The sequence below is a fragment of the Treponema lecithinolyticum ATCC 700332 genome (assembly GCA_000468055.1).
GTDB classification, from domain to species: Bacteria; Spirochaetota; Spirochaetia; order Treponematales; family Treponemataceae; genus Treponema_C; species Treponema_C lecithinolyticum.
Genome location: KI260569.1, coordinates 166,676 through 224,346 on the forward strand (window position 1 = coordinate 166,676; position 57,671 = coordinate 224,346).

Sequence of the window (57,671 nt, forward strand, 5' to 3'; positions counted from 1 at the left end):
TTGCGGAGCAAACTCGAGTTGTGAATTGCACTTTCGTGTGCAATTCCGATACCGGCAGCGAGCATCGCCGTATGCGATACATACATTCCGCCCGGTGTGCGTGTTATGGCTTGAGAAAGTTGTGTTGTTGTGTTTTGGGTATAGTTTACGCGAACGAACGAACGAACGAACGAACGAACGAACGAAATTATGGGGCGCGCGGCGGTTTTGTCAAGTACTTGCGGCTGTCTCGGCGGAATTTGTGTTACTTTGTTTTGCGCAAAAGAGGCATGGTCGTGGAGCGGAATACTGTTTGCGCTACGGTATTGTTCCATAGGTATTATTATAACCTGCTTTCGGGCAGATTTCAACCTTTGGGGGAGGTTTTTAATATGAAACGGTCATTGAACAAGTAAAAATGCTCCCGGAGCCGCTATTAGCGACAGTTTCGACTTTTATTAAATCACTTGAAACCGAACAAGGCAATTTTACGGAAAAACATGTAAACCGCCCTGCTTCAAAGAGTAAGCAAGCTTTTTTTGCATTAGCCAGAAAAATTCATCTTGATAAAAATGCGGTTACCGAATTACGCGAGGCGAGTTTGGTATGATTTTAGTGGACACAAATGTAATAATAGATTTTTGGAATAGCCCTACAGCTAAAGTCAAAAAAATATTTTCTGAAAATGATATTGCAATTAAATATGATTGTGAAATATGGACCAACGATAAACATTTTAAACTGATGAAAACTGTTCTTCCGACACTTAGGTTATATTTAGAGTAACCGGTTAGTCATTGCACAAAAATAACTGTATAACACGTCTCTTATTCGATTAGAAAGTTCTTGCAGCAGCGAGTTGACATTTTGGATAGATAGGTAAATACTGTTGTTTATGGGCGGGACGGGTTGACGGAGAATAAGGTGAAGGTTGTGGAGGGGGAGTAGATGAAAGACAAGATGAATAAAAACAACTTGATTACCTACGAAGCTTTATTAATGGAATTGGAATTAACAAAACCCAATAATCATTTACTATTGGGAAATGGATTTAATTTGTCTTTAGGGATAAAAACAAGTTATAAAAACATATTTGAACAAATGAAAATAAATAACAGTGATTACGAAGATGTTATTTTTGATAATTTTGATCTTGAAGAATTCATAGGAATATGTAAATCAAAGATTGACAAAAATGATAACATGAATTATCACTTTATGTGTCGTTTTTTTCATAATAAAATTAAACTTGATTTTATGAAAGCCGTAACGCAACTTGTCACTCGGGAAGAAAAGAATATCTTTCAAGAGAAAAACGAGAAGATATGTTTATTATTAAAACAGTTCGATAATTTTTTTACTTTAAATTATGATCCTTTTTTATATCAATTATTGATGACATATAAGATTGAGGGCACTGAGCATCGACAAGCAATTGCGTTTTCTAATACATTCCCATTCGTAAAAGATTTAATGGAAAATCAAGATAAAGAGCTTTTTGATATAATACAACGAGCTTATGATACAGGGACATTGACCGTAGATATTCCCAATGAAGCTTCAAAATCAAAAGATTTAAACAATCTTACAAAGGCTAAATTTACCCAAGAAATAAATACTTTACTTGAATCAAAATATGACAAACAGCAAATAAAAGCATGTGTTGATCAATTATGGAGGCACAAAGCAGCAGCGAAAAAGGAATTTATAGATAAAATTGATGATGGGTTTGGATTATTTGGTAATGAATTGCTGTATCAAAATCCACAAACTCAAAATTTATATTTCTTACATGGAGCCTTTCATATTTATAAGAAAGGTAAGTCTATTTATAAAATAACACAACAAAGTGAAAAGGCTTTATATCAACGTATAGAAGAAATTGTTGAAAACGAGCGAGAAAATATTTTATGTATATTTAGTGATAAGAATAAAGAAACAGAAATAAAAGGAGAAACATATTTTATTAACGGCTTAAACAAACTGGAAAGTCTGGAAGGAACTTTAGTTATTTTAGGAAGCGCTCTATCTGATAATGATGCACATATTTTTATACAAATACAAAAAAGTAAAATTCATAAAGTTTATATATCATCCTTTGAAAGTGATGTTGATGATAATATGAAGAAAGCAAAAAAATGGTTTCCGGAAAAAGAAATTATATTTTTTGATATAGAAACAATTACATATAATAAATAAGAACTTCCTCTTTGTATCCTACAAAACGGTTATTGAACAAGTAAAAATGCTCTCGGAGCCGCTTTAACCCACGTATCTAAAAAATCCATTTGTTCTTCCGTATGAAACCAATGTTCGCCCTTATCAAAAATTGTTAAGCTCGCGTTTATTGTATGTGCAAAATTCGTTATTGTTTCCAAAGAAGTCATATCGTCTTTTTTACCGTAAAGAATGCCGGTAGGAATGTTCCATACTATAGGATTTTTTCTGACAAAAGAAAGGTATTCCCACGATAAAACTTCGCCGAAAGAAGTGCCGATTACTTTTTTTGCTTTCAGTTCTTCTTCGGATACCTTTGCCTTTTTCATCATAGTTGAAATTAGATTTTCCATATCGACAATGGGAGAAATAAGTAAGGCGCGACTTATCGACTTTTCCGATAAAGAAATCAGAGAAAAATAAGCTCCTATACTGTTTACAATTAATAAGATTTCATTGTATTGCGGAATAATTAAGTCAAAATAGTTTTGAAATTCTTCCTTCGCTTGCCACGGCAATTCCGCTTTATAATCGAAACCTAAAACTTCATAATCATCATTAAAAAGTTTTTTATAATGATCGGCTTCGTCTGCGGAACCGCCTTTTCCGTGTATATATATAACAGCATTTTTCATTTAAGACTGCTCCTATGTCAGCATGTATAAATCCGAACCGGCAAATCATTTAAAAAAATCTTCCCAATCGCGCCAACTGACATAGGATGTGCCGCCTATGTTCATACTATTGTCGGACAGATAAAAAACCACATTTTTCGCCGTTTTATCATTCAGTAACTGCAGATATTTTTTTGTATTGGCGGACAGCTTTGCCTCCGAGTTGCCGGCACTTTTTATTTCAATCGCAAAAGTACGGTTCCAATCTGCAATCGTATCTACTTCCAATCCCTTGTTATCTCTAAAAAATGTAAGGTTTGCTTTTTTCGCCTGATTCATACGGTGTTTGAGTAATTCCGCAACAGCAAAAGTTTCCACCGCGGCTCCCTTGTATCTGCTGAGCAGCAAATCCTCTTTCGTTTCCAGCCGGAGAAGATGACACATCAACCCTGAATCCACAAAATAGAGCTTCGGCGTTTTAACAATGCTTCTGCCCAAATTATTGGTACACGGTTCAAGAAAATGAATAATAAAAGAGGCTTCTAAGATAGAAAGCCAACTCTTTACTGTCGGTGCTGAAATTCCAACCTCTCTTGCAATACTGTCCATAGAAAGCAGTTGTCCGCTATGCAGGGCACATATTTGAACAAACTTCTTAAATAGAGAAAGATTACCGGGATTAATTTGATCCCTTATGTCCAAATCTAAATAGGTATCTATGTAGCTTTCATACCAATCCTCAGGAATAAAGTGCCTATCTTTATCATACAGAGGGGGATATTGTCCCGAAAAAATCAGTTCATACGGATTTTTTGGAAGGATTTCGGCAGTTTTTAGCTCGTGAATGGAAAACGGAAGCAGTTTCAAAAATGCAGCCCTGCCTGCCAGGCTATCCGTCATATTTTTTTTTAATTGGTAATAATCCAAAGTATAATACAGGAAAAATCTAAAGTCAATGTATGGAAAATTCTAAAGCATTTTTTAAGAGAAAAATAGACATGTCCGTTTGTACGGACTAAGTTCCGGCTGATCTTGACTGCAGTCCGAACAGGTACTTGGTTCAAAGTACAGACGCCGATATGTTCGGAAAGTAAAGCTTATGTCAGCTTTAGTATGCCGTCCCAGCCGCAGTTAAAAAAAACGGCGAGCTCTTTAATATACTCAAACGCTTTTTTACGGCTCATATCGTGAACTACCGTTTCGAACACGGCGGTAAAATACGCACTTGTAATCATGTGGTGCAATTCGCGGCTTACCGTGCCTTCAATCTTTCCGAGTTTTCGCAAAAGGCGGTAATATGTTTCGGTGGCGGATACATCCAGCTCAACCAAATCGTGAATATAGTGTTCATACTTGGTTCCCGCAGAACGGCAAATCACCAGCTTAAATGCATCGAAATTATCGTAAATATAATCTATAAATGTTTGAAGATATTCGGTAGACAGCTTTCTGCTGAACCGGGTTTCGCCCTTTTTAATTAAATCGAAGTGAGCTTTTTGCGCACTTTTAAATCGCTCAGCCAAACCGTCGGCGGCTTCGCAAACGAGTGCGGTAAACAGCGCTTCTTTATCGGGATAATAGCCGTAAAAGGCTCCTTGCGTAAAGCCCGCTTCCTTTACAATTCCGCGCAAAGACGCGTCTTTAAAACCTTTTGCAAGGAACTCACGCTTGCCGACTTCCAGGATTTTTTTTTGCGTTTGAGACAGTTCGTTCATCAGCTTTTCCGTACCTAATGCTATAGTATGTGGTTTGAACGGTGTGTGTCAAGAATTACGCAAATTGCTGCAGCAAAATGCCGTCAAATTATACAAAAACCTTGACAAACGAGCAAAAATTATATAAATTCGTAAATATAGATATTTTAGCCATAAGGAATTTAAAATGAAAAAACCCGTATTCTTTTTTTTAATCGTTGTTGCAGCTTGTATTTTATTTACCGGCTGTCCGCAAGAAATAAACAGTAAAGACACGACACCCCCGCAAGGAGGACTAAATCCGCCTGCTCCCGGTACGCCATCTTTTACCGTAACATTTGATGTGCAAGGCCGCGGAAAAACTCCGGCAGCTTTAACCGTACCGAAAGGCAGCTTATTGAATACTGCTCAAACCCCGCCCCTCGAATTTTCGGGCTGGGAATTCGGCGGTTGGTATAAAGAGGCTGCTTGTACCAACCTGTGGAACAATGCTTCCGACACGGTTATCAAAAACACAACGCTGTATGCCAAATGGACAAAAATCACCGTCCCTGCCGTAACCGACTTATGGAAAAGCAAAACATCCCCCTACCCTAACGATTTTTACCGCATACCCGCATTTGCGCTAACAAACGACGGAACCCTGCTTGCCGTAACCGATTTGCGCTATAAAAATAACAGCGATTTAGGAAATAACCACCGTATTGATTTATTGATCAAACATTCGGAAGATAACGGTAAAACATGGTCGGAAGCTGTCAATATTACAAAAACTTTACCTACCGATAAAACAGGCTACGGAGACGCTGCCATCGTTGCCGATCGCGAATCGAACGATGTGCTTATATTGTGTGTACACGGTAATGTAACATATCAAGCCGGAAATGCTTCCAAGCATCTGAAGGTTATTCAATTTGTATCTCACGACGGGGGCAAAACCTTTCCGGAAAAAAAAGATATTTCCGATACGATTTTCGGGTTTAAGTCCTCGTGGGTAAGCTTATTCTTCGGTTCGGGTAGAATTATGCAGTCACGCTATATTAAAACCGGCAGCCATTACCGCATTTACTCGGCTCTGTTAAGCAAAGACTACGGCAATGCCGTCGTATATTCCGATGACTTCGGTTCTACGTGGAAGCTTTTGGGAAATCCAGCCACATCTCCTATTTCCAACGGAGATGAGGCAAAGGTGGAAGAACTGCCGGACGGCAGCGTTATACTTTCCAGCCGTAACGGTCCTTTCGGCACTGGCAGATTGTTTAATATCTTTAAATATAGCAACCCTGCTACAGGAGAAGGAAACTGGGGGACAACGGGCTCTTTAAACATTGGCCCTAGCGGAAGAGGTACAAACGGCGAAATCCTTGTTGTAAAGGCGCGTAAAGCAGATACAAAAGAGCCGGTCTACCTTGCCTTCCAATCGCTTCCCGACGGTCCGGGACGTTCAAAGGTTACCATTCATTGGCGGGAATTGACGAACACCGAGATAAGCATAAACGATTTTGTTTCGGCTTCCGCATGGAACAGCCGCAGTTACTTGGTGCAAGACGAAGACAGCGCCTATTCAACTATGGATGTACAACGCGACGGCGGTATCGGCTTTTTATACGAAAGAAACATACGCGGAGCGGGGCTTGACTACGACATAGCGTACAAAAACCTGCCCATCGATGTCATCACAAACGGCGCTTATGAAGCTATCTTCCTCGGCACGGGTTCAAAGCAGTGCCCCTACACCGATTTGAAAGGCAAGCCTGTTGCAGAAAGTGTAAAAAACTACTATCAAAAAGAAAATCTGCACTGGAAAAACTAAACCTGAGCAAAGCTAAACAATCGCAAAGAACAGATATCCTCTAGATATCCGTTCTTTGCAGGTTTGAAAGCGCTTTATTGCGGTATACCAAATCGTCCCGCATGGTAAAGCCCTGTTTTTCCCAAAAAGCGTTGCCGTCTTTGTTTTTTTCAAATACTACTAAAGCAACCTTGTGTATGCCGAGCTTTTTTAAAACGTTCAATGCAGCACCAACCAAACGGGAGCCGACACCGCGTTTGCGGTAATCAGGGTGAACGGCGGTATGATAGATGTAGCCCCTACGTCCGTCGTTTCCTGCCAATAGTACACGGCTTCGTAGTCGTCTGTATGCATGACACGAATGTTCATAACATTATTATACAACGCCCGCTGCAGCATGTGCTACACTTTAAACTTACCGACTTCAATCGCCAAATTTTCAATGCTGTGCTTATTGCGCTGGGTAATTTCGTTTACTTCCTGTATGGCATTGCTTATCTGTATGGCACCGGCTGCCATTTCATTCATACTATCCGTAATAACGCGGGTTAAGTCATCAAGCTTGTGCATTTCGTCGGCAACTTGTTCGCCGCCTTTAATCATTTCTTCAGAGCCGGACTGAACTTCGGTTGTTACCGTATTAATATCTTTAATAGCGGTAAGCACTTCTTTACTGCCGTTTTCCTGTTCTCTCATCGCTTCGGTAAGCCGATCACTCATCGATTTTACTTGTTCGGACAAATTAAAAATCGCATTGAATTTTTCTTCTACGATTTTGGAAGAAGATGAAAGTACTTCGATTTCGCTGCTTAAATTTTTAAGTGTTTCAGTTATGGTTTTACCCTGCATCGAAGATTCTTCGGCAAGTTTACGGATTTCATCGGCAACAACGGCAAAGCCTTTGCCCGCTTCTCCTGCATGGGCAGCTTCAATTGCCGCGTTCATTGCCAACAGGTTTGTTTGCGAAGCGATGTGCTGAATAACACTGGACGCTTCCATAAGGCTTCCCGATTCTTCTGCAATTTTTGCCGTTACGCTGTTTGAAGTTATAAGCGTTTCTTTTCCGTCGGCGGTAGCCGTTGCAAGCGTTTTAACGGTATCGTCAGTTTTTTCAAGCGTATTTGTAATAGAGGCGATATTTGCTACCATTTCTTCTATCGAAGCGGAAGACTGTATAACACTTGAAGCTTGTGTTTCAATACTGTTGTTTAACTGCTTAATGGTGCGGATAATTTCTTCAACAGTCGCAGCCGTTTCGGTAACGCTTGCAGACTGAGTAAGCGTTTGTTGTTTTACGCCGTCTATGTTCGCACTGATTTCATGCACGGCGCTTGCAGTTTCGGTCATATTGGAAGCAAGCTCTTCGCCGATTTCTTCCATAACGTTACTGTTTTCGCCCACCGATTTTATGGAATGCCCGATTTTTTCAATCGTTTGGTTAAAATATTCGGACAACTCGGTTACTTCATCGTTTCCTATAAGCGGCAAACGCACGGTTAAATCGCCTTCGCCTTGAGCAATGTTTTTAAGTGCGCTGACTGCAGTTTGAACCGGTTGTACCATTTTACGGGCAATAAAATACACAATGGCTAAAATTAAAACAAAAATACCTACGCTAATAACAATCATCAAAAAACTGAGCGTTCGTACCGTGCCCATAAATTCATTTACCGGAGCATTTACAACGACTGTCCATCCGGTTAATTGACTTTTTGCATAAGCAGCAATTTTAGCAACTCCCTTATAAGTGTAATAGCCGATAGAAGGTTTTTCCGCTTTTAAAGCGATTTTTTCAAATTCACCAAGAGTAATAAGAGAACTATCCGTTTTTGCAAGCTCTGAAGCGTTAAACTGTGTTTCCACCAAGGTTATATCTCTGTCTGCAATCGTCGTACCGGTTAGCCCTAATACATAACACAATCCGGTTTTACCGACAATGATACCGGCAATATCTTGAGACAACAATATGCCTTTGATATCGGCTGATAAAACTCCGACTATAGTGTGCGCCGCATTATAAACAGGAACGGCAAGCGTTACTACAAGCGTACCGTTTGCTTTTTCTATATAAGGTTCGGAAACAAAATTGGTACCGGAAAGCGCCGTTTGAAACCATTCTCTATCGCCGACTTGAATGCTACCTCCGTCATAATAAAACCTACCCTTTGCATCGGTTATATCCAATTCCAAAATTTTATTGTTCAACTTTGCTTCTTGCTTTAAAAACTTTACCTTTTCTTCATACGATCGTGCAGAATCATATAAATCGGGCATACGTGCAATTCCTTCAATAAACCGGAATAAGGCGGTAACTTTCTCATCAATAATGCTGGCAGTATCGGTTGCTTTGTCGGTAAGGTGTATTTGAACTTTTTCTATTACCGCTTTGCGTGCAGTTTTAATGCTCAACAGTCCTTGTACAAGAGATGCAACGGCAACCAACGTACCGAAAATAATAATCAATTTTTTACGGATTGAAAACCGTTTTACTACTTTTTCCATTGTGCCCTCCTCTATGATGATTAAAATATCGGCATTAAAACATTTTTAGTTTATAGACTTTTTAGTATAACACTACATGTAATTATATGCAAGCTGATAACTATCCGATACTGTCCGTGCCGTTTACAAAAAAAGCATACCGAACAGTGCACCGAATACAATATAAAGCACGGCAGGAAGCTTTGTTTTAAAAAGCAAAACCGTGCACACACACCATGCGGCAAAACGCGGTGCATTAAACGCGTTATACCACACACCCGTTTCATCAGCGTGCGGCAGCGTTAATACCGCAATGCGGAATACATTCCATGCGGCAACATATACCAAACCGGCAGCAACGGGGCGCAAAACGGCAAAAAAATTCTTTACCGCAAGTGTATCCTGTATACGGCCAAAAAACCGCGCTATAATCAAAATAACGATAACCGAAGGAGCAACCGTTCCGAGCGTAGTAATAATGCCGCCCCACACACCGAACATTTCGGTTCCCAAATAGGTTGCCATATTAATTCCTATAGGACCGGGAGTCGATTCGGAAACCGCAAGCATATTGTAAAACAGTTCGGCATCTATAATACCTTTGTCTACCAAGGCTTGATACATAAGAGTTATGGCAACTTGCCCGCCGCCGATAGTAAACAGTCCTATATAAAAAAACAGCCAAAACAAAGACCACAGCGTCATGATCGTTTCCTGGTACGCATTGTGCGCAACACGGTATACAGGTGAAACGCGGCACCAAGTGCAAATGCGCTTAAAATAATCCACGCCGTATGCACGTGAAAAAACAATACTGCTGCAAAAGAAGCAGCCAGTATAAGCGCTTGCAGTATGTGATGCACGGCATTTTTAGTAAAAGACCATACAACCTTTGCCAGTAAAGCGGCTACGGCTATATTTATGCCGGAAAACGCTTTTTGCACCAGCCGAATATGGGCAAAATTGGAAAAAAATAGTGCTAGTATGGTAATAACAACAATCGAGGGCGTTACCATACCGAGCGTTGCGGCAATACCGCCGATAACACCCTGTTTTTTATAGCCCACAAAAGTTGCAACGTTTACCGCTATAATACCGGGGGTACACTGCCCTATTGCAAAATAATCCAAAAGTTCGCTTTGAGTTGTCCATTCTCTTTTTATGGAAAGTTCATCGGTTAAAATGGGCAGCATAGCAAGACCGCCGCCGAAAGTAAGTGCACCGATTTTACAAAACACGCAAAACAAACGCACAAGCATACTCAATTCATAACGCGTCTTTTCCGATAAAAAGCGGATTTTCATACGTTCAGTATAGCGCAAAGCCGTACTTTTATGCTATACTTACAGTTATGAACCGCAATTCAAGTGCGGATGCACTTGTCCTTTGTGTAAAACCGGGCGCCGGCGAAAATAATCGGCTTGCTCTACTTTTAAGCCCGCAAAAGGGCATATTTACGGCTGTAGTTTACGGCGCGCGAAAAGGAAAACTGCGCTCGGTTGTATCTCCCTATCACAGCGGCACCGTATGGCTGTATTCGGACAAAGTAAAACAGTCGGTAAAAATAACGGATTTTGCGCCCATTCGTTACCGGCAGGATATCCGCAACAGTTTGTACAAAACGTATGCCGCTTCTTTATGCTCGGAATTGATTTTAAAAACGCAAGGTTCCGTTGACGCGTGCGCAGTGTGGCATTTGGCAAACGGATTTTTAGACGGTTTGAATATATGCAGCGAAAAAGAAGCGCAAAAAGGAACTCTAAGGTTTTTATGGCGCTACATAGGGCTTATGGGATTGCAAAGCGATTGTACGCAATGCACGCGCTGCGCAAGCGAAAATCCTGCATACTATTCGGCAAGCGAAAACGGTTTTTTATGCAAAGATTGCGCCGCGCAGTACGACAGCGCGCTCACCAACCGGTATAACGGCGACAGCGATGGGTATAATACAGCCGGCAGCGCATACGCGCAAGCGGGATTGTTTTCAATCGGGGCACAAGGCCTTGCATACTTGCAAGCTTTGTGCGAACAAAGCCCCAAACAAGTACGCTCGCTCGTTTTGGAAGATGAAAGCATGCGCCGATTGCACGATTTTTTATACTATTTAATAGAAAATTGCGCAGGAACAAAACTCAAAACGCTTGCAGCAGGAAAAGGAATTTTATAATACATGCAATGGGAAAAAAAAGAAGCGCCGAAAGAAAGCGTAAAAGAATTATATGAACGCTACGGCTGCGATACGCTGACCGCTTCCATACTGGTGCGCCGCGGTATAACTGCGGGAAACGATATTTTGTATTACATGGAAAACGACCGGCGCTATTTGCATAACCCCTTTTTATTTGAAGCTATGGAAGATGCCGTAGACCGCATTTTACAAGCAAAAGAAGAAGGAGAAAAAGTTCTTGTTTTCGGCGACCGCGATGTAGACGGTGTTACTGCAACAACGCTGGTATATGAACAGCTTGAACGCATGGGCATAGACGTATCGTGGAAAGTGCCGTGCGGAAACGACGATTACGGCTTAACCGAAGAAGCGGTAAAAACTTTTGCCGCCGATTACGGAACGCTCATCATAACAGTAGACTGCGGTATTTCAAATATACAGGAAATTGCATGTGCTGCCGAATTGGGGGTCGATGTAATTGTCGTAGACCACCACACCGTTCCTGAACACATTCCCCATCCGGCAATCATTATAAATCCGAAAATGCCGAACTGCACCTACCCGTTCAAAGACATATCGGGTTGTGCCGTTGCATATAAGTTGATAAGCGCTCTGCGCTTTGCTTCTTGCGATTTATACAAACAGGAAATGTGCCTTTTAAACGTTCAGCCGGTAAACGACGCATACCTTATTGAAGCGGTAAAAACGGTTAATTTAACCGAACGCGATCGCATAACCGAAACAATAGTTCCCGGAGTGCTTTCTGTAAGCGAAACCCGGCTTGCCGGCTTTTTACAAGGACAGCAAATTTTATGCTGGGATGCAAGTGTTCAAAAAAAACTGCTTGCCAAAGCGTTCGGACCGAACGTTGAATTCAATATGCTGGACGTGCGCAACGAAATTGCCCGCAGCATGCCCGCTTTAGCCGATATGAGTTTACTGCGTTTAAAATCGCGTTCAAAACTGGCGCGGTATGGCGGCAGTTCCAACGGCGAATTGGATGTGTTTTTTAATTTGTTTGTAACCTATGCCGAAAAGCAAGCGTCAAAACAAGCGCTTAAAACGCAGGGAAGCGAAGAAGGCGAATTGGAATTGGTAACGCTTGCAGCTCTTGCCGATATTATGCCGCTAAAAAACGAAAACCGCATATTGGTACGCCAAGGTTTGTCATACATAAACTCGGGAAAACTGCGCCCGGGTTTATTTGAAGTGTTTGCACGGTTAAATCTATTGGGTAAAAAAATAAGCAGTGTAGATTTATCGTGGAAAGTAATTCCCGTTTTAAATGCTGCAGGGCGCTTAGGGCAAGCCGACAAAGCAGTTACTTTATTTACCGAAAAAGACGGCGTCAAAAGAAATGCTGCCGCAGACGAATTAATCGCTTTGAACGAACAGCGCAAACGTTTAGGCGAACATGCGTATGCGATTGCGGAAAAACAAGCGTGGGAAAATGCGCAGCGTTTTAGCGGAAACCTTGCTTTTGCAGCCGATAACGAAATCCACAGAGGTGTTACCGGTATTGCCGCAGGACGGCTTGCCGCAAGCATGCATGTACCGGCTATGGTTGTTACCGTTTTTGAAAACGGCAAAGCTTCCGGATCCATACGCTCCGCACTGGGTTACGATGTAACTTCACTGCTTAATTCTTGCGGCGATTTATTTTTAAACTACGGCGGACACGCTTTTGCCGGCGGCTTTACTTTTGCCAGCGACAATATGAACGAACTGACTTCCCGTTTGGAAAAACTTGCCGCTTTTATAGAGTTGGATAAAAGCGGAGCCGAAGAAAAACTATACATCGATGCATTGCTGCCCAAAGAATATATAACCGAAGATTTACTAAAACTGATAGACCGCTTTGAACCTTACGGCGAAGCAAATCCGGTGTTGCTTTTTTCGGCACAAAAACTGCGCATCGCTGCAGCCGATATTATAGTCGGAAAAAAAGAAAAACCGCATTTAAAACTGACATTCGATTGCGGAAAAACCAAATGGCCCGCTTTTTTTTGGGAACAATCGGAACGCTTAAAGCGCGATTTTGACGTAGGCGACCGCTTGGATGTGGTATTCCAAATAGAGCGCAATACGTTTAACGGCATGGAACGTCCTCAAATGATAATAAAAGATTGCAAAAAATCCGAATAAAAACGGAGCGGAGAGCAGGATATGATTTTTTCAAAAAGACAGTGCGCTTTAAAAAGCTTAAAAGCTTTTCAACTGGGTGTAATTTTTTTACTGTGCAGCGCGGCAGTTTACAAACTTTCAGCGGAACAAAACGTGTTCCCCAGAGGAACCGAAAAAATCCGCATTCAATATACCGATACAGTATTTCCCGGAGACGCTGTTTTTATACGCATTGTTTTAAACACTTCTTCTTTGGAAAAAGGAAAAGCCGATTTGCTTACTCAAGGCAAAGACACGGTTTTACAGCGTGCGCTTTTGTACGAAATTCCGGATAAGCAAAACAAAACATATATCGCCGCCCTTCCCCTGTCTTCATGGTATAAAGAGGGAGAACCGCTGCACATAGCACTTTCATACAAGCTAAAAAATGAGCAAGAAGAAAGCCTTTTTTTACCGCTAAGCGTGCAGGCAAAAGACTTTGTAAGCGAAACGATTGAACTGAATGCACGTAACACGGCGATAAAAACGGATAAAAGCACAGAGCGCGCACAGCAAATAGACCGGTTAAACGAAGTGCTGAATACTGTAGATTATTCTGCCGTATACCAAACATCGGTATTTGTACTTCCGGTACAGTCAAGCCGGCGCACATCGGGATTTGCCGACCGCAGAGTATATGCATATACCGACGGTAAATCGTCGGTCGGTTTACATTACGGCATAGACTTCGGAGTTCCCGAAAAAACACCGATAAGCGCGTGCGGCAAAGGCAAAGTGGTGCTTGCGGAAAACCGGATTTCCACCGGATATTCGGTGGTTATAGAACACTTGCCGGGCTTATACAGTTTATACTACCACTTGAATTCATACTGTGTGCAAATCGGCGACATTGTTGAACAAGGACAGCTTATCGGTGAATCGGGCTCAACAGGTCTTGCAACCGGACCGCATTTGCATTGGGAAGTGCGCTTACTGGGAACGGCAGTAAACCCCGATTTATTTACATCCAGCTTCCCCGTGTTTTAAGCAAGATAATCTATTCTTTTTTTAACACAAGCGAATCGTCGGAACCGACGGTAAATACGTAGCTTTCGCCGGGAATGCAGCTTCCCAAATTAAAACTGCGCACCGAACTGTACGCTGTACCGCCGACGCGCTGGCTTGTACCGAAAATATCCGGGCGAAGCGCGTATCGGCACAAACGCGAAAAACTTTTTCGAGCGCCTTCAAAATCATATAAAAGACATTCGCCGGAGTTCATATAATAGCGGCTCAACTGTGTACCGCTTCGGTATACTTTTAGAGCGTTAAAACCTTGGTGTGTGCTGTATATGCGCCGGGGAAAATAAATGCATATACCGTTAAAACGTGCACTTACAAAATCGATGTACAACGAACTGCCGTTCCACGAGCGCTCTACGGTAGCCAATTCTCTTTCGGAAGAATCGTATAAATGAAAAACGGCGCTTACCGTATCGCCGCTAAAACCGTATACCGTAAAACGGATTTGTACAACATCGGAAAAATGCGGTATTTTATCTGCGGCTTTAAAACATACGCGGAAACGGTATATATCGACTAATGCAAATACAAACAATACGGCAAAAACCGTTAATGCCGCCGCTTTAATACATATATCTTGCCGTTCGGTATTTATTTTCACTTTTACATCCGCCGTACCATAGCTAAAAATGTTTTTTCGTCGATAACAGGCGTTCCCTGCTCCACAGCTTTTTTATTTTTTGAAGAGCCGGAAGAGGTATCGTTGGTAACCAAATAAGACAAACCCTTTACCACCGACGACTTTACGTTGCCGCCGGCTTGTTTAACTAAAGCTTCGGCTTCGCTGCGTTTTAAACTATACAATTCTCCGGTAAAACAAAAGCTTTTGCCGACAAGCGGATTTTCTTGTGCCGTGAGCGGCGCTTCTATAGTAATAATACCGTTTTCGGTTAAAAAATACATTTGTGTGCGGCATTCGGCAAGTCCTTGCACAAGCGTATGAGCGGTAATATCGCCGAAGCCGTACACTGAAGCAATATCGGTTTCACGGGCGCAAAATAACTTATCGAGCGTATTAAATCCGGCAGCCGTCAGTTTTTCCATCAGCGTTTCGCCGATGCCTTCAATATCAAAGCCGGCAATAAAAGTTTCCAAAGAAACACGTGTACGGCTTTTAATCGAAGCAACAATTTTTTCTGCGCTTTTTTGCCCCAAACCGTCCAACTGCGCAAGCTCATCTACAGTCAGTGTATAAATATCGGAAATAGCGGTAAGCCGTTTTGTTTCAAACAAACGTTTGATGAGTGTTGTGCCCAAATCGCGTATATCGAGCACGCTTACCCATTTTTCTATGCGGTGATGAATGCGTTTAGGGCAAGCGGTGTTCGGACAAAAAAGACGCGTACCTTCATCGGTTAAAAGCGTACCGCATACCGCGCATACGCGGGGAAATTCAACGGGCGTTTGAACGCTCTCAACATCACGTGCACAAAGGTCAGTTAAAGTGCCGGTTTTTGCAGCGGCTCTTTCCAAAACCCGTTCTATTTTTGGTATGATTTCTCCGCGTTTGGTAACTACTATATGACTTCCGATTTTAACCGCTAAAGAGCGGATTGTATTAGGGTTAACCAAACTTGCGCGCTGCACTTTTGTTCCAGCAAGTTCTACCGTATCGAATTCGGCGATGGGCGTATAGGTTGCCCCCGATTCGCTCCATACAACCGAACGCAAAACCGAGACGGCTTCTTCCAAGCTGAATTTAAAAGCGATTTGTTTTTCCGGCCGGTCGCGTTCGGCATCGGCAAAATCGATGACTCTGCCCTTTACCACTAAGCCGTCGATATCGTAGTCGAGCTGCGCTCTTTGTTCCATAACCTGCAAGCGGTATTCAATAACTTTTTGCACGCCGCGGCACACGTGCAGGGGAACGGTATAAAAGCCTTGCAAAGCAAGCCATTTTACTTTTTCTTCTTCGTCGGCAAAGGGCTGGTCTGCAAGACGGTTTGAGGCAAAGCGGGCGTCGTAGCAAATAATGCGCAAATGTTCACAGCCTTCCCCGTCTTTTCGCTTCATAAGACCGTTTGCGGCATTGCGGCAATTTGCTTTATCCGCATAAAAATCTTTATGAACGCGTTTAGTCATAATAACTTCGCCGCGCACACCGCCGGTAAAAGAACCGTTTAAGTTTTTAACCAGTCCTTGCATTTTAAGCACATTGCGGCTGATATCGTCTCCTACAACACCGTCGCCGCGGGTAACGGCGCGCACAAAAACACCGTTTTCGTATTGCAGTTCAAGGCTTGCACCGTCGAGTTTGTATTCCACTAAAAATTCGTCAAAAGTCATTTTAGCTGCCCACTGTTCAAATTCGCTGTCGTTTGCAGCTTTTTCTTGACTTCCCATGGGAATAACGTGGCGCACTTTTTCAAAAACACCGCCGGCGGCACCCTGCGGTGCAGCCGCTAAACCGGCGGCGGACTCTACCGTTGCAAATTCGTCAAAAAGCGAATAATCTTCGCTTACATCCGAGCCTATCTTGTGCAGCAGCGGATTTTGCGGATCTAAACGCTTTAATTCATCCCACAGCGCATCGAATTCGGCGTCGCTTATTTCCGCTTCTCCGGTGTAATAGGATTTTTGGTAACGGACTATAAGTTTTTTCAATTCCGCAGTTCTATCGTTTTGCGCCATCTTTTTTTTCAAATACCAGCTCGAAAATATCGTGTCCGGTATTTTTTCCTTTTGTTTCAAATTTGGTTGGGGGGCGCCATGCTTGCACGGGGGCAAATCTGTCGTAGCGGTTTTTTAATCCCTGTGTAGCTTCCAATTCTTCGCAGGCAAAGTACGCGTATTCTTCCCAATCGGTTACAACATACACATAGGCGCCGGAAGCAAGCTTTGAACACAGCAGATCGGTAAACGGCCGTTTTATCAGCCGCCGTTTGTGGTGCCGCTTTTTAGGCCACGGGTCGGGAAAAAATACGTGAATACCGGCTAAAGAATTATCCGGTATCATATATTGAAAAACTTCAACGGCATCGTATTCTACAATAAATAAGTTTGAAAGATTGCGGTTTTTTATTTCGCCGAGCAAGCGTCCTATACCGGGACGGTGTACTTCAATACCGAGATAATTGGTTAAAGGATTTTCTTCGGCGATGCGCGCGGTCGCTTGCCCCATACCGAAGCCGATTTCCGCAACGACGTTGTTTGTGTTGCCGAAAATATCACTGTAATTGATATGCGATTGCGAAAAAGGAATGCACCATCTGCCCGAAAGCGTTTCGTAATCACGCTGCTGTGCGGCGGTCATCCTGCCCCAGCGCAGCACAAAAGAGCGGATATGCGTATGTGAATTCACCGCGCACCGCCTTGAGCTCCGGACAGCATTCGGCTATCGGTATCGGAAAGCCGGGAAACGCCGGCTGCAGCGCTTGAGGCACTAACCGATTGTGCAGGATGCAAAACGGCGCTTTTTCCGTCGGCGGCGATAACAAATTTTCGAGTAATAGAAGCTTGAGGATAGGACAAAAGCAATTCTTTTTCTTTTTCCGGCAAATCGTAGGCAAGCAAAGTACCCGCAGCGTCAAATACGGCAAGACGTTCGTCCGTGTACAAACTCATATCGGGTTTGCCGGCAGCGGACGGCTCGGAAAGCGTAAAAAGACTTTCTGCTTTTTTTGAAGCGCGGTCCGCATACAGCACACGGTATTCGCCGGCTTCAAAAGCGCCGGAGGGCGCAGGCCGTATATTGCTTGAACCTATCCATACCGAATCGTTTTTTGCATCGTATACGCTGTGAGGATTTTCCACATTCCATACATAGTCCGACTGTGCAAAAAAAACGCTTATACTGCGTACTCTGTTTGCAGGCGAAAGCAGTTTTACATATACTGCCATACGCACAATCGGTTCTTCTTTTTCTTTTTCAAAATCGTAAATAATCATAGTTCTTACATCGTCGAGCGCGGGAAGAGTGTCGGAACAAGAATTAAAAAAAAGGGCTGCAACTGCAACAGCTGCATAAAAAAAGCGTTTCATACTTTAAAAATTAAACATCATATTGATAACGGTTAAATCGCTTGAAGTAAACTGTGCAACATGAGAATCGAATTTAATATTAACTTGACGACACGCATCGTTTAGATACGAAAGATAGTACAAGCCCAAATCGGTACGCCCGTTTTGTTCCGGCAATTCTTTGTAAAAGTCTATCAGATTTTTTTTGTTCAAATCCGCAGATTTTGACGTTTCAATACTTTCTTTTACATCTTGGAATTCGTCATCTTTGTTGTATACCGTTATTTGAAACATCCCCTGCTTACCGATTGAAGAAGCACCGCCGCCGAGCTTCCACGACACAAAAACCAAACCGTTTTTTTTGATAAGCGCGGCGATTATTTTTTTTCTGACAACAGGGTCGTATAACGTTAAATTGCTTTCTTCCAAACCGCGATACATAATATCGGCTTCTTTTCGCATATTGGTGTTTTCGCAGTTTGAAGCAACTTCCAAAAGCATAAGCGAAATATATTCGGCAACGGTACTTTTTTCCATATATTCGCGCAATACCGTACGTACAGCTTGCAGCATATCGTTAAAACCGGGATTTTGAGAAAACAAAATAATAAGGTACCAGTTATATGCGCTCAAGCGCGATAAAAATTTTTCCAGCATAAGTAAATAGATGTTTTTTTCTTCCGGGCTGTATTTTTTATTGCGCATTATTTCCATATTTAAAGGGTCGAGTATCATATTTCTTACATCCGCCATTTGCGAAGCATGACCTTTTACGATTGAACGCAAAGTATACGGATCCACTTTGGTTTTGCTGTCGAAAAACCGTCCCGGATGCGCGCGGTTATGTTTTTTTACCGCTTCGGTAGCGAGCAATTGGCTTTGCACTTGAGCACTGAACTGTTTGTACAGCATGGAAAATACAAGCAATTTTGACAAATCGATTATATCTTGGCGAAGCGTGGTAAATTCGGGAAGCGATATTTGAATTTTAGACACATAGTCCAGCATGACCAATTCTTGCAAAGAAGCGGGCGTAAAGTGTTTTAAAACAATACCGTTTTCTTCACTGTTGTCGACCATTCTAAAACGGACTAATTTTTTTTTGTTTCGTATAAAATAAGCCGCACCTTCTTCGCTTAAAGCAATCTTTAAAGCTAAATCCAGCACCGGCTTTTTCGGAGTTTTCGCCATAAGTTATTGGTACCTTTTTTATTATACCTGCATTTACCGGATGTGTCAAATACTTTGCTCGACAGCTGATTTTACAGTTTTTACGGGCAGCATGCTAGGCGAAAGCCGACATTGTTGTAGTACTATGTTGTCGGTTAAAAGTGTCCCTTTTAATCTCCTAATTGTGATTTTATGTTTTAACCGCAAAATGCGGTTTTCAAACCTGCTCCTCAGCAAACCAGCCGTCCTGGGCACCTGTCTTGTTTGCATTATTCTTGTATGTTTGCAGCTGCAATGCCGGAATCTTTATACTGCCCGCCGTTAAGTCCGTACAGTTGGCAAAAGCAAAACCGAATTTACCGGGTGTGTAATTGCACTTAAGCACAGCGCTCTTGAGTTTTGTGCAGTGTTGAAAGCAGCGCCTCATATCCGTAACGCTTTCCGGTATTTCCGGCGCTTGCGTCAAGCTGTTGCAGTTTTCAAAGCAGCTGCTCATATTCGTAACGCCTTGCGGTATTACCGGAGCTTGCGTGAGACAGGCGCACTGTGCAAAGCAGTAGCGCATATTCGTAACCCCCTGCGGTATTGCTGTCACTTGTACAAGACCTGTGCAGTCACGAAAGCAAAAACTCATATCCGTAAGACCTGCTATGTCACCGCCGAATTTGAGTGCAACTTTTTTATCATTGTTGTCCTTTAGGATTTTTCCGAGCGGACTTATTTCTCCTGAGCCGCCCTTTAAGTCCGCAGCCGTAAGACCGGTTACTTCGATTTTGTGTACTGCCGCGCCGGCAGGCAGTTTTTGCAGGTACTCTGCAAGCTTTGCATAGGCGACGGGGGTATACTCAGGTAGTACGCTGTCCGCTGACGGTTTATAGCTGCTCAATAGCAGTGCCGCCGTTAAAATTGCGGCTGTGATAAACGCCGCCGCTCCTGCTTGTTCCAAAGCAAATACCTTAGTCTTTAAATTACTTATTTTCATAGGAATCACTCCTTAAAAATATGTTTTTATCCTACATCATAATTGTACCGCGTTATTCTTTAAAAAACAGGTTATACGCAAAAAAAGAACCAAAGTTACCAAAAAAGAACTTTGGTTACCTGATCAAAATCGGTCATCTTGAGTTCGATTGGGAAAAATTCTTCTTTACGACACAAATGCCGCAAAGCATAAAGACAGCACCTATTGACCATAAAACAAATTTACCGCTATGCTGTTGCTATGAAAGCGGTTTTTAAAGCAGTATGTCTTTTTTTTCTTTGTTGTTCCGCTTATACCTTAAAAGCACAAGTCAGCCAGCCCATACAAAATACGCAAAACATTCAAACGGAAAGTGCCGCAATTACAAAAAGCGATACGGCACGATTTTCAGACTCTTTATACGAAGAGCTTACAAAAAACGGCTTTACTGCGGAAAAACAGCTTTTGCAAAATACGCTGTCTTCTGATTTTCCGTACAACGTAATTATCCCCATACAGCCGCCGTCACCCGCTGCCGCACAAACGGCAAATAAGGCAGAAACGGCTTCAAACGAAAAAAAATTAATTATAAGCGTTACACAACAAAACGTTAGCGGACGAATAAAAGAATACATGGATTTTATTCGCAAACTTAAAGAGCGCTCAGCTCCGTTTCAAATCGAAATCGTTTTTACCGCAAACGATTACAGCGAAACATCTCAAGTGCAAAGAGTCGGTACAGCCGATATGTCAAATACCGAAATGTTTTACGCGGGAACTTATACATACATAAACGCTTTAGACACAACCGAAAACACTGCCGTTTTAATTATCGGAACGGACAAAAAAAACGAACGCTTGTTGCCTCAATTTGTACGCTACGTACAAATAATTCCGGGCGGCATAAATTATGAAAATCGAGGCGTCGTTATTCCGCGCGGATTTTTCAAAACAATTACCGACTCTTGTGCAAATGCCGGCATTTTTTATTCTATCCGCGGACGATTTTTATCTTTATACAGGCTCGGTTTAATCAAAGCCGAACCGCTTGTTTCCGCATGGCTTTCATCTGAAATTCCTGCATCTATGCTGATTTCGGACGAACAAAACTTTTATTCAGTTTTTACCGTAATCGAAGAATGTGTAAATTTGTACGCAGCATGCGATTTTACCGATACCGACACCCATTACAGTTTGTTCCGCTTATTTAACAAAAGTTTGTGGATATCGGAAAGAACCTATCTTATTTTTTTAATCCTTACTTCAGCCGTTACACTGTTTGCTTTTTTTATTCTTTCGTTTATCCGCGGCACTCACCGCTACATTCACCGGCAGGAATTTTTGCAAACATGGTATCTTATTCCGGTTATGATAGGCTCCGGAGCATTTTTTTTATCTGCGGCGCAAGTTTTAACCGCACAGATTTTGCAGCAAAATTACCGCTTTGCTTTGTTTGCGCTGGCGGTAAAAACCGCATTTGCTTTAAGTTTTTTAATATTGTTTTTTGTACCCCAACATGTACTTAAGCTTCCGCTTACCGGCTTTATATACGGTTATTTGCTTTCCGTCGGCGCGTTTTTAAATATCTTTTTATTTGCCTCGGCAGACATCGCTTTAATCCCAATTTTTATAGTCGAATACCTTATCGTGTACATTTCGCGCGGAATGCGTAAAATATCTTCGCTGATTGCAGCCCTTGTTTTTATGCTGCTGCCCTACATTCCTTTTATTACAGCGTTTACCGAATTCGACTCAGCCTTATACACGCGTTTTATAACCGAAGCAAGCTTTGCATATAATGTGCTGTTTGCCGCAGTTTTATTCCCATTTTTAATTATGGGTATACGGATTTTAATCCGCCTCAAACTGTGGGGGCGGCGCATAAACAGTAAAGACAGGCGTTTAGCCGATGCAAAAAATAAAATGTTTGCACAAAGTGCATTTGCCCTTATTTGCTTTTGCGCCGTTTTTATTGTTTCGACAACGGTATTCCTCTTTACCGCACCGGCAAAACGAAACAACGCCGTAAAAGCTTTGCCGACAAAAAAGACGGTTTCTTTGTCGCTCGAACGTACCGTACGCTTTGAACACGGATTTTTTGTTTTGCACTTATCGTCCGCACTACCGGTTATCCGCTACCATATTGAAATAAACTCTCAATCCGCCCTGCCCGTTTTTGAATCGAATTATCCGTACGATATGTTTGCAAAACCGCTGAGTGCAGTTTTTGCTTTAGACGATTATCCGCCGGAACCCTTTACGCTTAATTTTTCCACAGACGGCGTACACGATACGCTGTGCACGATTACGGCATACTTTAAAGACGGCGGAGTTATAAAAACGGAACAACTGCACTATACGATAACGGGCATACCCAAATGACGATGCCTCTTTTTTTTCATGTGGATTTGGACGCTTTTTTTGCTTCGGTAGAACAGCTCGACCACAGCGAATACAGAGGCAAAGCGGTTATCGTAGGAGCGCTTCCCGGAGACAAACGGGGCGTTGTTTCCACATGTTCTTATGAAGCAAGAAAATACGGCGTTCATTCGGCAATGCCTATAGGACGCGCTTTTCAGCTGTGCCCTTCTGCAATTTTTTTACGCGGCAGAATGAACCGCTATCACGAAAAATCAAGGGAAGTTATGGCGGTTTTTGCCGAATATTCTCCGGACGTACATCAAATGTCCATAGATGAAGCGTTTATCGATATGAGCGGAACGGAACGCTTATTCGGCAATGCAAACAGCGCCGCGCAAAAACTCAAAGACCAAGTATACCGGCAAACCGGACTTACTGTTTCCGTCGGAGCGGCTTCGAACAGGTATGTCGCCAAAATGGCTTCGGGAATATCCAAACCGGACGGTTTGTATGTAGTGGAACAAGGACAAGAAGAAGCTTTTATGCTTTCTTTTCCGTTAAAAAAAATATGGGGAATCGGAAGCAAAACGCTTGAACGTATTGAAAACGCGGGGTTTACCGATACGCACAGCATACACGGGGCATCGCTGAATTTGCTGCAAAACATATTCGGCACATGTACCGGAGATTTTTTGTACCGTGCAGTGCGCGGTCTTGAAGCCGAAACCTTTACCGATCAACCCAAAAGCCGCTCGATCAGTTCCGAACATACATTTTCGTTCGATTTAACCGACCCGTACACTATCGACACTGCGCTTATGGAACTTTCGTGGGAAGTTATGTGCCGTTTGATTACGGAAGGCTGGCACAGCAAAACCGTTCACGTAAAAATACGCTACGAAGATTTTACCACAGTCGGCATACAAGAAACCTTTCAACGGATTTTTTCATCAGCCGACGATTTATACGAGCGTTCGCGCGTTTTACTGCACAAAAAATATGAAACCGGACGCGGCATACGCCTTTTAGGTCTTGCCGCGCAAAACCTTGAAGACGCACACACACCTTTGCAAACGGAATTGTTCGACTTCGGCGAAAAAAAAAGAGCCGCTGTAGAAAAAACGGTTATTGCCATACAAAAAAAGAATCCGCAAAACCGTGTGGGTAAAGCTCGCTTATTAAAAGCAGATGAAGAACTTAAAAAAAATAAAACCCCGCCACAAACGGTAAAACCCGTGCGTGCACTTTGCGCGCTTTTATTAAGCGCAGCTTCCCTGTGGTGCGCACGGCAAACCTCTTATGCTCAAACTTTTCCGTTAAGCGCACTTGAACACGGTAAATACGCGGTAGAATGGTATGCACAGGGTAATTGGGAAGCACAATTAACCGGTTCTTTGGATATACGCGGCGGAAAAAACAAAGCACCCGTTTTTTTCTTTAACCCACCGGTATTTATACAAAAAACCGATTTAACGCTGTGGTTTTTTCTTAACAAAAAGTGGTATTTTGAAGCCGCTATAGCGGATAAATACGATAAAAGTACTGTAGCCGCCGGATATTACGGAAGCGGAGTGTTGCGCCACGTACGCATAGGTAACCGCGGTATCGGTTTTCCCGAACTATACGGCATAAACGCCGTCGGCAAAGGCATGGGCGGCGGCACTGTATACGCCGAAGCAAACGGTACTTTACCGCTGCGCGCTGAAAAGGGACCGAATCAATCGCCGGGTATCGCTGCGCACTGGCAAAGTGCTGCATATCAAGCGGATGCGGCAATCCGCTACGACACACTAGAAACTGCGGAAAAAACATGGGCGGGACTTAACGAATTAAACCAAAAAAAAATCGCTTTACACTCGTGGCAGCAAGGCAGTTCTTTTACCCTTCCTGAAAACACATCGCGCTTTATTGCAAACGTGTACGCAGAAGATAAAAACGGAACGTATTCGGATGTACTAGGATACCGGTACAAAAAATTAAGCGGTGCCGACTATCTTATTATCCGTTCGACGGACACCTTGCTTTTGGCAAAAAGTACAAATGGAAGAATTCTTGTTGATTTTTATTCGGACAGTGCCGGCATACAGGAAAAAAACATAATAAAAAGCGCTTTGGGCGAATTCGACTCTACACAGCCGAACACTTTTTTAGGGGAAATTCAAGCGTGGTTTGAGCAAGCGCCGAAGAGCACCGGAACTTTTGATTTAAAAAATTATTCTTACCCGCATCCCACACATATCCCGCCTTCGCCGCCCCCTGTTTGGGACGGCGACCGTTTTTTTACCGAAATACAGGGGCCTTCTTTAGCTGTTACACAAGCTCTTGTTTTACGGTACCCGCCCTTTTTTTCGCCCTTTGAAGATGCGTCTTTGTACGCACTGGGCTCTTCGGAAAAGGCGGAACGCACTGCGGTTTTAAATGCCGAAGAAAACGAATTGAGCGATTACGGAGCGCTTGACAGTTCAAATATTTTTTCCGACACTACGTTTACCGACACCGATTTTTTTAACGAACAAAAAAAATTTGTTCGTTTGTTTAACCGTAAACAAAATGCCGTTTCTTTTAGCGCACGAGGCTCGTCGCTGCGTTTTCCTGCAGCGGACACACAGCCGCTTGTGTATCTTACTCCGAACAAAACCTCAACACCTTCAAATGCACAAGCGCCCGCTTTTGTTTCGGTGCAAAGCGCACGGAGCGTTCCCGTTTTGGACATAGGAACCGAAGCTGTAATCGGCTCGGTAAATGTGTACCGTAACGGTATAAAAGAAAATGCTTTTACCTACGACGCTAAAACCGGTATTGTTCACACAGTGCGCCCCGTACAATCATTTGATACTATCCGTATAACGTGGCAGCAAAACAAAGCGGGCGCCGACAAAGGACGCATAGCCGCCGCTGCAGGTATACAAAAACGTATAACGGAAAATACATCGTTTAACACTTCGGCATCCGTTTTATGGCCGGTTGTAGAAAAAGATTCGTTTGCACAAAACGGCAGCAGCACAAACGGTTCGGTAACTGCAGCGGCGGCGGCACACTGGAAAAAAAAAGACTTGAGCATTTCGGATACAGCTAGCGTAACCTTTGAAGTACAAGACGTTACGGGAACATACCGCATTTTTTCGCCGGACGGTTCCAAAACACGGCAACTGTACATAACAGAGCAATCGGACAAAGCCTTTCCCGATACGGTCGTGCCCTATGTCGCCGCACACAAAGCAATACAGATCCCTTTTTCTCCGCCGGATGCGCCCCTTGTGCTTACAAACGATAAACGCTCAAACATCGCTACGCAAAGCGTATACGACGACCAAAAAAAAAGCTGTCTCCGTATACACTGGAACACAAACGTGAGCGCACCCGATTCTTCTGAAAACAGTTGGGTTGCACGTACTATAGATTTCCGCGGAGAAGCAAAACAGCTTGCATCTGCACAAAAATTCAGTATATGGCTAAAAGAAGAAAGCGCATCTGCCCTACCGCCGACGGTATACGAACCTTACGAACTGTATTTACAGCTGGGGGTAAGCGATGAGCAAAACATTAGCGCGGAAAACGCTTTACAGCTTCCCGCATGGCGTATATCGGAAAACCCTCGAACTTTTCCGCCTACAAACCGCGAGCATGTCAGTGCAGGCTACGGTGTAGAAAAAGGTTTTATATCTTCTTTGCTGAACGGAACCGCCGGCATAACGGCGATTTCAGGATGGCAAAAAATTACCGTTACGCTTACCGATGAAGACCGTTTAAAACTTTCAAAAAGCCAAAATGCACGCCTTATCATTTATGTGCCGCAATTACACAGCGGCACGCTAAGCGGGCAAAACCTTTCCGGCAGTTTTACCGTAGGACCGGTAGAAATAGACGGCTCTTCTTTTTCGCTTGAAGCGCCGGAAAAATGTTTTATCCGCACGCAAGAATGCGAGCCGCCGGTTATGCAAACTGCTCCTATGCTGCGTTTTAGTGCGGGAAAACCCCATGCGGTACAGCGTTTTGACTACGGTATTCCGCAGGGCACACAATCTGCCGTACGCGCCGTGCGCTACAGCGAAGCGCTGCCGTTTTCGTTTTACGATGAATTGTGTTTTTACCTTTACGTGCCGCCTCATTCGGCTGCGAATAAAAAAAGAGCGGATTTTTCGATTGTGCTTGATAACGCTGCATACGGAAAAACAAAAACGGCTTTACACCTTACGCTCAGCTGCGAAGTTCTTGACGAATGTGCGGCGCACGGCGCGTGGCAAAAAGTTGTATTTAACATACACGAGCGCAGCCTAAGTATAGAAGAGCGTACTGTCGGCAAAAATCAATTTAGCGTAAAAGCACTCGACACTTCCGTTTCGCCCACACGCCTTGAGCTTCTTTTTACCCCGTCTGCACTGCATCCGCTTCCCCCCGGTGAGGATACCGGCGGCGAAATATACATCGACACTTTGTATTTTTCCGGAAGCGGCGCCGATTTTGTATTCGAAAACATATTCGATTTTAAATGGCACAAAGAAGGTACCGTTTTGTCCGCAGGGAATTTTCCCCTTGCCGCAAACCCGAAGCTTGTTTCGTCCGTGCGCGCTTTTGCCGACACCGGAAACATAAAAGCAAAAGCTTCTCCTTTTTTCGGCGCGCTGACGGATGCGCGGGCACAAGCGGACATTGCGGGAATCGAAACTTCAATTGCAGCAAACTTTTCTTATTCAAGCAAAGAAAACGCTGTTTTAGTACAAAACCTTTCGCACGGCATACGCACCACGCCGGTGTTTTTAGCGACCCGCATATTCAGTGCAAGCGAAGAATACCGTTTTTCTCCTGTAGCCTATACGATAAAAAAAACCGAAACCGCCGCGCTCGACTTTGCACAGCTTAAAGTTCCTTTGTCAGTATCGTTTAAAACCGAAGGTTCGCGCGATTTTTTTGTTTTTAACCAAGTTATATCGCTGGAAAGCACTTTTTCTTTGCCTTTTTTGCCGGCAATCAGCAAAAAAGATAATGACAGTAATGCCGACAGCGGCAAGGACGGCAGCTTCGGTGCTAACAACGCCGCAGGGCGCATACCCTTATACGGCTTACAAATACACTTTAAAGCAAGTCAACAAGGGCGAAGCGGCAGCCGCTTATACGGGAACAGCGGAAGCGGCGCCGGAATCGGATCGAACGCCCTGCACAACGGGCAAAACGCCGGCGACTATTTTGCAGGATGGCTTGAAGCATCGTCCATACAATTTTCCGGCGGAAAAAGCAGTGCCGAACGGCGCTCCCTTTTTTTTGGAGTACATCAAAATCTTAACTTGTTTAATTCCCGTTTTAACCCCGCCTTAGAATTAAACGCCGAACAAGTGTATGCTTCGCCCCTTAAAACCGAAAACAGCGCTGCCGATTTTATGGCAGTACGTTTTCCCTTTGTTATAAAAAAACAGCAGTTTTCCATCGAATGGGCAAAAAAATCGCGCACAGTCGCTAATGTCGAGCGCGGCGGCTCATACAAAAGCGATGCCGCTTTATATACACAATGGCTGGGCAAACGGGTTTGGGCATATACGGCAGTTCCCGTATATGATTTTTTCGATACCGCGCTCCCGTCTCAAATGCAAAAAAACGGTATGCCGCTTTCTTTTTACACAACAGCATGGACTCTTTCGTGGAAGCGTCCCATATTTGCTTCTGCGCTAGACATAATCGTTCCGTCAAATTTGTCGTTTGCTTTTTCGCGCGACATACGGACAAGCGTTTCCGATATAAGCGACACACTTCAATTTAAAACGAGCTTGTATTTTACCGCTTTTAACAGTTTCGGTTCTTTCGGCTCGCTGCGTCTTTTTAACTGGTACCGCCAAGACGAATGGCTGTCTTTTGTTTCGTGCACGTATAAAACAGATAAAAATGCATTTGAAAATTACCGTTTATCGTTTTCAGGCTACGCTCAGCTTTTGCTGTTTTTTACGCAAACGGATACGCTGCGTACAGCCGTTGAAGGGCGCGCGGACACGGCAAAAAACTGGCATATTAAAATCCAAAGCGCGTGGGAACGTACGGGAAAATCAAGCATTGTTTCGGATGCTGTAGTTTTTGCCCTTCATCGGTTTTCAAATCAGTTTAAACGCATTATGCGCAAAAATACAATACACGCGGCGCTCGGAAGCGACGAAGTAAAAACGGTACACCAAAATTACGGTTTAACGCATAGCATAGAATTTACGCTCGGTCCTTACGCAAAAGCGGGACTTTCGTTCGGAACGGAACTTTTTTTTGCAAAAGGTTTGTTTTCCGTAAAAAACACGGCAGGGTTAACGGGAAAACTAAGTTTTTAAGTTTTAACGAACGATTCGTTTATTGTTTATTGCAAGGGGGCAAAATAACCGCTTTCGTCCCGTCCAGAACGGTTAAGCATATAAGCTTCCACTTCCACCGGCAAAAACGCGCGTCCGAAATCGGTAGGCAAACTGGATATGTACGAAAAACGGTACAAAGCGCAGGGAAACGCGAGCACATCCTTTACCAAAGGTGCTATACCTTCAGGACGGAATACGTAATATTGTTTGCCGTCCGTTTGCTCTACCAGATAATTCAACTCAGGCGCAAGACTTTGGCGGTCGAGAGCAACGGTTAAAAAGCTTATACCGTTGTTGTTCAAATAAGCGGTTAAATCGGTTAAACCGTATTTGCCGAAAGCTTTTACTTTAGTTCCGCCTGCGCTCACATACACGATTGCACGCTTGGGTTCGGCGTTTATTAAATCGTTTGCCGCAAGGCGCACGGCTAAATCGACGGCGCATACCGCGCTTGCAGGCGTTTTTAAATTCTTTGCAGAAAACTTTTTCATCGCAGCCGGAGAGCCGCTGTATTCTGTTAAGGGAACTTGACCTGCGCCGATAATACGCAGCGTTCCTTTGTCGTTCATAGCGGCGGCGATTTCCCGGACGGCGGTATCGATATTTTGCGTTTGGCGCGCTGAATCGTAACTTCTATCTATAATTAAACTGATATCGCACACGGTATTTGCATTTGACTCGCCGATAAGTTTTTGCTCGGCGGCGGGACGCTTTTCTTCGGTGATTAAAAAATTAACGTCTTTTAAACCGACAATCGGCTGTCCGCTGCGGCTTTGAACGCGCACATCGAGGGTAATGCGCGGAAAATCGTCCGAGCGTATGCGATCCACTTGTACAAAAAAACCTCCGGCAAGGTCTGCTATGCGCGACAATACTACAATTTCGTTATTTTTAAAATCGGAAGCGATAATGTTTCCGTTTAAATCGGTGTCGGCGCAAGTAAGACGCACGGGAGCGTTACCCGTTCGCGCCAATTCGGTAATCGCGCCGCTTGAACGGTCTATAGCCAAAACCTTGTTTGTATCGGCAACGATAAGGTAGTTTTGGCTGACGCGCAATGCTTCCGGCTTTTTAAGCGTTTTGCGTTCAGTCAGCGTATTAAGAAAGTTACCCGACGTATCGTAAACGCTGACAGTACCCTCTACCGCATCCGCAACATACACCAAATCATCGGCAACGGCAATACCTGCAGGAGAAGCAAATTTGCCGAATGCAAACAAAGCTTCGCCGTCGGCATTAAACACCGAAACCCGTCCGTTGCCGTAATCGGTAACGTATATATTACCTGATGAATCTTGCGCTAAAAACTGCGGCCCGACAAATTGTCCCGTACCTCTTCCTTTGGAGCCTATGTATTTTATAAAGCGTCCGGAAGCGTCAAGCTGGCTGATTCTGTCGCCTGCGTATTCGCAAACAAGCAAATTACCCGAGCTTTGGCGCAAAATATCCATGGGTCGGTCGAAGCCGGTTAAAGAACCGCGCGTTCTGTTTATTATCAAACCGTTTACGTCGAAGTGTAAAAGTTCGTTTGTACCGTAAGCGATAACCCACAGCGAACCGTCTTCAAGCGGTAAAAGAGAAACCGGACGGCTAAAACGCAGTTCATCGTCTTTTTTACCGTTAAAAGAGCCGGCTTCGGTAAAGCGCAAAGCGGCGGATGCAAAAACGTTTTCGGTATTTTCGTTTATTAAAGTACGGGTATTTGCGGAGGCGGTACGCCGGCTTTGCACTGTTTCAATCTTATTTTGCAGCAATAAACCGCCGTAACCGTTATCGTAAGCTTGCTGCCACTGCTGAAGCGCCGCACCTTCAATACCGGAGCGGTAATAAGCTTTGCCGAGCCAGTCTAAAATAAGGTTTTCCGACGGCAAATAAGACAAAGCTTTTTCAAACTGTACCAGAGAATCGTTAAAAGCTCCGCGGTGCCATGCTTGAACGCCGCGCCGGAATTCTTCTGCCGCTTTGCCGCGCTCGGCTGCAGAAGCTGCAGTTGCCGCCCCCGATTGCTGAGCCGATAAAAAACCGGATGTAAGTGCGGCAAAAACAAAGAAAAAAAAGAGTATTGCGCGGCGGTTTTTACCGTTTAGCGTTTTAAGAACGTTCATCGTTTAAGCTCCCGCTCCGCCGTAGCGGCCGTATTCGCGTTTTATAGCCGCATCGCGGCACACGGTTTTATAATGTGTTTCTATTTCCGTACTGCGCTCGCCTTTATCTTTTGCCCGTTTTATATAGCTGCGCGCTTCCCGTAAAAGTCCCAGCTTGTAGTATACCCAGCCCAGCGAATCCAAAAAAGCGGGCGAATTGGGACGGATATCCACCGCTCGCTTACACAAAGATAAAGCACGCGTTAAATCTTTTCCTTCGCAAGCAAGCACATAGCCCAAACCGTTTAACGCGGTGGGACTGTTTGGGTTTAATTCGAGCGCGCGCTCATAGTGTTCGATAGTTTGTTCGGAATGTTTATGTTCCCATTCCACATAGGCGAGCGCCGCATGCACTTCAGCCGTTTGATAGCCTGCATCCAAAAGCTGGTTTAATTCCAAATCAGCCAAACGGGCTTTACCGGTAAGAGTGTATATAACTGCAAGGGCAAAACGGCATTGATTGACTCTTTCAAGGGGAGCCGAAGCGGTAACCACTTGTTCAAGGTATAAAATCGCTTCGTCATAATTGTGCAAGCGGGCATAGGTTAAGCCTATGTAATACGCCAGTTCAAAACCGCCGGCATTGTGTTCGCCGGTGTTTGCATCGGATGAGGGTAAAGACAAAAAAAGAGTTAACGCATCGGTATATTTACCGCAGCGGTACAGTTCAATACCGTCGCGCAATGTTTCCGCCATAATACCCTCCCGTTTTATTATAGCACAAAGTTTTTATACGGTAAATCCCAGTTTAGCCGCCTCGGTTTTACCGGCAAAACATATCGCCGCCGAAAAAATCTGCAGGAATTTCGGCTGTGCGCGCACCGCAAGGCTGCGACAACACACGGCTTATCGATATAAAGCCTTCTTGTACGGCGTTATAATCGTTGTCCGATTCGCGCGGCGTATTTATATCGCCGCCTTGAAAAAAGCTGTATACATGACCGTCGGGGGCGTCTATTAATTGCGCCGAATCATTATAATCACGGCGGGACGGCACAGTCATTTTCCAGCCCGCATAAGACGGGGCATCTTGTGCGTTTATATTTACAAACACATCGCGTTCGCACAAAGTTACCAGCTTTTCCAAATTGTCGCACACAAAACGGGCAAGCGGATCGTAATTCCACTCTCCCGTATCCGATTCTAAACTGACGGCAATACCGGGTATACCGTGTAAAGACGCTTGGCGCGCTCCGGCTGCCGTGCCCGAATACAAAATATCGGTTCCGATATTCGCTCCGCGGTTTATGCCGGCAATTACCGCATCGGGAGTTTTGCCCATAAGCTTTTTAGTTCCCACATCAGTACAATTTGCCGGAAGCCCCGAACATTTGAACATTCGCTCACCCATTTTTTTTATACGCAGCGGTTCGGACATGGTAAAACCGTGCGAAACGCCGGAGCGGTCCCTATCGGGGGCAACCACCCACACTTCATGCACACAAGCAAGCGTTTTTGCCAAAACTTCCAAACCCGCAGCACCGTATCCGTCGTCATTAGTCAATAAAACAACCATCGTTTTCCTTTTATCCTTTAGCAAGCTAAGCTTTTAACACGGCGGCGGCGCCTGCAGGTTTTACTTCGTAGCACACCGGATGAAAGCCGAATATGCGCTCATATTCGCTCATCTTTTTTTTGTACGATTCCACATCGGATGTTTTGAGTACCGTATACAAACAACGCCCGAAACCTTTGCCCGTTATGCGCGAACATGCGGTCGGCTTACGCGATGTGGTTACTTCAAATTCCAATACGCGTTTTACCAGCCAATCGATTTCCGGACACGATATGGTATATAAATCGCGCATAGCTTCGTGCGATTTGTTTACAGCTCGCGCAAATAAAGAAAAGTCTCCGCTGCGCATTCCTTCTGCGGCATCCATAACCGAATGGTGTTCTTTCATAATGCACTGCAAACGCCGCCTTGTTTCTTCGCTTAAACCGCAAAAGATATCGTTTATTTCCACATCGGAATCTTCGTATACCCAAAATCCTTTTTTTTGAATTTTCAGTTCAGCCATCAATATAAAGTTTTCCGCCGTGCGCAGCGTTTCTTCGTCCCATACGGAAATACGCGGCACACGGGCGTCGGTAAGTAAAACCGAATATCCGTCGAATTTAAACGGAACCGTTGTATGCATATTTTTTGCATGGTCGGTAAGCAAACAAGTATCTTTTTGAGCGTACAGTGCAGCATATAAATCGGCAATATAGTTTCCGGTATTCAAAAAGAATTTATTGCCCCGTTCCAAAACCTGTAAAATCTGCGCGTCGGAGCACGGATGGTGAAACAGCTGTTTGCACACAAGGGCGGTAGCAACTTTCATAGCCGTCGTTATACCGAACCCTGCCGACGGGAGTATTTCGGTATAAATGGTAACATTCATGCCTTTACAGGCAAAACCGCAAGAATTAAAGCCGTCGATAACCGCTTTAAGCGTATTTGCCCAACGGTCTTCGCGGCGGAATTTTAAAGTGGACACATTGCCGCGTTTTCTTTCGTTTACTTGATAAAAGAAAAAACGCAAAGAAGAATCTTTTCGCGCAGAAGCTGCAATATATACGGGTAAATCAACCGCCATAGATAAAGTTTTATCTTTAAAATACCACGTGTGTTCTCCGAGTAAGTGAAAACGCCCCGGAGCTGAAACGATGACATCGGGTTCAGTATCATATTCTTTTTTGTGAATCTCAACTAACCGTTCCATACTTTTAAAATTACCGCCCTGTTCTTATATTGATTTTTCAAAATAAAATCAGTTATGATAATAATATAATGAAAGGATTTGTACAAGTTTTTTACGTTATTTTTTCGTCAATAATGATGGCTTTGGCCATTCAAAACGAGATTTTACCGTTCGGATCCCCACTTTTGGGGCTTTTTTCTTTGGTTCCGCTGTATATGGCGCTGTCGTGCTGTTCCGGTTTTAAAAAAGCGGGGCTGCTTATTTCGCTTCACATATTGCTCGTTCACGTGCTTTCAAGCTTTTGGCTGGGGTATTTTAAAGACTTTGCCGTGTTTACACTGGGCGCTACGGCGGCAACATATGCCGTGTTCGGCTACTATGCCGGCGGCTTGTTTTTTATGCCTTTTTATATAACGCGTACAAACGCTTTGGCAGAAAAGTCCGGTTTACGCAGATACAATATACCGTTTAGGATTTTATCGTTTAGCTTGTTATGGACTGTGTACGAATGGGTAAAATCGATCGGTTTTTTAGCTTATCCGTGGGGCACGCTGACTATGAGCGCATGGCGTTGGCATTTGATTACGCAAATTGTAGACATTTTCGGAACGCGCGGCATAAGTTTTTTGTTTTCGTTTTTTAGCGCACTTGTCGGCGAAGGTTTATTATTGCTTGAACGCGCAGATTTTACCGGCACAGCAAAAAATAAAACAATGTCTGCAAAACCGTACCGCTTATACGCATACACTCCGTACACATATACTGCCGCGCTGTGCGCAATCCTTTTTACCGCAAGCACTTTATATGGAATATATCAATATGCTAAAAAAAGAGAGCCGGTAAAAATTGTGCGCACGGTTTTGGTACAAAAAAACTCGGACGCGTGGCTTATAGGCGATCCGGACACGCCCGTTTTAACGGCGCAAGAACTTACGCTGCAGCAAACGCAAAACGCAGCGCGCAAACCCGATGTAGTTATATGGAGCGAAAACGATTTAACCTATCCGCTGCCGAATGCGTACCGGTATTACACATATTCTCCGAAGCAAAACCCGCTTGTTCCGTTTATCGAACAAACGGGGGTTCCGTTTATTATCGGCGGACCTGTAGAATTGGAGCACAAAGAAAACGCAGCGAATGCGTTGCGTGAGTTTAACAATTCTGCCCTGTACTTCGATAAAAACGGTACGTGGGTTGATTTTTACGGAAAAATTCATCTAGTACCCTTTGCCGAAGTCATTCCCTATGCAGACAAAGAATGGGTGCGCAACAGCATGCAAACCCTCGTCGGTTTTTCAAGCGGATGGACATCGGGAAAATTTTACACTTTGTTCGACATTCCGCTTGAAAACGGTTCGGTAAAAGTAAGTACCCCTGTGTGTTTTGAAGACGCTTTTCCGTCCGTGTGCCGGCATCTTTTTTTTGCCGGAAGCGAAGCGTTTTACAATATCACCGAAGATTCGTGGTCTCGCACCAAATCGGCAGAATTGCAGCACTATGTAATCGCTTCTTTTCGCGCACAAGAGTTTAGAACCGTTTTAGTGCGCAGCACCAATTCGGGCTTTTCGAGCGTAACCGATCCTGCCGGGCGCATATTGTACAGTTTACCGCTTTTTAAAAGCACATCCGGCACTTTTGACGTTCCGATTTATAAACGCACAATAACCGCATACGCCCGCTTTGGCGATTGGTTTCCCGCCTCACTGTTTGTTATATGGATACTCTTTTACAGTGTTTTTTTTATAAAACATAGGCACAATGGATTTAAATGATCACATCTGGCACGTAGGCATATACTTGACACATGTGCTTTTAATTGTTAACCTGTAATACATAAAGGTTAACAATTAAACAAACAGGAGTATGGTATGAATTCGGCACAAAAAAACAAAAACTTGTTGTTATCGGTTTTTACGGCATTGTTTGCTGCCCTCATTGCAGTCAGCGGTTTTATTTCCGTTCCCCTTCCCGGAACTCCGGTTCCGATTGTTTTACAAAACATGATGCCCGTTTTAGCAGGCGCTTTGCTGGGCGGCATACAGGGAGCAGGAGCGACCGGTTTGTTTTTGCTTGCGGGCATACTCGGCTTACCCGTTTTTTCCGGCGGCAGAAGCGGTCTTGCCCATCTTTTAGGTCCTACCGGCGGATTTTGTATAGGCTATTTTATTGCCGCCGGGGCAACAGGTTTTTATATCGGCAAACCGTCGCTTAATCAAAAAACAAGCATCGTTAAAATAATCGGCGGGTGTATATTGGGTTTTGTGCTGATATACATTCCCGGTTTGGCTCAGTTTATAAAAGTTACGCATAAAAGTTTAACCGAAGCGCTTGCTTTAGCGTGCATCCCCTATTTACCCGGCGATGCCGTAAAAGCGGCTTTAACGGTTATATTGGCGGTAAAATTACGCCCCGTTACCGCACGCTATTTACAATCAAACAGCGTCCCTGTCGATGAGCGCTCCTAACGCTAACGCGCGATCGGTTATCGAGTTAACCGGCGTTACCAAGCGCTTTATTAAAACCGGCACGGAAACGCTTGCGCACACAAGAGCGGACACGGATACAAGTGCGCGGCGGAACATGCAAAAACAGCCCGCTGCGGACGCACGTTACTTTACCGCTTTGGATAACATAACGCTGAACATATACGAAAACACTTGTACAATTATCGGCGGTGCAAACGGTTCGGGAAAAAGTTTATTGATGTTTATTATTGCAGGTTTTACCGAACCGACTTTAGGCACTGTGGTTTGCCGCGAAAAATGCGGTTTAATATTTCAAGACGCCGACACGCAAATACTCGGAGAAACTCCCGAAGAAGACATTTTATTCGGCTTAAAAAATTTAAAAATTCCTAAAGACCAAAGAGAACAACGCCTTTCAGACGCGCTACAAAAAACGGGCTTATGGGAAAAACGCCGCTTTCCCGCGCGGTTTTTATCGGGCGGAGAAAAACGCCGCCTTGCCGCCGCCGCCGTTTTGGCAATGGATTGCCCTATAGTAATCTTTGACGAACCTTATGCCAATTTGGATTATTCGGGAGTGGTACAAGTAAACGCATTAATACAAACTTTAAAAAAAGAAAAACGCACCGTACTGCTTTTAACGCACGAATTGGAAAAATGCTACGCTTTAGCCGATCGTTTTATGGTGCTGCACCGCGGTAAACAAGTGTTCGACGGCGATCCGGAAAAAGGTTTGCGCTGCAAGCTGGAACAATGGAATATCCGCAATCCCTTGTGCGCTTATACCAAAAAGGAAGATTTACTGTGGATGTAAAACCTTTGTTTTCTTACCGTCAAGGCACAAGCATATTGCACAAAATGCCGGCGCTGCTTAAAATTCCGTTGCTGTTTATCTTAAACGCACTTGTCTTTTTTTTGCCCACCGCATACTACGTATCTTATGCCCTTGTGTGTACGGTATGCGCGCGCTATGCGGGTTTTTCTTTTAAACAACAGTTGTACGACCTTAAACCCGTTGCAGGTTATGCCCTGCTTCTTTTGTGCGCACACGCCCTTTCTGAAGCATTGGGCACACCGGGCGACATCGGAGCTTTGGGAGCATTTGTTTTAAAATTGATATGTGCGGTGCAAACTACTTCTTTATTTTTTAACACCACCACTTCTTTGGAATTAAAACAAGCCTTGGAAAAAATTTTACCCAAAACCGCAGCAATTTCTTTTACTTTGTTTTTAGTTTTTATTCCCTTATTGTTTTCGGTATGGGCACAAGCGCAAAGGGCATGGAAAGCACGCGCAGGCAAAAACGGGATCAAAAAACTGTTTGTGCTGCTTCCCGTTTTTATTTCACTTTCGTTTTATAAAGCGCAAAACCTTTTTTATTCTCTTCAAAACCGCAGCTAAAAATTATATTTTTTTATTTTTTTTTATTAAAACCGCTTGCACTAATAGATATAGTGGTGTATAATGCTCGAGAACGCTACATACAGGAAGTAAAGCTTTCCCGTACAGAGTATACGTTTCACTTACCGTTAGTAAAAAATAGGGGGAAAAACGCGTGCGCTGTCCGTACTGCGGAAAACTCGATGACAAAGTGCTCGAATCGCGGACGATGGCAAACGGCGAAAGTATACGCCGCAGACGTGAATGTTTAAGCTGCGGTTACCGTTTTACCAGTTACGAACACATAGAAGAAAAACCTTTTATGGTAATAAAAAAGGACGGCAAAAGACAGCCGTTCGATAGAACAAAACTGGAAAAGGGAATCGAACGCGCTTTGGAAAAACGGCCGGTATCCACTGCGGATTTGGAAAATATCGTAGCCGATATCGAAAACAAAGCTGTTATGAAAGGAAAAGGAGCGCGAGAGATTTCCACACAAGAGTTGGGCAATTTAGTGTTGGAAACATTGCACAAAATCGATAAAGTCGCCTATATCCGTTTTGCTTCGGTGTATCGGCACTTTGAAAACTTGGAAGAGTTTATAACCGAAGTAAATAAGTTGGGAGGAAGGAAATGAACGGGCAAGACGGCTCCGTCAAACAAACGGTGTTCCCCGAATGGAAAAGCTTTTTGGGGACACAAAAAGAAGAAAAGACGGCTATGTTCATCAAGCATGTAGTAAAACGGTCGGGGGAAATCGGGGATTACGACCGTTCCAAAATCAGTACGGCAATTGGGAAAGCCGTAGAGTCGGTTGAAAAACGCGCAAATCCGGATAAAGCCGAACAATTAACCGACAAAGTTGAAGAAAAACTGCGCGCGCTTATGGCAGGCAGGCACGAACATTCCATTCCCGCCATTGAAGAAATTCAAGACATTGTGGAAACCGTGCTGATAGAACAAAACGAAGTGCAAATTGCCAAAGCGTACATTTTGTACCGCGCAAAACACGAAGCTATCCGCGACGCTAAAAGTTTAATGCTCGACATCAATGCAACGATGGACGGCTATTTGGAACAATCCGATTGGCGCGTAAACGAAAACGCTAACGTTAATTTTTCGCTGGGCGGTTTGATTTTACACAACTCCGGTACGATTACAGCAAACTATTGGCTTAAAAACATATATTCGCAAGAAGTTGCGCAAGCGCACAGAACGGCGGCGTTTCATATTCACGATTTATCGATGTTTTCCGGTTATTGCGCCGGCTGGTCGATCCGCCAATTGGTAGCCGAAGGCTTGGGCGGCGTTCCCGACAAAATCACTTCAACTCCGGCAAAACACTTGTCAACGCTTATTCAGCAAATTGTAAACTTCTTGGGTATAATGCAAAACGAATGGGCAGGAGCACAAGCGTTCAGTTCTTTCGACACCTATTTAGCGCCCTTTGTAAAAAAAGACAATATGAGCGAAAAAGAAGTACGCCAGTGCATACAAAGTTTTATTTACGGAGTTAATACTCCCAGCCGCTGGGGAAGCCAAGCGCCCTTTACAAACATTACCTTAGATTGGACAGTGCCCGAAGACATGAGAGCAAAAAAAGCCGTTGTCGGCGGACAGGAAACCGATTTTACTTACGGCGATTGTCAAAAAGAAATGGATATCATCAATAAAGTGTTTATTGAACTGATGATAGCAGGAGATGCCGCCGGACGCGGTTTTCAATACCCCATTCCGACTTACAATATTACCAAAGATTTCGATTGGGACGGTGAAAACGCACGTTTGCTTTTTGAAATGACTGCCCAATACGGTACTCCGTATTTTCAAAACTTTGTTAATTCCGATTTAAATCCGGGCGATGTGCGCTCCATGTGCTGCCGCCTTCAGCTGGACAAACGCGAACTGCGCAAACGCGGCGGCGGTTTGTTCGGTTCGGACGAATTTACCGGTTCTTTGGGAGTGGTAACTATAAACTTACCCCAAATCGGTTATTTAGCGCACACAAAAGAACAGTTTTTTGCCCGCTTAAACTACCTTATGGATTTAGCAAAAGAAAGTCTTTGTGCAAAGCGCAAAGTAATTCAGCATTTGCTCGACGGCGGGCTGTTCCCGTACACCAAACGCTATCTTTCTACACTGAACAATCACTTTAACACCATCGGTTTGTGCGGCATGAACGAATGCTGTTTAAACTTTTTGGGAGTAGATATCGTTAACCCCAAAGGAAAAGCCTTTGCCGAAGAAATACTGCTGCACATGAGACAGCGTTTAGCCGATTATCAGGAAAAAACGGGTGAATTGTTTAACTTGGAAGCAACACCTGCCGAAAGCACATCGTACCGCCTTGCAAGCCACGACAAAGCCCAGTATCCGGATATCATTACTTCCGGAGAAAAAGCGCCCTACTACACCAATTCGTCGCAGCTTCCCGTCGATTATACCAACGACATATTTGAAGCGATGGATCACCAAGAAAGTTTGCAAACAAAGTATACGGGCGGAACCGTTTTTCATACCTTTATGGGAGAAGCGATTAAAGATTGGCGTTCGTGCCGCGATTTAGTACGCACGGTAACTAAAAACTACCGTATTCCGTATATCACCGTTTCGCCTATATATTCGGTGTGCAAAAACCACGGGTATTTGAACGGCGAAATATTTGAATGCCCGAAATGCAAAGCGGAAAAAGAAAACGAGCTGCGCTTAAAATTGCAAGAACTTGAAAAAGAAAAACAAGCGGCTTTAGAGCTGCAAAACGGCGCCGAAAAAGCCGAAGCGGCAGCTTCCTTTTAAGACGGCAGCCGATATTATCGATATTATATATAGAGGAGAAATATATGAGTACGGTAAGACCTATAGCTCAAATTGAGCAAGACATAGCTCAAATAAAAGAAGAGCTTAAAAGCGTGCGCGGAACGGAAACGGAAGTGTATTCAAGAATCGTCGGATACTACCGCTCGGTGCGCAATTGGAACAAAGGAAAGCGCGATGAATACAATCAGCGCAAACAGTTTGTAATCGGTACAAACAATACTCATGCCGCTTCCGGCTGCAGCCAAATAATCGGCAGCGAAAGCAGCGAATGTGCCGAATCGTCCCAAGTACAAAACGGAAACGCCGTACCGAACGGTACTTTAAACGGCGCTGCCGTTTCCTATGAATTTTTCGGCAAAACGACTTGCCCTAATTGTCCCCCGGTAAAAAATTACTTAGCCGGAAGCGGCGTAAACGGAATTTTTGTAGACGTGGATACCGCCGAAGGGCTTGCACGCGCATGCGAAATGGGAGTCCGCGCAGCCCCTACGGTTATTTTATTTAACGAAAACGGCGAAGAAGCCGGCCGCGCATACAATGTAAACGAACTTTCCGCAATACTTGAGCCGGCAGCCGAACACGTAGCCTAACTCAACACTATGCTTTGCGGCGCGCTGATAAAGACAACTCTTGCCGACTATCCCGGCAAAGTTGCCTGCGCGTGGTTTTTAACCGGCTGCAGTTTACGCTGTCCCTACTGTTACAACGGAGATTTGGTTTTTAACCGTTTGCCGCCTGAAAATTCGTATACCGAACAGCAAGTGTTTGAACACTTACAAAAACGGTGCAACGTTCTTTCAGGATTTGTTATTTCAGGCGGCGAAGCGCTGCTACACGATGAAATCGGCAGCATTATAGAAAAAGCAAAGAAAATCGGGTATGCCGTAAAGCTCGACACAAACGGCATGCACCCCGATAAATTGGAAAAACTATTCGAAAAAACCGAAACAACCCCCGATTTTATTGCACTTGATATAAAAACATCCGCGCAGCGCTACAGCCTTTTAGGTTCCGGCACGGAAGTAAACAATGCACAAAAATCCTTAAAACGCTGCATTGAATTGTGCCGCCGCTTAAGCAGCACGTGTGTTGAATACAGAACGGTATTGGTGCCGCCTTTAGTTAAAAAAGACGATATAAAAAATATAGCATCCTTACTGCCTCAAAACGCTTTGTGGCGCTTTGCTGCCTTCCGTGCCGAAAACTGTATAAACCCTGCGTATAACGACATTGTCCCCTACAGCGAAAGCGAAATGCAGGATATTGTCCGTTATGCGCAAAACTTTATACCGGATTCAATTTTACGTTAATTTTTTTATTGTTTTATCGAAGCGTAATATTTTGCCATTTCTTTGTCGGTTATCAATATGTGGTCGAACAGCCAGTCACGCAAAAAACGTACAAATGCGTTGGGCACAAATTGTTTACCGCTCGTATATGCATTTATTGAAGTTAAAATCGTTTTTACAAAGTCTTCGTGTTTTTGTTTATGTTCTTTAAATTTGGGATAGCGTATCCCTTCCATTATTTTTTCTTCATCCCGAAAGTGAACCATAACGTATTCAACCAATTCTTTCATTACATCTTTAAATTTTTGATCAAGTTCGTCGCGTTCCCCTATACAGGCATTATATAATTCATTCGTTAAATCAACCAAATGTCTGTGCTGTTTGTCGACTATTTCAATTCCGACTTCGTAGCTCGAATCCCAAGTAATAAAATTAGCCATTGTGTGCTCCTTATTAAAAGCGTGAAATCTATTATATCCAAAAAAGGCAAAAAAAGCTATAGCTTTTTCCTCCGTTCATTGCTATACTGTGTCGTACAAAACTTAAACATATTTAAGGAGACATTCCTTTATGAAACCTACTTTATTGGTTTTGGCTGCGGGACTCGGCAGCCGGTACGGCGGTGTAAAACAAATCGACTCGGTAGGAGAACACGGCGAAACCTTGCTCGACTTTGCCACCTACGATGCAAAACAGTGCGGGTTTGAACGCGTAGTATACATCATCCGCAAAGACATAGAAAAAGATTTTAGGGCGCGTCTTTTTGACCGCATTGCCAAAAATTTCAACGCCGAGTACGTTTTTCAAAACCCGGACTCGCTGTTTACAAGCGAACAGCTTGCAAAAATTTCTCCTACACGCAAAAAACCTTGGGGAACAATACACGCGGTATTGTGTGCCGAAAACGCCGTTCACGCTCCCTTTGCGGTTATCAATGCCGACGATTACTACGGGCGCGAAGCTCTCCGGCTTATTCATGCACACTTGAGCGCTTCGGAAGAAAACTCAACCGAACACGCAATGGTCGGCTACGTACTCGAAAACACGATGAGCCGCTCCGGTACGGTTTCGCGCGGTATTTGTGTTGTAGAAAACGGATACTTGAGTTCAATGAGAGAAAACACAAAAATAGGCTATCAGGGGAACACCATCGTTAGCGAACTTCCGGAAGGCTCGGTTGTTTTAACGGGAAAAGAATGGGTATCAATGAATTTGTTCGGCTTTACAAAAAAAGCTTTTGAAGGTTTTCATACCTATTGGGATGATTTTATAAGCAAAAACAATAGTGAAGAAAAAGCCGAAGCTTTACTCCCCGCAGCTGCAAGCGACATTGTTTTGCAAGGAAAAGGCAAAATTAAATTTTACTCTTCGCCGGAAAAATGGTTCGGTATGACATATCCGGAAGATAGAGCGATAGTAAAAACCGAAATTGCCGCAAAGATTGCAGCGGGGTACTACCCTGCCGAACTGTGGGAAAAAGTTTAATCCTCATGTTTAAAACAAAAGCTTTTATTTCCGAAAGGGTTTGGGGCTATGAACGCTGGATTGTGTCGGTACATCCTGCAGGACAGGCGAGCGTAGATGAGACAACCGAATTTATCGGCGGCAAAAATCTTTCGTCAGTCATCGGCGCCTCTTATCCGCTGTTAATAAAACTCATTCAAGCAAATGAAATACTGTCCGTGCAAGTGCACCCCGACGACGATTACGCGCGCATTCACGAAAACAGCGCAGGTAAAACCGAATGCTGGTATATTTTGGATGCCGAACCCGGAGCTTCTCTTATATACGGTTTGAACGGCGAATACAGCCGAGAAGAACTGCGGCATGCAATCGAAAATAATTCGCTCGACAGTTATTTGCAAAGTGTTCCGGTTACAAAAGGAGACTTTGTTTTTATTCCGGCAGGAACGGTACACGCCATAAAAGGCGGGCTTAGGCTTTTGGAAATTCAAGAATCGAGCGATATAACTTACCGCCTTTACGATTGGGGGCGCGCTCGCGAAGTGCATGTCGAAAAAGGTTTGGATGTTATAAAACCCGAATGCAACAAACGCGTTTTTTCTTTTGCACCCTTTGCAGGACGTTTTACCTGCCCGTATTTTACGCTCGAAAAAAAAGACTATACGGTAAAAGGACACATTTGCTTTGCAAAAGAATTGACGAGAGAACAAGCGAGCGCTTTCGATACCCCGGCTGCAAAATCCGGCTGGGCATGTTTGGTTATATTGTCGGGTTCGGGCACGCTCGAATCAAACGGCGGTGAATCGTTTAAGGTGCAAGCCGAAGACTGTATTTTGCTGCGCACGGAAGAAAAAATCACCGTAACGCCCGATTCGCATTCCGCCCTGTCTATAATGGAGATCGGCTGACATGATTTTTGCCCTCGTGCCGTATATTTTACAGCTTGCGCTGATTATTCACTGCATAAAAACGAACAAGCCTTTTTACTGGATTTATCTGATTATTTTTATTCCGTACGTCGGGGGCGTCGCCTATCTTTTGGTTGAACTTTTGCCCGCGCTTTTAAACAGCCGCCAATTGCGGCAAACGGGACAAAGCATTGTGCGTACCTTCAATCCGTCTGTTACGATAAAAAAATTGGAAGATCAGCTTGAAAATCAAGATACTGTAAGCAACCGCACCGCTCTTGCCCAAGCTTATATTGAAGCGCAGCAGTATGACAAAGCCGTGCCGCTTTTACGCTCTTGCTTAAGCGGTCCCTTTGCCGACGACAGAGCCACCCTTTTATTGCTCGCCCAAGCGCTTTTTGCCGACGGACAAACTGCCGACAACACACAGACAGCGGACGGCGACGGCGTACAAAGAACAGACACCGATAATACAAATAATCAAAGCAGTGCCGGACAAAGTGCATCCGGCACCCGCGAAGCTGCCGAGATTTTGCAAAAGCTGCAAAAAGAACAGCCGTTTTCGTCTTTAAGCGACAAACTGCTGAACGTGCGAGTTCGCTCTTCGCTGTGTGCCCAGCCGTTAACCGAAGAATTCGAGCGGCTGTGGCAAGAAAGCAAGAATTTTGAAGCGGCTTTTTACTATATACAAGCGCTTGCACAAAGCGGCGAAAACGAAAAAGCACAAAACGTACTTGAAGAAATGCACAAAATTCTTAAAACGTACAAAAACTTCAGCCGTTCAATCGGTTCCGAATGGCTACGCAAAGCGCGGACATTGGTATAAGCAATACCCGCGACCGCAGGAATTTACACTCACCGGCAGTTTTTTTAGCCTAATCCTCGCCGGAAGCAACTGTAATAAATTCTTTTGCGGCGGCAATAACTTCGTCGGCGATTTTACCGCTTATGGGGTCATAGTGGTCGAACGAAGTTTCGAAGCTGCCCGTACCGCTGGTCATCGAGCGTAAATCGATAGCATACTTTAAAAGTTCGGCTTGCGGTACTTGCGCACGGATTTCTTCTATACCACCGCCGATAGGTGTTTGTCCTAAAATACGACCGCGTTTTGAAGATAAATCCGACATAATATCGCCCAAATACTTTGATTCCACCCAAACGGTTATATTCATAATCGGTTCAAGTAAAATAGGACCGGCTGCCCTCATTGCGTCGCGGAATGCGTTGCGCGCGGCAATTTTAAAAGCCAATTCCGAAGAATCTACCGGGTGTTCTTTTCCGTCAAGAACAGTTGTTTCCACATCCGTAACGGGGTATCCGGCTAAAACACCGTGTTCCATAGCTTCTTTTACACCCTTTTCAACGCCCGGAATATAGCTTTTGGATATGGCACCGCCGAATACGGCGTTTGTAAATTTATACGTTCCGCCGCGCGCCAAAGCTTGTACTGACAGCACAACGCGCGCATATTGACCGTGTCCGCCGGATTGTTTTTTGTGCGTGTATTCAGCTTGCGCTTTTCGCTGCACCGTTTCGCGGTAGGCAACGCGCGGCACGGCTGTTTCTATATTGATTTTTGTTTGACTTTTGATTTTATCGAGCGTAATATTGATGTGCAGCTCGCCCATGCCCGAAACGACATTTTGCTTTGTTTCCGGATTGTATTTATAAAAAAGCGTTCTGTCGTCTTCGGCAATGCGGGCAAGCATTTCGCTCATCTTGTCTTCGTCGCGTTTTTCTTTTGCCGAAACCGCCATTGAATACACCGGCTCAGGATGGCGAAGGCGCACAAAAGGCAATGTATCCGAAGCGGCGGCAAGGGTATCGCCGGTACGGGTAAAAGACAGTTTTGCGGCAATGCCTATGTCGCCTGCGCACAGCGCTTTTACCTCTTCCAGCTTTTTGCCCAAACAGCGGTACAATTTGCCGACCTTTTCTTTACGCTTTTCCCTTATATTGTACACTTCGGTATCTGCATTCAACGTTCCGTTTATTACCTTTATATACGACAAGCGGCCGGAAAACTGATCGCTTGCGGTTTTAACCACCAAAGCGCTCATTGTTCCGTCAGAAGAAATCTTTACTGCAGCCGTTTTACCGTCGGTGCCGGCGGCGGTTTCCAAAGCGTGTTCGGGATCCGGTGCAATTTCTGTAATAAAGTCCATCAGCGGCACAAAACCGGAACTTTGTATAGTGCTTCCTGCAAAGGCGGGCACTACTCTATTGTTTTGCACGGCTATTTTAAGACCGCGCTCTATTTCTTCGTTTGTTAATTCACCGTCATCTATAAATTTAACCAATAAATCGTCATCGCCTTCGGCGGCAGCTCCTGCAAGCACGGCACGCGCATTTTCGTAATCTGCCTTATACGCATCCGGAATCTCCGAAGCGCTTTCTTTTTGCCCCGCAGCGGGAACAAGGTATGCCTTTCCCTGCAGTACGTCGATAACACCTTTATAGGATGCGCCCTTGCCGATCGGAATCGTAACGGGGCACACTTCGACTTTAAACTTTTCACGGATATCTTTTAAAACGGCAGCCATATCGGTTCTGTCTTCTTCGCAGCGGTTGATAAAAATCATGCGGGGCTTATTGCGCCGGTCAAGATCCCGCCACAGTTTAACCGTTTCTATTTGTGCACCGCTTCTTCCGTCTATGAGCATAAGAGCCGATTCGGTCGAGCGGAACGCCGCGATAACTTCGCCTGCAAAATCCGAAGAACCGGGCGTATCCCACACGTTTATATTGATATTTTTCCATGTAATATGAGCAAGGGACGCGTATATCGAAATCTTCCGCTCGATTTCTTCGGGAGAATTGTCGCTGACCGTCTTTCCCGATTCCGTGCTTTCCGGCTTGGAAATGCTTGAGCCTGCATAGAGCAAGTGTTCAAAAAAGGTGGTTTTTCCGGTTTGGCCGTGCCCGGCAAGGGTAATATTGCGAATTTGACTCGTTGTAAAATCCATGAGAACGCTCCTTTATTCCTATTCCTTATTCTTTCAATGATAAGGCGTGAAAAAGGATATTGTCAAGTAAAAAATATCAATTGCTTGACAAGCTTCTCAAAAAAGTTATAACTTTATTCTCTACATCGCTTTCTTTAGTAGATATTCTTGTAAAAGGTAGTCCGATAACTGCAAATATACGATCTTTTTTCGTATCGCGTTCGGCTTGTTTTGTTCCTCTTTTATGAAATGAATATCCATCCAGTTCTATTGCACAAACGAATTGCTTTGTCAATTTTTTATAAATTAAAAAATCCGTATGTGTAAGTTTATTGAGAACATAAGCCTTTTCTTCCCGCGTCAACAAACACAAAGAGTCAGTCTTTATCAATTCACGAAGAGGCATTTCGAAAATAACATCGAGATGTGAAAACTCGTTTTTTTTACAAATATTTTTTAATACATAATATGCGATGTTTTCGGAAGGATATTTTGAAATATTTTCGATATTTTTAAGTAATTCAAGCCGTTGTTCGGTATATTGTTTATAAAGATAATCAAAGACAGATACAATGTTACTTTGCCGGATTGTAAAATTGTTGTATTCAATATATTTTATTAAATCCATAATATTGGTATTTTCGCTTTGTTCATTACCGGACAATACAATATACAAGCGTTTTTTTGCTCGAGAAATCGCAACATTCAATAATTTTGTGTCATCGCTAAAATCGGTTATTTCATTATCAACGGTAGAAATAATTATAGTATCTTTTTCTCTTCCTTGAAATTTATGTACGGTATCTCCTTCAATAGTATCAATATCCGTATTAATATGCTCCGTTTGGTTTCTATAAGGTGCGATAATCCCTATATCATCTCTATTAATATGTTGTAATTCAGGCAATATTTCATTTTTAATAACATCGATTTGACGCTGATTGTATCTGTCCGTACAATGGTTTCCGGGAACGGTTTTTATAGCTTTAAGTACGTCCTGCTCTCCTTTATCTTCAGTCATTATTAAAAGCTGATTATTATAAAATTTTTGATTACAAAAATTAATAATTTTCGGATGACAACGATAATGTTCCCTAAGTAAAGTTTGCGGCACATCAGGAATAATTCGTTCAACGGATTCCAAAAAGCTGTGGTCGAACCTATATCCTTCATTAAGTGAATATGAATTGAAGATGGTGTCGGTTTGCTTTTTTATAAAGTCGTTAACGACATTCGGTAATTGCATTTTATCTCCGACAATAACGGCATTTTTTGCACAAGATAATGCAATTGCTCCGGTTACAATATCGACTTGGCTTGCTTCATCTATGATTAAATAGTCGTATAAAACAGTATTATTATAATATGGTAAGCAATTTCTTGCTGAAAAGGTAGTACTTAGCACTATAGGGTATTCATATTGAAATTGTTTAAAGTTATTTTGAAAATCGGCAGCAGAAAAAATTTTGCGATTATCTTTGCAGTATTTTTTATATATATAATTCTGTAAATACTTTAATGAGTCGGTATATACATCTTTGAGAGAGAATTCATCACAAAACTTTTCTTTAATTTCTAATTCTTCGGTTAATTCGGATCGTTTTTGCACATAATATATTTCTTTTAACAAAACAATCACCGCCGTTACATCGGTATTCCAGAATTTTAGGTTGCCTATTCTATATTTTAAGAAAAGTTCCAATTTAAATAAAATAAAGAACGGGATTTCTCCGGATAAATACTTTTGAATACGCTGCCATAAAGTTATAATTGTATTTGAACTTAGTTTTTTTATTTTCAAATTCTTATAAATATTCAAAGTAGAATTATGCAAAGCAAAATATTCTTTTTCCGTCTTAATTTGAGATAATTCACTTTTTATTTCGGAAATACGTTCTTGGAAGTCATAAAGCTTTCGCAACTTTATACATTCATTATAGATAAGATCGGCAGAAGGTATTTGTTCATCTTTAAAATCCCAACAGTGTAATTTTTCCGGATATTTACCGTTTTGCGATTTGAAAAAACTATCCGCATTTTCTTTTTTTCCAAGACTTGCACATATAAAATCCAATCCATTTTGTTCTGCCGACAATTTATCTAATATATTTGCCGTCGCAGCATTATTATTGGAAACAACTAATACGGTTTTATTTTTTATCAATAAATTTGCAATAATATTCAATATTGTTTGTGTTTTGCCCGTTCCCGGAGGTCCTTGAATAATACTTAAAGAATTTTCCAAAGCATTTTGTACCGCAGTATACTGACTGTTATTACAGCCGAAAGGAAAAATTAAACTATTGGGTTTATATTTTTTTAAACGGACAGATCCAGGATTTAGATAAGAAGATAAAACAGTTTTATCTTCTATAAAATTGATTTTTTCAAAATATTTTTTAAGAAGGTTTTGCCCCTCTTCATTTTCCAGGCCGCAGCATTGAGCTATTTCTTTAAGATATGTAAAAACAGAAAAAGAATTTTTACTCTGTAAGCAATTTGTAATAATTTTGACATTATTTTTTTTATATGTATAGACACCTTCGGATCCTATAAATCGGATTTCATATAATCCGTTTTTTTCGTTAAAAAAAATACTATCTATATTTTGAGTTTTATCTTTTTGTATACCGTCTTTACCGATTAAAAAGATCTTTTTTCCTTCAGTACTCATTATAGGTTTATTATAAATTTTAATTTTATATAAAACACGATAAAAAAACACTGTGCAGAAAATATTCGGTTTTTCATACACAGTGTTTTCCAATATTGCCGCTATTATTGCCTCAATCCGTTACTGCCGCGGCGGTTTCCAGTGCGATTTCCATCATTTGTTTAAACGTAAGTTGGCGTTCTTCGGAAGATGTTGTTTCTCCGGTTGCGATGTGGTCGGACACGGTAAGGATTGCAAGCGCTTTTTTGCCGAATTTTGCCGCAAGCGTGTACAGTTCGCCAGCTTCCATTTCGATACCCAAAACGCCGTAGCGCGCCCACAGCTTCCAGTTTTCGTTTTCGTCATAAAACAAATCGCTCGAAGCAACCGAGCCTACGTGGTGCGCAACTTTTTTTTCGAGTGCAACCGAGCGCGCTTTTTCGAGCAGTTCAAAATTCGCCGTCGGTGCAAAGTGCAAAGAACCGAAGCGCTGGGTCATCAAAGATGAATCGGTGCATGCACTCGAAGCGAGAATAACGTCGCGCACTTTTGTACTCGTATGAACGGCGCCGCAGGTTCCCACGCGGATTGCGTTTTGTACGCCGTAAAACTGAAACAGCTCGTTCACGTAAATCGACAGCGACGGCTGCCCCATACCCGTTCCCTGAACGGAAATGCGCTTTCCTTTGTACGTTCCCGTAAAACCGAACATGCCGCGCACTTTGTTGTAGCATTCGGCGCCTTCCAAAAACGTTTCGGCTATAAACTGCGCGCGAAGCGGATCCCCCGGCAGCAGCACCGTTTGTGCGATTTGTCCTTCTTTTGCCGCGATATGCGTACTCATCAGAACCTCCGAATTTAAAGGCGGCGCACTACGCGCAAGCCGATATTTTCGCTGGCGCCTGAAGCTGTTTGGTCAGCAGCCGCTCGGTTGGAACAAGCCGCTTCATTCGAGCCAACGCCCCAATTACCTCCGCGAGCAACGCGGTCGGTACCGCTAGCAGCGCCGGTATAGTCAGACGGCAGCGGATTAGGCAGGGGGTTATCGTATATATCCCAACACCATTCCTGTACGTTCCCGCTCATATCGCGTAAACCGTAGCCGTTTGCAGTTTTTGTGCCTACTTCGTGTGTCGTATTGTTTGCATCTCCTCCGTCAGTATTGACGTACCACGCATAGTTTTTCAACTGCGCTTTTTCGTTCGTTCCCGCCCATTTATTTTGTGTACCGCCGAGGGCAGCCCATTCCCACTCGGCTTCGGTCGGCAAACGGAATCCTTTCGCAGTCCATTTTGCATGCGGAATAGTGTTGCTTGCGGCATCCGCTGCCGTATATGCGGTGGTAAACGCAGCATCCTTGTAATACACGCATTCGCCTGCACCCAATTCAGTCACTTTTTTGGTCAGCTCGTTGCAAAAGACAATACAATTCAGCCAGCTAACTTTTTCTACCGGATTTTTAGGCTTGCCCGTAAAGTTACTCGGATTGCCGCTCATCACTTTACTCCACAGTTCCTGTGTTACTTCGGTTTCGCCGATGTAATAGGCGGAAATACTTACCGGATGCGGCGGGTTATCGCCTTGATCGGTGTGCCCGATATTTTTGCCTGATACGGCGTCTATGTTTTTTAGCGTAAAGCTTACCCCGTCTACCGTGTACGTTTTATCGGTTGAAGGAGCAGGAGGTGTTACCCCTCCGCCGCCGGAGCTACCGGAACCCGTGTTATTGCCTGAACCGCCGGCATTGTTGGGGCATGCACTAAAAATCGTCAAAACGGCAAAAGTCAGCACTGCAGATATAATAAGCGGCGCAGCTCCCGTGAGTGTAAAGGCAAAAGTCTTTTTGTTAGAGTTTGTCATACATGTTCTCCTTGTTATGGTTTCTTTTAATCCGTGATACAACTGCACATATTATATCACACTTGGACGGATAAGGGAACTGTCCTGCAAAATATAATTTTTCCACGCTCTTATTTACATATTTATGCAAACTCCTGTATACTGTGCTCATATTTTTTTAAGAGAGGAAACAAAAACAGTGAACGGTCAAACACAACGGGAAACCTTGGCAAGCAGACTGGGCTTTTTATTTTTGTCGGCCGGGTGCGCAATCGGATTGGGAAACGTGTGGCGTTTTCCCTACATTACCGGATTGTACGGCGGCGGCGCCTTTGTTATGCTCTATCTTGTTTTTTTAATCGTCTTGGGTTTGCCCGTTATCATTATGGAATTTGCAATCGGACGCTGTTCACGCCAAAATGTTGCCGGCGCTTTTTATAAACTTGAACCGGCAGGCAGCAAATGGCACATTTTCGGCTACATTGCCATAGCCGGTAATTACCTTTTGATGATGTTTTATACAACCGTTGCCGGTTGGATGCTGTACTACTTTGTTGCAACGGCAAAAGGTAATTTAAGCGGTTTAACTCCCGAACAAGTAGGAAACTTTTTCGGCGCTTTATTGAACAATCCTTCATCCATGCTGCTGTGGATGTTTATAACGGTAGCCCTCGGTTTTACCGTGTGTTCAGGCGGACTGCGCAACGGCGTAGAACGCGTAGCTAAAATTATGATGTCCTTTTTATTTATCATCATGCTCTTGCTGGTTATCCGCTCCGTTACTTTACCCGGAGCTTCAAAAGGCATCGCTTTTTATTTAAAACCCGATTTTAAACGCATGATCGAACACGGCTTTGCAGAAGCCGTATATGCCGCTATGGGGCAAGCCTTTTTTACGCTCAGCCTCGGCATCGGAGCTATGACGATTTTCGGAAGCTACATCGATAAAAAACGCAGCTTAACCGGCGAATCGCTTCATATCCTCGGCTTAGACACTCTTGCAGCTTTTATGGCAGGTTTGATTATCTTCCCTGCAAGCGCCGCATTCGGCATAGATGCAGGCTCCGGTCCCGGCTTGGTATTTGTAACCCTGCCAAACATATTCAACGTACTGCCGTGGGGCAGACTGTGGGGTTCTTTATTTTTTATCTTCATGAGTTTTGCCGCAATGACAACCGTTATAGCCGTATTTGAAAACATTGTTTCATATGCAATAGACATTTTGCATTGGAGCCGCGCCAAAGCTTCGATTGTAAACGCCGTACTCATCGGCATTTTGTCGGTACCCTGTGCGCTCGGTTTTAACTTGCTTTCCGGCATTCAACCTTTGGGAAAAGGCAGCAGCATTTTAGACGCCGAAGATTTTATCGTCAGCAACAATATTTTACCGCTGGGCTCAATGGTGTTTTTGCTTTTTTGCTGCCACAAAATCGGCTGGGGCTGGGATAAATTTATTGCCGAAGCGGACGCAGGAGAAGGCGTGCGCTTCCCCAAAGCGTTACGTTTTTATATCAGCTGGATATTGCCTGCAATTGTGTTTGTAATCTTTATTTTCGGTTATATAGAAAAATTCGGCAAGCGTTAAACATTCGAAAGGAGAGCGATGGAAAAATCCGTACAAAACATCGACTTTACCGAAGGTGCGATAGGCAAAAAACTTTTTTTGTTTGTACTGCCTATTCTTGCAGGGAATATACTGCAGCAACTGTACACAACGGCAGATGCCGTCATTATCGGAAAATACACGGGAAAAATCGGCTTAGCCGCAATAGATTCGGTACATGCTTTATTGCGGCTTCCGGTACTCTTTTTTACCGGCTTTGCCACGGGAGCCGCCGTTATCATTTCGCAATATTACGGTGCAAAAGAAAACGGCAAATTGGCACAGACGATTCAAACTTCATTGTTGTTTGCACTTGCAGGCGGATTGGTTTTATCGGCAGCAGGCTTTTTTGCCGCACCGTACGTGCTCAACTCAATAGCGGTTCCGCAAGACCTGTACCCTTTTGCTTTAACTTACGTGCAAATATATTTTGCAGGCTTTGCGGGGATGATGCTTTACAATATCGGATCGGCTATATTGCGCGCGCTGGGAGATTCAAAAACGCCGCTGTATATTTTAATCGGTTCGTGCGTACTCAATATCGTTTTGGATTTGATTTTTATAGTTTATCTAAAATGGAATATTTTAGGAGCGGCTGCATCTACCGCCGTATCGCAAGCGCTCAGTGCGGCAGCGGTTTGTACAATCGTCATAAAATCAAAATTTGCCGGCATAGTGGGTGTTCCAACCGATACGGCATGTGTTTCGGACGCTATAACGGGTGTGCCAGCCGGTATGCTGCACAAACACAAAATAGGATGCAATGCTGCAATACTTAAACGCATTGTGCAGCTCGGATTTCCGGTAGGCATTCAGTCGGCGGTGTACCCTTTGGCAAACCTATTTATACAATCGAGTATAAACACCACCGGCACCGACAACATTGCGGCGTGGGCTTTGTGCGGCAAAATGGATTTTTTAGTATGGATTGCTTCATCTTCCTTAGCTTCCGCCGTTTCGGTTTTTTCCGCCCAAAACTACGGCGCGCATAAATTCGGCAGAATAAAAAGAGGAACGCTCTACGGCGCCCTCATAAATATTTGTACGATAGCGATTATAAGCGCCGTTTTGTATCTGTACGGCGGCACATTGGCAAAATTATTTATAAGCGCATCCGACTACAATATAATTCCCGTCACAGTACGCATACTGCATTTTATAGCACCCTTTTATGTTTGCGACTTGTTCGGCGATTTGTTTGCCGGCACAATCAGAGGAACGGGTAAAACCTTTACCGCCATGCTTATAACGCTTATCAGCGCATGCGGTACGCGCATAGCGTGGATACTGTTTGCCGTGCCGCATAACAACGATTTACTGTATATTTTGGCAAGCTTCCCGCTTTCATGGGTACTCAATTCACTTGCTATAAGCGTATATTACGTAATATATGCGCGAAAGAATTTTAGGAACATGACAGAGGCGGTGCTTCCGGAAGCTGTTAAAATAAAACAGGCTAAAATCACTACCCTGTTAAACGTTGTTTTCGATATGCACTGGGAGCGTAGCCGTACACGCGTTTAAACATCCGTGTAAAATAATTGGGATCGTTAAAACCGCAGTCAAAGGCTATTTCCTGTATGGATGAAGTTTTTGTATTTAAAAAATCCAACGCTTTTTGTAAACGCACCCGGGTAATGTAATCCGTAAGCGTTACGTTAACTTCTTTTCGAAAAAGTGCGGATAAATAACACTTGGTAACGGCACATTGTTTAGATAAAACGCACAGCGTCAATTCTTCGTTATAATGAAAGTCAATATAATCCAAACAAGAACGGATTATCGGCGAATACGGTAAACGTGAACAACTGCGAACTAAAGCACAATAACTGCGAATCATCTGTGCCGGCATAAACTCAAGTTGTGACTTGGATGCAGTTTCGATTTGTTTTGCTAAGCGGGTAGAAAGCCGGTCTATGTATAACGGATGGATGCAAGCCGTTTGAACGCTTTTTCGAAGCAAAGTATTTAAAATAATATACATATTTTTACTGTTACGCAGCACATCGTTTGTGCGCGGCTCTATTCCATAGTGCATAATACGTTTATAAAAAGTAAGCGCTTTTTCCGTATTGCCGGCTGCTACGGCTTGAATAAGCTGTGTTTCCGCTTCGTAACGAGATTCAACAACCGATTTATACAGTTCCGAATGCTCAAAATCGGTATGTTTTTGCATAGGTGTATCCGTGTGCATTAAAATACCTCCTTATAGACCGCATCTGCCGGCAAATAGATAATAATAAACTAACATAATACAGTGCTAAAATCAATAAAAATTATTCTAGTATAGAATTTTAAAACAGGTTTATACTGTGTTTACGGAGGATTTTTATGAATAATCAAACAGAAGCAAAAGGTATTCACCGTGCACGGCTTTGGCAAGTCGGCGGGTTTGCTTTAAACAACACGGCTACAAATCTATATTTGTTTTTTATGAATTTTATAGCCTATTATTTAACCGGTTTTGTTGGAGTAGGAGTAGTTTTGGCTTCCACATTAATCACTTCCATGCGTATATGGGACGCCGTTACCGATCCGTTTATCGGATACATAGTTGATAAAACGAACGGAAAATTCGGTAAAAACCGCCCGTTTATGGTTATCGGGAACATCATATTGGCACTAACCAGCTTTATTATGATTGCCGTAACACATAAACTGCCTGAAAGTGCACGATTTATCTTTTTTGTTTTTATATATATGATTTACATTATCGGCTACACGCTTCAGTGCGTTGTAACCAAAGCGGCTCAAACCTGTCTTACCAACGACCCGAAACAACGCCCCTTGTTTTCAATTTTTGACGGTATATACAACACCTTATTGTTTTCAGTGATGCCTATTCTTTTTACCGGTATTTTTGCAAAAAGATACGGTGGTTTTACGGATATGTTTTTTATGAGCGCATGGCGCATTACCGCTCCCCTATCTGCACTGCTTACCATTCTCGCCGTTATTTCCATAGCTTCAAAAGACAGATGCGAATATTTTGGAACAGGTAAAGCAATAAAAGTCGGTTTTAAAGATTATTGGGACGTATTAAAAAACAACAGAGCCATTCAAATGCTGGTAATATCGGCAAGTACCGACAAATTGGCTTTAATAACGCAAGCAAACGGAACGGTTTTGGTAATGATTTTTGCCATCATTTGCGGTAACTTTGCTTTGGCAGGTGCAATTGCAGCGTATACGGCAATTCCTACTATGTTGTTTTTATTTTTCGGCGCAGGTTATATTGCTACCAAACTCGGGCAGCGCAAAGCTATGCTGTTCGGCACCATAGGAGGTATTATTACTTGTGTTTTACAAATAATTTTATTTTATGCAGGCAATCCGACCGATTTGTCGTTCCCCGGTGTTGAAGGTTTTTCAGGCTGGAATTTCTTTACTGTAGCCTTTGTATTGTTATATTTGTGTATGAAAGGCTTTACCGCAGTATCGGGCAATATCGTCATTCCGATGACCGCAGACTGTGCCGATTATGAAGTATACCGTTCGGGACGCTACGTTCCCGGTCTTATGGGTACTTTGTTCAGTTCCGTAGATAAAATCATCTCTTCTTTGGGCGCAACCATTATAGGCGTTATGTGTGCCGCAATCGGTTTTAAAGATAAACTGCCGGACATTAATACCGCATTAACGGGACAGTTAAAATTCGTCGGCGTTTTTTCTATGTACGGTTTATTGATTATAGGTCTTGTATGCAACCTAATCGCTATGAAATTTTACCCGCTCACCAAAGCAAAAATGGCTCAAATACAAGAAGAAATTGCAGCTATTAAAGAAAAAGCTGCAAAAGAAAACATTTAATGCCGGCACAAGATGCTTGCAAAATTTTTTATAGGAGAAACTTATGTTATATCCCATACTGACACAGTCTCGCATGCTTATCGATTTAAGCGGTACGTGGCGCTTTAAACTTGACGACGGCAGCGGATTTGAAAAAAAATGGTACGAAAAAACATTGGATGATGCACAACTTATGCCGGTTCCCTCTTCTTACAACGATATTAAAGAAAGTGCGGATTTAAGAGATCATTACGGATGGGTTTTTTACCAACGTGATTTAAACATACCCGCTTATCTAAAAACTCAACGTATCGTGTTGCGATTCGCAGCAGTAACGCACAGCGCTAAAGTGTATGTTAACGGAACATTGCTGTGTGAACATAAAGGCGGATTTTTACCGTTTGAAACGGAAATACCCGAAAACCTTATACGGGACGAAAACCTGTTAACCGTTGCAGTAGACAACCGCATAGACCACTCAACACTTCCGGTAGGAAGAGAAGATGAGAGCAATGTATTAGGCGGAAGTTTTTTTCCGTATACACCGACTAAAAAACAAAACAAGCCGAACTTTGACTTTTTTAATTATTGCGGTATTACGCGCCCCGTTAAACTGTACACAACACCGAAAGACGCTTATATAAGCGATATAACTCTTACCAGCTCGCTTGAAAATAACACAGCCCGTATCAATTATAAAATCGACACAAAAGGCAGCGCCCATACGGCAATCGGTGTATATACTAAACAGGGTGTGTGTGTAGCTCAAACCGAAAATACCGG

Annotated in this window: 46 protein-coding genes (1 of these 46 cut by a window edge); 22 read left to right on the plus strand and 24 right to left on the minus strand. The window is 43.4% G+C overall.

Annotation, left to right across the window (positions count from 1 at the left end):
- The coding region (locus HMPREF9193_RS11320; RefSeq protein WP_021687791.1) for a hypothetical protein at nt 1–314 on the minus strand (314 nt) is incomplete at its 3' end.
- 613 nt (nt 315–927) lie between these two features.
- Between HMPREF9193_RS11320 and HMPREF9193_RS08920 the strand changes: the two genes are divergently transcribed.
- On the plus strand, nt 928–2,178 hold the full coding sequence (locus tag HMPREF9193_RS08920) for a DUF4917 family protein (protein WP_021687794.1): 1,251 nt from the start codon (nt 928–930) through the stop codon (nt 2,176–2,178).
- A gap of 29 nt (nt 2,179–2,207) precedes the next feature.
- Here HMPREF9193_RS08920 and HMPREF9193_RS08925 read toward each other — a convergent pair whose 3' ends face one another.
- The 3 genes from HMPREF9193_RS08925 to HMPREF9193_RS08935 all read right to left on the minus strand — a co-directional run bounded on the left by HMPREF9193_RS08925 (nt 2,208) and on the right by HMPREF9193_RS08935 (nt 4,525).
- Nucleotides 2,208–2,831, minus strand: a complete 624-nt coding sequence (locus tag HMPREF9193_RS08925; RefSeq protein ID WP_021687795.1) for an alpha/beta hydrolase — start codon at nt 2,829–2,831, stop codon at nt 2,208–2,210.
- A 45-nt stretch (nt 2,832–2,876) separates the two neighbouring features.
- Nucleotides 2,877–3,737: an ATP-binding protein gene (locus tag HMPREF9193_RS08930; RefSeq protein WP_245565502.1), complete on the minus strand. Its 861-nt coding sequence runs from the start codon at nt 3,735–3,737 to the stop codon at nt 2,877–2,879.
- A 170-nt stretch (nt 3,738–3,907) separates the two neighbouring features.
- Nucleotides 3,908–4,525, minus strand: coding sequence for a TetR/AcrR family transcriptional regulator (locus HMPREF9193_RS08935; protein ID WP_021687798.1), 618 nt, complete (start codon nt 4,523–4,525; stop codon nt 3,908–3,910).
- Between the two features lie 166 nt (nt 4,526–4,691).
- On the opposite strand from HMPREF9193_RS08935, the gene HMPREF9193_RS08940 reads away from it, so the two are divergent.
- Nucleotides 4,692–6,317 carry a neuraminidase gene (locus HMPREF9193_RS08940; protein WP_021687800.1) on the plus strand — a complete coding sequence of 542 codons (1,626 nt, stop codon included), beginning with the start codon at nt 4,692–4,694 and terminating at the stop codon, nt 6,315–6,317.
- A 40-nt stretch (nt 6,318–6,357) separates the two neighbouring features.
- Here the strand turns inward: HMPREF9193_RS08940 and HMPREF9193_RS08945 are convergent, their stop codons facing one another.
- The 4 genes from HMPREF9193_RS08945 to HMPREF9193_RS08960 all read right to left on the minus strand — a co-directional run bounded on the left by HMPREF9193_RS08945 (nt 6,358) and on the right by HMPREF9193_RS08960 (nt 10,081).
- On the minus strand, nt 6,358–6,618 hold the full coding sequence (locus HMPREF9193_RS08945) for a GNAT family N-acetyltransferase (RefSeq protein WP_021687801.1): 261 nt from the start codon (nt 6,616–6,618) through the stop codon (nt 6,358–6,360).
- 80 nt (nt 6,619–6,698) lie between these two features.
- Nucleotides 6,699–8,798 (minus strand): methyl-accepting chemotaxis protein, encoded by a 2,100-nt coding sequence (locus tag HMPREF9193_RS08950; RefSeq protein WP_021687802.1) that lies wholly within the window; start codon nt 8,796–8,798, stop codon nt 6,699–6,701.
- Between the two features lie 123 nt (nt 8,799–8,921).
- Nucleotides 8,922–9,482 (minus strand): chromate transporter, encoded by a 561-nt coding sequence (locus tag HMPREF9193_RS08955; RefSeq protein WP_021687803.1) that lies wholly within the window; start codon nt 9,480–9,482, stop codon nt 8,922–8,924.
- Nucleotides 9,479–10,081, minus strand: a complete 603-nt coding sequence (locus tag HMPREF9193_RS08960) for a chromate transporter (protein WP_021687804.1) — start codon at nt 10,079–10,081, stop codon at nt 9,479–9,481. The genes HMPREF9193_RS08955 and HMPREF9193_RS08960 overlap by 4 nt, the downstream gene beginning before the upstream one ends.
- A 47-nt stretch (nt 10,082–10,128) precedes the next feature.
- Here HMPREF9193_RS08960 and recO point away from each other — a divergent pair, with 47 nt between their 5' ends.
- The 3 genes from recO to HMPREF9193_RS08975 are packed head-to-tail and all read left to right on the plus strand — an operon-like array spanning nt 10,129 to nt 14,094.
- Nucleotides 10,129–10,944: a DNA repair protein RecO gene (recO, locus tag HMPREF9193_RS10920; protein WP_021687805.1), complete on the plus strand. Its 816-nt coding sequence runs from the start codon at nt 10,129–10,131 to the stop codon at nt 10,942–10,944.
- A 3-nt stretch (nt 10,945–10,947) separates the two neighbouring features.
- On the plus strand, nt 10,948–13,089 hold the full coding sequence (recJ, locus tag HMPREF9193_RS08970; RefSeq protein ID WP_021687806.1) for a single-stranded-DNA-specific exonuclease RecJ: 2,142 nt from the start codon (nt 10,948–10,950) through the stop codon (nt 13,087–13,089).
- A 21-nt stretch (nt 13,090–13,110) separates the two neighbouring features.
- Complete coding sequence (locus tag HMPREF9193_RS08975) at nt 13,111–14,094, plus strand: M23 family metallopeptidase (RefSeq protein ID WP_021687807.1); 984 nt, start codon at nt 13,111–13,113, stop codon at nt 14,092–14,094.
- A 10-nt stretch (nt 14,095–14,104) separates the two neighbouring features.
- On the opposite strand, the gene HMPREF9193_RS08980 is transcribed toward HMPREF9193_RS08975, so the two are convergent.
- From HMPREF9193_RS08980 to HMPREF9193_RS09005, 6 genes are all read right to left on the minus strand, one after another.
- The gene (locus tag HMPREF9193_RS08980; RefSeq protein ID WP_021687808.1) at nt 14,105–14,731 is read right to left on the minus strand and encodes a hypothetical protein; all 627 of its coding nucleotides are present in this window, start codon (nt 14,729–14,731) and stop codon (nt 14,105–14,107) included.
- 2 nt (nt 14,732–14,733) lie between these two features.
- Nucleotides 14,734–16,761, minus strand: a complete 2,028-nt coding sequence (gene ligA, locus HMPREF9193_RS08985) for an NAD-dependent DNA ligase LigA (protein ID WP_021687809.1) — start codon at nt 16,759–16,761, stop codon at nt 14,734–14,736.
- Nucleotides 16,745–17,383, minus strand: a complete 639-nt coding sequence (gene trmB, locus HMPREF9193_RS08990; protein WP_021687810.1) for a tRNA (guanosine(46)-N7)-methyltransferase TrmB — start codon at nt 17,381–17,383, stop codon at nt 16,745–16,747. Before trmB ends, ligA begins: the two co-directional genes overlap by 17 nt.
- A 44-nt stretch (nt 17,384–17,427) precedes the next feature.
- Complete coding sequence (locus tag HMPREF9193_RS08995) at nt 17,428–18,111, minus strand: hypothetical protein (protein WP_021687811.1); 684 nt, start codon at nt 18,109–18,111, stop codon at nt 17,428–17,430.
- A gap of 3 nt (nt 18,112–18,114) precedes the next feature.
- Nucleotides 18,115–19,281, minus strand: a complete 1,167-nt coding sequence (locus tag HMPREF9193_RS09000; RefSeq protein ID WP_021687812.1) for a DUF8084 family protein — start codon at nt 19,279–19,281, stop codon at nt 18,115–18,117.
- A gap of 196 nt (nt 19,282–19,477) precedes the next feature.
- Entirely contained in the window at nt 19,478–20,242 is a 765-nt protein-coding gene (locus HMPREF9193_RS09005) for a leucine-rich repeat protein (RefSeq protein ID WP_021687813.1), read from the minus strand.
- Between the two features lie 240 nt (nt 20,243–20,482).
- Between HMPREF9193_RS09005 and HMPREF9193_RS09010 the strand changes: the two genes are divergently transcribed.
- Nucleotides 20,483–22,603, plus strand: a complete 2,121-nt coding sequence (locus HMPREF9193_RS09010; RefSeq protein WP_021687815.1) for a hypothetical protein — start codon at nt 20,483–20,485, stop codon at nt 22,601–22,603.
- A complete protein-coding gene (dinB, locus tag HMPREF9193_RS09015; RefSeq protein WP_021687816.1) occupies nt 22,600–28,884 on the plus strand; it encodes a DNA polymerase IV in 6,285 nt (2,094 codons plus the stop codon). Before HMPREF9193_RS09010 ends, dinB begins: the two co-directional genes overlap by 4 nt.
- A 26-nt stretch (nt 28,885–28,910) precedes the next feature.
- Here dinB and HMPREF9193_RS09020 read toward each other — a convergent pair whose 3' ends face one another.
- From HMPREF9193_RS09020 to HMPREF9193_RS09035, 4 genes are all read right to left on the minus strand, one after another.
- Nucleotides 28,911–31,010: an NHL repeat-containing protein gene (locus tag HMPREF9193_RS09020; RefSeq protein WP_021687817.1), complete on the minus strand. Its 2,100-nt coding sequence runs from the start codon at nt 31,008–31,010 to the stop codon at nt 28,911–28,913.
- A 3-nt stretch (nt 31,011–31,013) separates the two neighbouring features.
- Nucleotides 31,014–31,745 carry a tetratricopeptide repeat protein gene (locus tag HMPREF9193_RS09025; RefSeq protein WP_021687818.1) on the minus strand — a complete coding sequence of 244 codons (732 nt, stop codon included), beginning with the start codon at nt 31,743–31,745 and terminating at the stop codon, nt 31,014–31,016.
- A 67-nt stretch (nt 31,746–31,812) separates the two neighbouring features.
- Nucleotides 31,813–32,565, minus strand: a complete 753-nt coding sequence (surE, locus tag HMPREF9193_RS09030; protein WP_021687819.1) for a 5'/3'-nucleotidase SurE — start codon at nt 32,563–32,565, stop codon at nt 31,813–31,815.
- 25 nt (nt 32,566–32,590) lie between these two features.
- On the minus strand, nt 32,591–33,757 hold the full coding sequence (locus HMPREF9193_RS09035; RefSeq protein ID WP_021687820.1) for a galactokinase: 1,167 nt from the start codon (nt 33,755–33,757) through the stop codon (nt 32,591–32,593).
- A gap of 68 nt (nt 33,758–33,825) precedes the next feature.
- Here HMPREF9193_RS09035 and lnt point away from each other — a divergent pair, with 68 nt between their 5' ends.
- The 8 genes from lnt to HMPREF9193_RS09075 all read left to right on the plus strand — a co-directional run bounded on the left by lnt (nt 33,826) and on the right by HMPREF9193_RS09075 (nt 41,708).
- Nucleotides 33,826–35,508, plus strand: coding sequence for an apolipoprotein N-acyltransferase (gene lnt, locus HMPREF9193_RS09040; protein WP_021687821.1), 1,683 nt, complete (start codon nt 33,826–33,828; stop codon nt 35,506–35,508).
- Nucleotides 35,509–35,604: 96 nt separating this feature from the next.
- On the plus strand, nt 35,605–36,201 hold the full coding sequence (locus HMPREF9193_RS09045) for a biotin transporter BioY (RefSeq protein WP_021687822.1): 597 nt from the start codon (nt 35,605–35,607) through the stop codon (nt 36,199–36,201).
- A 115-nt stretch (nt 36,202–36,316) separates the two neighbouring features.
- Nucleotides 36,317–37,015, plus strand: a complete 699-nt coding sequence (locus HMPREF9193_RS09050; protein WP_040848188.1) for an ABC transporter ATP-binding protein — start codon at nt 36,317–36,319, stop codon at nt 37,013–37,015.
- Nucleotides 37,006–37,602 (plus strand): energy-coupling factor transporter transmembrane component T family protein, encoded by a 597-nt coding sequence (locus HMPREF9193_RS09055; protein ID WP_040848060.1) that lies wholly within the window; start codon nt 37,006–37,008, stop codon nt 37,600–37,602. Before HMPREF9193_RS09050 ends, HMPREF9193_RS09055 begins: the two co-directional genes overlap by 10 nt.
- 154 nt (nt 37,603–37,756) lie before the next feature.
- A complete protein-coding gene (gene nrdR, locus HMPREF9193_RS09060; RefSeq protein WP_040848061.1) occupies nt 37,757–38,218 on the plus strand; it encodes a transcriptional regulator NrdR in 462 nt (153 codons plus the stop codon).
- Entirely contained in the window at nt 38,215–40,377 is a 2,163-nt protein-coding gene (locus HMPREF9193_RS09065; protein ID WP_021687826.1) for a ribonucleoside triphosphate reductase, read from the plus strand. The genes nrdR and HMPREF9193_RS09065 overlap by 4 nt, the downstream gene beginning before the upstream one ends.
- Before the next feature lie 44 nt (nt 40,378–40,421).
- Nucleotides 40,422–40,988: a thioredoxin family protein gene (locus HMPREF9193_RS09070; RefSeq protein WP_021687827.1), complete on the plus strand. Its 567-nt coding sequence runs from the start codon at nt 40,422–40,424 to the stop codon at nt 40,986–40,988.
- A gap of 9 nt (nt 40,989–40,997) precedes the next feature.
- Complete coding sequence (locus tag HMPREF9193_RS09075; RefSeq protein WP_021687828.1) at nt 40,998–41,708, plus strand: anaerobic ribonucleoside-triphosphate reductase activating protein; 711 nt, start codon at nt 40,998–41,000, stop codon at nt 41,706–41,708.
- A 5-nt stretch (nt 41,709–41,713) separates the two neighbouring features.
- Here HMPREF9193_RS09075 and HMPREF9193_RS09080 read toward each other — a convergent pair whose 3' ends face one another.
- Nucleotides 41,714–42,127, minus strand: a complete 414-nt coding sequence (locus HMPREF9193_RS09080; RefSeq protein ID WP_021687829.1) for a bacteriohemerythrin — start codon at nt 42,125–42,127, stop codon at nt 41,714–41,716.
- Between the two features lie 130 nt (nt 42,128–42,257).
- On the opposite strand from HMPREF9193_RS09080, the gene HMPREF9193_RS09085 reads away from it, so the two are divergent.
- The 3 genes from HMPREF9193_RS09085 to HMPREF9193_RS09095 are packed head-to-tail and all read left to right on the plus strand — an operon-like array spanning nt 42,258 to nt 44,885.
- A complete protein-coding gene (locus tag HMPREF9193_RS09085; protein WP_021687830.1) occupies nt 42,258–43,172 on the plus strand; it encodes a nucleotidyltransferase family protein in 915 nt (304 codons plus the stop codon).
- A gap of 5 nt (nt 43,173–43,177) precedes the next feature.
- Nucleotides 43,178–44,059: a type I phosphomannose isomerase catalytic subunit gene (locus tag HMPREF9193_RS09090; protein WP_040848190.1), complete on the plus strand. Its 882-nt coding sequence runs from the start codon at nt 43,178–43,180 to the stop codon at nt 44,057–44,059.
- 1 nt (nt 44,060) lies between these two features.
- Complete coding sequence (locus HMPREF9193_RS09095; protein ID WP_021687832.1) at nt 44,061–44,885, plus strand: hypothetical protein; 825 nt, start codon at nt 44,061–44,063, stop codon at nt 44,883–44,885.
- 49 nt (nt 44,886–44,934) lie between these two features.
- Here the strand turns inward: HMPREF9193_RS09095 and fusA are convergent, their stop codons facing one another.
- The 4 genes from fusA to HMPREF9193_RS09115 all read right to left on the minus strand — a co-directional run bounded on the left by fusA (nt 44,935) and on the right by HMPREF9193_RS09115 (nt 51,517).
- Nucleotides 44,935–47,025: an elongation factor G gene (gene fusA, locus HMPREF9193_RS09100; RefSeq protein ID WP_021687833.1), complete on the minus strand. Its 2,091-nt coding sequence runs from the start codon at nt 47,023–47,025 to the stop codon at nt 44,935–44,937.
- A gap of 76 nt (nt 47,026–47,101) precedes the next feature.
- Nucleotides 47,102–49,678 (minus strand): AAA domain-containing protein, encoded by a 2,577-nt coding sequence (locus HMPREF9193_RS09105; RefSeq protein ID WP_021687834.1) that lies wholly within the window; start codon nt 49,676–49,678, stop codon nt 47,102–47,104.
- 112 nt (nt 49,679–49,790) lie between these two features.
- Nucleotides 49,791–50,501, minus strand: coding sequence for a purine-nucleoside phosphorylase (gene deoD / locus HMPREF9193_RS09110; RefSeq protein ID WP_021687835.1), 711 nt, complete (start codon nt 50,499–50,501; stop codon nt 49,791–49,793).
- Nucleotides 50,502–50,515: 14 nt separating this feature from the next.
- Nucleotides 50,516–51,517, minus strand: coding sequence for a formylglycine-generating enzyme family protein (locus HMPREF9193_RS09115; protein WP_021687836.1), 1,002 nt, complete (start codon nt 51,515–51,517; stop codon nt 50,516–50,518).
- Between the two features lie 178 nt (nt 51,518–51,695).
- Here HMPREF9193_RS09115 and HMPREF9193_RS09120 point away from each other — a divergent pair, with 178 nt between their 5' ends.
- Nucleotides 51,696–53,081, plus strand: a complete 1,386-nt coding sequence (locus HMPREF9193_RS09120) for a sodium-dependent transporter (protein WP_040848063.1) — start codon at nt 51,696–51,698, stop codon at nt 53,079–53,081.
- Nucleotides 53,082–53,099: 18 nt separating this feature from the next.
- Nucleotides 53,100–54,623: an MATE family efflux transporter gene (locus HMPREF9193_RS09125; protein ID WP_021687838.1), complete on the plus strand. Its 1,524-nt coding sequence runs from the start codon at nt 53,100–53,102 to the stop codon at nt 54,621–54,623.
- Here the strand turns inward: HMPREF9193_RS09125 and HMPREF9193_RS09130 are convergent.
- A complete protein-coding gene (locus tag HMPREF9193_RS09130; protein ID WP_051306055.1) occupies nt 54,565–55,293 on the minus strand; it encodes a helix-turn-helix domain-containing protein in 729 nt (242 codons plus the stop codon). The genes HMPREF9193_RS09125 and HMPREF9193_RS09130 overlap by 59 nt on opposite strands.
- A 137-nt stretch (nt 55,294–55,430) precedes the next feature.
- On the opposite strand from HMPREF9193_RS09130, the gene HMPREF9193_RS09135 reads away from it, so the two are divergent.
- Nucleotides 55,431–56,909: an MFS transporter gene (locus HMPREF9193_RS09135; RefSeq protein ID WP_021687840.1), complete on the plus strand. Its 1,479-nt coding sequence runs from the start codon at nt 55,431–55,433 to the stop codon at nt 56,907–56,909.
- Between the two features lie 43 nt (nt 56,910–56,952).
- A protein-coding gene (gene uidA, locus HMPREF9193_RS09140) for a beta-glucuronidase (RefSeq protein ID WP_040848065.1) crosses the window boundary here: on the plus strand, nt 56,953–57,671 show its 5' end (the start). The gene runs 1,105 nt beyond the window's last position; only the first 719 of its 1,824 coding nucleotides appear in the window; the start codon lies at nt 56,953–56,955; its stop codon lies off the right edge, out of view.

Coding starts and splice junctions, on each gene's coding strand:
- HMPREF9193_RS08920 (WP_021687794.1), top strand. CDS start 928: ATGAAAGACAAGATGAATAAAAACAACTTGATTACCTACGAAGCTTTA.
- HMPREF9193_RS08925 (WP_021687795.1), bottom strand. CDS start 2,831: ATGAAAAATGCTGTTATATATATACACGGAAAAGGCGGTTCCGCAGAC.
- HMPREF9193_RS08935 (WP_021687798.1), bottom strand. CDS start 4,525: ATGAACGAACTGTCTCAAACGCAAAAAAAAATCCTGGAAGTCGGCAAG.
- HMPREF9193_RS08940 (WP_021687800.1), top strand. CDS start 4,692: ATGAAAAAACCCGTATTCTTTTTTTTAATCGTTGTTGCAGCTTGTATT.
- HMPREF9193_RS08950 (WP_021687802.1), bottom strand. CDS start 8,798: ATGGAAAAAGTAGTAAAACGGTTTTCAATCCGTAAAAAATTGATTATT.
- HMPREF9193_RS08955 (WP_021687803.1), bottom strand. CDS start 9,482: ATGACGCTGTGGTCTTTGTTTTGGCTGTTTTTTTATATAGGACTGTTT.
- HMPREF9193_RS08960 (WP_021687804.1), bottom strand. CDS start 10,081: ATGAAAATCCGCTTTTTATCGGAAAAGACGCGTTATGAATTGAGTATG.
- recO (WP_021687805.1), top strand. CDS start 10,129: ATGAACCGCAATTCAAGTGCGGATGCACTTGTCCTTTGTGTAAAACCG.
- recJ (WP_021687806.1), top strand. CDS start 10,948: ATGCAATGGGAAAAAAAAGAAGCGCCGAAAGAAAGCGTAAAAGAATTA.
- HMPREF9193_RS08975 (WP_021687807.1), top strand. CDS start 13,111: ATGATTTTTTCAAAAAGACAGTGCGCTTTAAAAAGCTTAAAAGCTTTT.
- ligA (WP_021687809.1), bottom strand. CDS start 16,761: ATGGCGCAAAACGATAGAACTGCGGAATTGAAAAAACTTATAGTCCGT.
- trmB (WP_021687810.1), bottom strand. CDS start 17,383: ATGACCGCCGCACAGCAGCGTGATTACGAAACGCTTTCGGGCAGATGG.
- HMPREF9193_RS08995 (WP_021687811.1), bottom strand. CDS start 18,111: ATGAAACGCTTTTTTTATGCAGCTGTTGCAGTTGCAGCCCTTTTTTTT.
- HMPREF9193_RS09000 (WP_021687812.1), bottom strand. CDS start 19,281: ATGGCGAAAACTCCGAAAAAGCCGGTGCTGGATTTAGCTTTAAAGATT.
- HMPREF9193_RS09005 (WP_021687813.1), bottom strand. CDS start 20,242: ATGAAAATAAGTAATTTAAAGACTAAGGTATTTGCTTTGGAACAAGCA.
- HMPREF9193_RS09010 (WP_021687815.1), top strand. CDS start 20,483: ATGAAAGCGGTTTTTAAAGCAGTATGTCTTTTTTTTCTTTGTTGTTCC.
- dinB (WP_021687816.1), top strand. CDS start 22,600: ATGACGATGCCTCTTTTTTTTCATGTGGATTTGGACGCTTTTTTTGCT.
- HMPREF9193_RS09020 (WP_021687817.1), bottom strand. CDS start 31,010: ATGAACGTTCTTAAAACGCTAAACGGTAAAAACCGCCGCGCAATACTC.
- HMPREF9193_RS09025 (WP_021687818.1), bottom strand. CDS start 31,745: ATGGCGGAAACATTGCGCGACGGTATTGAACTGTACCGCTGCGGTAAA.
- surE (WP_021687819.1), bottom strand. CDS start 32,565: ATGGTTGTTTTATTGACTAATGACGACGGATACGGTGCTGCGGGTTTG.
- HMPREF9193_RS09035 (WP_021687820.1), bottom strand. CDS start 33,757: ATGGAACGGTTAGTTGAGATTCACAAAAAAGAATATGATACTGAACCC.
- lnt (WP_021687821.1), top strand. CDS start 33,826: ATGAAAGGATTTGTACAAGTTTTTTACGTTATTTTTTCGTCAATAATG.
- HMPREF9193_RS09045 (WP_021687822.1), top strand. CDS start 35,605: ATGAATTCGGCACAAAAAAACAAAAACTTGTTGTTATCGGTTTTTACG.
- HMPREF9193_RS09050 (WP_040848188.1), top strand. CDS start 36,317: ATGCAAAAACAGCCCGCTGCGGACGCACGTTACTTTACCGCTTTGGAT.
- HMPREF9193_RS09065 (WP_021687826.1), top strand. CDS start 38,215: ATGAACGGGCAAGACGGCTCCGTCAAACAAACGGTGTTCCCCGAATGG.
- HMPREF9193_RS09070 (WP_021687827.1), top strand. CDS start 40,422: ATGAGTACGGTAAGACCTATAGCTCAAATTGAGCAAGACATAGCTCAA.
- HMPREF9193_RS09075 (WP_021687828.1), top strand. CDS start 40,998: ATGCTTTGCGGCGCGCTGATAAAGACAACTCTTGCCGACTATCCCGGC.
- HMPREF9193_RS09080 (WP_021687829.1), bottom strand. CDS start 42,127: ATGGCTAATTTTATTACTTGGGATTCGAGCTACGAAGTCGGAATTGAA.
- HMPREF9193_RS09085 (WP_021687830.1), top strand. CDS start 42,258: ATGAAACCTACTTTATTGGTTTTGGCTGCGGGACTCGGCAGCCGGTAC.
- HMPREF9193_RS09090 (WP_040848190.1), top strand. CDS start 43,178: ATGTTTAAAACAAAAGCTTTTATTTCCGAAAGGGTTTGGGGCTATGAA.
- HMPREF9193_RS09095 (WP_021687832.1), top strand. CDS start 44,061: ATGATTTTTGCCCTCGTGCCGTATATTTTACAGCTTGCGCTGATTATT.
- fusA (WP_021687833.1), bottom strand. CDS start 47,025: ATGGATTTTACAACGAGTCAAATTCGCAATATTACCCTTGCCGGGCAC.
- HMPREF9193_RS09105 (WP_021687834.1), bottom strand. CDS start 49,678: ATGAGTACTGAAGGAAAAAAGATCTTTTTAATCGGTAAAGACGGTATA.
- deoD (WP_021687835.1), bottom strand. CDS start 50,501: ATGAGTACGCATATCGCGGCAAAAGAAGGACAAATCGCACAAACGGTG.
- HMPREF9193_RS09115 (WP_021687836.1), bottom strand. CDS start 51,517: ATGACAAACTCTAACAAAAAGACTTTTGCCTTTACACTCACGGGAGCT.
- HMPREF9193_RS09125 (WP_021687838.1), top strand. CDS start 53,100: ATGGAAAAATCCGTACAAAACATCGACTTTACCGAAGGTGCGATAGGC.
- HMPREF9193_RS09130 (WP_051306055.1), bottom strand. CDS start 55,293: ATGCACACGGATACACCTATGCAAAAACATACCGATTTTGAGCATTCG.
- HMPREF9193_RS09135 (WP_021687840.1), top strand. CDS start 55,431: ATGAATAATCAAACAGAAGCAAAAGGTATTCACCGTGCACGGCTTTGG.